The organism is Oceanobacillus profundus (assembly GCF_003515705.1).
Classification (GTDB): Bacteria; Bacillota; Bacilli; order Bacillales; family Amphibacillaceae; genus Oceanobacillus; species Oceanobacillus profundus.
Map to the genome: position 1 here is coordinate 1 of NZ_QWEH01000023.1, position 57671 is coordinate 57671.

The following is a 57671-nucleotide window of genomic DNA, read 5'->3' on the forward strand; positions in this document are numbered from 1 at the left end:
AGTCTCAGACGAAGAATTAGAACATGCACTGTCACTAATCAACAATAGACCCAGAAAATGTTTGAATTGGAAAACTACTCACGAAGCGTTTCAAGAAGAACTGTTGCACTTAATTTGACAAACGGTCATTTAAAAAAGTAAATCCCGGCCTTTAGCCGGGATTTACTTTTTTAGCATATCGATTGCTTTATAGCCAAGAATATTGATGGGGTCCTTTGAACTGGAATAAGGTGGTGCATATCCGAGTTCCAGCTCTGGTAGGTCATTTACAGTTAAATTTCCTTTGATAGCAGTAGCCAATACAGCCATCCGCTTATCAACACCATCATACCCGACAATATTTCCTCCAAAAATCAGCCCTGTTTCTGGATGGAAAAAAAGTTTTAACCAGAGTTTCTTGGAACCTGGATAATAGTTAGCGTGGGAAGTGGAGGCAAGGACTACATTCTCGAATTGTTTGCCTTCCTGCTGCAAGCTCTGTCGGTTATGTCCGGTTGCAGCCACTGTTAAATCAAATACCTTCAAAATAGAAGAGCCTGTATTGCCGCGATAAGGAATTTGTTCTCCATCTAAGTGTGCAGCAATAATAGCTGCTTGACGATGTGCAAGCCAAGCTAGTGCGATATGTCTTGGTGAGCCTGTTAACAAGTCTCTTGTTTCTACGACATCTCCTAACGCATAAATATCAGGATCTGTTGTTTGCATATATTCATTCACAGAAATAGCACCAGTACTACCTAACTCCAGTGCCGTATTGATAGCTAAATCAGTATTAGGCTTTATTCCAATAGCGAGAATTGTCATGTCTGCTTCCAGTTGTATCCCGCTATTTAAAAGTAATGTCTTGCCATCATTTTTAAACCCCTTCAAGCCATCATTCAAAATGACCTCAATTCCTTTATCCTTCAAATGTTCTTCAACTATTGCCGCCATATCATCATCAATGATTTTGCTTACTTGTGAAGAGCGATCGATGATGGTGCAATTCAACCCAAGGGCATGCAAGTTTTCGATCATCTCTAATCCGATAAACCCAGCACCAACTACAGCAACTGACCTCGGTGTATTTTGTTGGATGAATGCATGAACAGCATCCATATCCTCAATCGTTTTCGCTGTAAAGGTTCGATTATTATTGATACCCTCTATGTCTGGAACAATTGCAGATGCACCAGGAGAAAGGATCAGTTTGTCGAAGGTTTCCTCCTGCACTTGTTTACCTTTCCGATAGTGCACGGTTTTATCTGAGCGTGAAATCGAAACAACTTCTGTATTCGTATGCACGGATACATTGTATTTTTTCGTGAATTTCTCGGGAGGATACAGGAGATCCTTTCTATTTTGAACCACATCGCCAAGATAATAAGGGATACCGCAATTTGCGTAAGAAATATACCCCCCTTTATCAAAGATGATGATTTCGGAATTTTTATCGTTTCTGCGGATTTGGGCGGCAACCGTAGCGCCGCCACCAACACCGCCAACAATTACAATTTTACGTGGCATGTATGTCACTCCTCCAGCGGAATCTTTCCTTTTCTCCTTGTGTAAAAATCTTCGTACTATAAAATTCCGACAGAACTTAAGAAAACGATGATGATTGTAGCGGGAACTAACCAACGCATGATCTGGAACCATACGTGGAACAATACATCAGGTAACTGGTTTCCATAAGAAAATTCCTGCTTTAATAATGATTTATCCAGTTTAAATCCGATAAACAATGAAATAAATAGGCAGCCACCAGGAAGCATGATATTACTCACAAGGAAATCACTTGCATCGAATACAGTTAAACCGAATATAGTGAAATCCGTAAGCACGTTGGTAGAGAGTGCAGATGGAATGCCTGCGAGAAATACGAGTAAACCGGCAATGAATGCAACTTTCTTTCTTGAGCGCTGTTTATTTTCTGTGAAAGCTGCTGTAATAATTTCCAGCATACTGAAGGATGATGTCAACACCGCGAATAAAAACAGCAATAAAAATAAGCTTAAAAACAATTCACCGAACGGCATTTGTGCAAATACCTCAGGCAGCACGATAAACAATAATCCAGGTCCTTCTGCAGGCTCCAAACCAAAGGCAAATACAACAGGAAAGATAGCTAAACCTGCAAGCAAGGAAACAAATATATTCATAATACTTACCGATCCAGCTGATGACGGTAAACTGACATCTTTTTTCAAGTAAGAGCTGTATGTCACCATCACCGAGATTCCTACTGCTAATGAAAAGAATGCTTGACCGAGTGCATATAAGACATTTTCAGCACTTAGTTTGGAAAAGTCTGGCTGCAGGAAGAAGCGGATACCTTCCATTGCTCCTTCGAATGTAACGGAACGGATGACAAGTATAATAAAGAAAATAAAAAGTAATGGCATTAACACCTTATTTGTTTTCTCGATCCCATTTGTAATTCCGAGGGATACAACAATAATATTTATTAATACAAATAATCCAAGACCGACAATTGTCAAGGTTGGACTGCCAGTTATATTTGCAAATAGTTCGGGATAATTTGCGTTTTCTTTTATAATTTGTCCAGGCAGTGACATGAAACTATATAGAAGGACCCAGCCGCCTACAACACTGTAAAATGCCATCAGGATGAATGCACCAACAACGCCCCATTGTCCAATGAATGACCAAGGAGTTTTTGGTGCTAATGTTTTGTAAGCTGTGACTGCTTCCTTTTGTGAACTTCTTCCAATAATAAATTCCCCAACTAAGAGAGGAAGACCTAGAATGATGGTAAAGCCAATAAATAATAGGAAAAAGGCACCTCCACCATTCATTCCTGTCATATATGGGAATTTCCAAATTGCTCCAAGACCGACTGCCGCTCCAGCAGATGATAGGATAAAGCCGAGCTTTGTCGACCATTGTTCTTTGTTTTTATTCATGCTGTAATTCCTTTCATGTTTGAAAAAGTTATCTTATTAGTATAGCATAATCAATTCATTTTTGAAGGAAGTTCTATCGTTGTTAAAGCTTTGTTCGAATTTCCCAAAGTTCAGGAAAAAAGTAATGCTCCAGTACTTTTTTTAGATAGCTGACACCAGATGATCCTCCAGTACCTGTCTTGTGACCAATAATGCGTTCAACTGTTTTCATATGTCTGAAACGCCATTGCTGGAACCAATCTTCAATATCGACGAGCTTTTCAGCCAATTGATAAAGGTCCCAATAGCGATCGACGTTTTGATAGACCTGGAGCCAAGCCTGCTCAACACTAGCATTTTGTTGATATGTTTTCGAAATATCTCTATCTAAAACTCCTTTATCAATTGGCAGACCTGCCTTGTCTAAAGATTGAATGGCAACATCATATAGACCAGGTGCATGATACGCATCCATTAGAATTTGATGAAGTTCTTTGTCTTTTTGATATATTTTTAAAATAAATGGTGTTTTATAGCCTAGGACAAATTCGACAAGCCGATATTGATAGGATTGAAACCCGGAAGCATTTCCTAGTTTATCCCTAAATTGCATGTACTCTGCAGGTGTTAATGTTGAAAGCACATCCCATGCTTGAATGATTTGGGATTGGATTTTGCTGACACGTGCAAGCATTTTATAGGACGCTTGCAGTTCGTTTGCTTGAATCTTTTTGATTGCTGCCTGCATTTCATGAATAATTAGCTTTAGCCATAACTCGCTTACCTGGTGGATAATTATAAATAGCATTTCATCATGGTGACTGGATAATCGTTTTTGACTTGATAATAAAGGATCGAGCTGAAGGTAATCTCCATATGTCATTTTCTCCATAAAATCCGTATGAATTCCTTTTTCCGACTGAAATGTTTTGTTGGAAGAATCCGTCATGATTCATTCTCCTTAAGTGGACGTAATACGGCGCGGACTGGACTGCCATCCGCACCATGGATAGCTAACGGCAAAGCGATTAAATCATAGGATCCTGGAATGACATGTTTTAGCATTATATTTTCCAGAATGTGAATTCCATGCCGATGGAGGGCGTGATGTGTGGTGAGTTCTTTGCTGTCCGGTGCATCGACAGAGGGGATATCAACGCCAAGTAATTGTATACCCTTTTCACTTAAAAACTGGGCAATCTCTGGATCCAGATAAGGAAATTCTCTTGGGAACCGTTTTGGATTGTTCGGTAGTGATGTTCTCAGCAGCAGTCTTGTTGCATAATCAAATTGGTAATTTTCTAGTACTGCCGCTGTAATATTATCGGTATGACTGACATCAATAACGATTGCTTTTCCAATGTAAAGATCAAGATCGAGCTGATCTACCGTTTTACCATTAGAATTAAAATGAAAGGGTGCATCAATATGTGTCCCATTGTGCAGACTTGTTGTGATTTCTCCAATATTGGCAGAGCCGGTCTGCTCCTTCGTAGCTGACAGTTTGTAGTTGAATGGTGTATCTCCTGGCCAATGTGCGATATCATTCGTTAAGGCTTGAGAAATATCAATCCATTTACTCATGCGATTACACCTCGTTTATTTTCGTAGTTTTTATAGCTTTCTTTCTCCATAATGGTTTTCAGAATATGAACCATTTGCCATACCTCTTCAAATGTATTGTATAAGGCGACAGGGGCTATCCGTATTCCATTTGGGTTGCGAAAGTCAGGAATGATGCCGTTTGCTTTTAAAGCTCTGCAAATCCGTGCAGCTTCGGGATGCAACAGTAAAACGTGTCCACCTCGTTCATCATCTTGCTTCGGATTGGCAATGGAAAAGGAATATGCAGCTAATTCGCTTTCAATCAAGTCCATCAAGTACGCTGTTAATTGTAATGATTTTTTGCGGATATTTTCAATGCCGGCTTCCTCAAACATTTGCAGTGCCCCGAGTAATGGCGCCATACTTAATACATGTGGTGTTCCAATTTGGTAGGCACCTGCATGATTTGCTGGGGTCAGGTTATGCCCCATATCAAATTGCTTTTCTTTGGAAGAACTAAACCATCCAGCAAGTCCAGGTGTTTTGCCGAAATGCTTTTGATTAACATACAGTCCCCCAACACTCCCAGGACCTCCATTTAAATGCTTATACGTACACCAGAAAGCAAAGTCCACATCCCACTCTGATAGACTGTGAGGGATAGCACCAATCGAATGGCATAAATCAAAGCCAATAAGGATTCCTCGCTTATGAGCTTCTTTTGTTAACCTTTGCATGTCTAGAATTTGTCCGCTGCGATATAGGACACCTGGCAGGACAATTAATGCGATTTCCTCTGTCATGTAGGCGATGATGTCTTCTGATTTCAACGTATTCTCATCAGCACTCGGTACTTGAATAAGATGTGTGTGGGCATCATATCCTTTTTGTGCTAATTGGCTTTTTAATGCATAAATATCAGAAGGGAAATTCAATACATCAGCAAGAATCTTCGTTTTTGCCCCTTTTGGGTGATAGAAACTCGCTGTCAGTTGATGGAGGTTGGTTGTTGTTGAACCAGTAATAATTACTTCCTCTGGTTTTGCACCAACAAGATTGGTGGACATTTTCCCAAGCTTTTCAGCTAAATAAAACCAAGGATGATGACCAAGTGTCCAACCATCGATTGCATGGTTTTTCCAATCATTCATAACTTCAGTTACAAATTGTTCCGCGCGTTTGGATAATAATCCGAGTGAGTTACCATCAAAATAAATCGTATTGTTAGGTGTGTAGAACTCGGTTCGAAAATGTTGTAAAGTATCCTCTTGATCCAGTTGCTGTGCATATTGACGTGTACGCATCATAAATATAGCACCTCTTTTGTATTAAATTGATATATGTTCAATCTAACATAAGGAATAAAAAAATATCCAATAAATTTAGTATATTAATAACAATTGTACAATTAACATATACTCATTTATACTAAAGATAGAAAATAAATATATATAGAAATAGGGTAAAAGCACGTCATTTACTGCACTATTTTATTCGGGAGGGATAATTTTGACAACGCTATCATTGGAAGTTGAAAAACTTAATAATTTTATTAATGGAGAATGGGTGAATGTAAGTAAAACCCAAGCAGTAATAAATCCGGCAACTGGGGAAGAAATTGTGCAAGTGCCTTTATCTGCGGAAGAAGCGGTAAACGAAGCGGTAGCTGCTGCAAAAGCCGCACAAAAGGAATGGGCGCTTGTTCCTGCACCACAACGTGCAGAAGTGCTATACCGTGTTGGCTACATTATGAAAGAACGTAAAGAAAGACTGTCTCAGCTGCTGACCATGGAAAACGGGAAAGTAATTGAAGAAGCTCGCGGTGAGGTGCAAGAGGGTATTGATATGGCGTTTTACATGGCAGGGGAAGGGCGTCGTTTATTTGGTCAGACAACACCTGCTGAGTTGAAGGATAAATTTGCAATGAGTCAACGTGCTCCCGTTGGAGTTGTAGGTATTATCACACCGTGGAATTTTCCGATTGCAATTGCAACATGGAAGTCTTTTCCTGCAATTGTCGCCGGAAATGCAGTTGTTTGGAAACCGGCTACGGAAACACCAATCATGGCATATGAGCTTGCCAAAATTTTTGAGGAAGCTGGCCTGCCTAAAGGGGTTGTCAATGTTGTATTTGGTGCAGGATCTGTCGTTGGAGATGCGATGGTCCATCATGAGGCTATTCGTGTTATTTCCTTTACGGGTTCCAATGATACAGGTCGAAATATTGCAAGTGAATGTGGAAAGCAATTAAAAAAGGTTTCCTTAGAAATGGGTGGGAAGAATGCTGTAATCGTAATGGATGATGCTGATTTAGATCTTGCAGTTGAAGGAATTCTTTGGAGTGCCTTCGGAACGAGTGGTCAGCGATGTACAGCATGCAGTCGGGTTATTGTACATGAAAAAGTAAAACGTACATTGGAAGAGAGACTGCTTGCTGCTATGGATAAGCTGACTATAGGCAATGGACTTGATGAATCAATTAAAGTAGGACCGATCATTAACCAGTCAGGCATTGTTAAAATTAAGCAATATATTGAAATCGGCAGGGAAGAGGGGGCCAAACTGCTTGCGGGAGGCTACGAGCTGACGGAAGATGCACATGAAAATGGCTATTACTTTGCGCCGACCCTGTTCACCAATGCTACGGCAGATATGCGAATTGCTCAAGAAGAAATTTTCGGCCCGGTTGTTTCGATTATCCCCGTTTCCAGCTTTGAAGAAGCAATTGAGGTAAATAATGGTGTGACGTACGGACTGTCCAGCTCGATTTTTACAAACGATGTGAATCGGGTTTTTAAAGCGCAGCGAGATCTCGATACAGGAATTGTCTATGTGAATGCTGGAACCACAGGAGCAGAAATTCACTTGCCGTTTGGAGGAACAAAAGGAACAGGGAATGGTCACCGAGATTCAGGCATTCAAGCATTGGATGTTTTTACAGAATGGAAGGCAATTTACGTGGATTACAGTGGGAAATTACAACGCGCACAAATTGATGTAGAATCATAAGCTATTTATGATGAAGGCTTTTTGAATAGTTATATAGATAGAGGTTGCTTTTACCAGTCTAAGCAGGGAGTGAATCGAATGAAAATAGGTGTATTAGGTTCAGGCTTGATGGGAAAAGAAGCAGTACGTGATTTGGTATCGAGTCCAGGTGTAACACATGTCGGGCTGGCAGATATTGATATCGAGCGGGCGCGGCTCGTAAGTAAGCAGCTGGATACTAAGAAATTAAAAGCATATCAAGTAAATGCGGGTAATAGAGAGGAGCTTGCAGCGTTTATTCGGAAGTTTGATGTGGTTATAAACGCACTATTTTATTCGTTTAATGAAATCGTTGCTAAAACTGCAATTGAGGTAGGGGTCAGCGCAGTAGATTTAGGCGGACATATTGGGCATATGACAGATAAAGTGCTGGGGCTTTCAGATGACGCGAAAACTGCTCAAGTTACACTCATTCCAGATCTTGGTGTAGCTCCTGGGATGATCAATATTTTATCAGGCTATGGTGCAAGCAAGCTTGATCAAGTAAAGTCGATTAAATTATATGTTGGTGGAATTCCTGTAAAGCCAGATCCTCCAATTGAATATAATCATGTATTCTCAATGGAAGGGGTTTTCGATCATTATACAGATCCTTCCCTCATTATTCGTAATGGTATCAAGCAGGAAATCCCTTCATTAACAGAAGTAGAGCAAATTTATTTTGAGCGGTTTGGCCCGTTGGAAGCTTTTCATACATCTGGCGGCACATCAACACTTTCGCTATCTTTTCCGGATATTGAGACACTTGAATACAAAACAATTCGTTATCCCGGTCATGCGGAGAAATTTAAACTGCTTGTTGATTTAAATTTAACGAAGCTAGATTATGAGGTCGAAGTAAATGGTCAGATGATTCGACCGCGCGATGTTTTTCTGAAAGTACTTGATCCCATCGTTGAATTAGGTGAGAAGGAAGATGCAGTCTTATTAAGGGTAATTGTTTCTGGTGAAAAGAATGGGACGGAAGCAACCTATGCATATGAGATGACGACGTATAAGGATCGAAAAACACATGTAACAGCGATGGCTCGAGCGACTGCGAATACAATATCAGTTGTTGCACAGATGATTGGTGATGGAACTATTGCGAAAAAAGGCGTATATCCGCCAGAACAGATTGTCCCTGGCCATACCTATATCGAAGCGATGAAGAAACGCGGTGTAAATATTACAGAAACAGAGTCAATCTTAGAAGCGAATTCAGTAAAGGTAAAGTGAGTGTAATAAGATGAAGGGATTGGACCAATCGTGAATACCATATTTATTGCAGGTCACGCAAGGCTGCCCGCAGGAATGGCAGCTAAAAGTATTTATGACACATTAACTATTACAGCAGAAATTGATAAAAAATATGGTGTTATCGTAGCTGCAAATTGTACTTTAGCCACGGAGCATGGGAGAGAATTTGTTCAACAATTGCTAAGAGGCTACAGCTTGCAGGATGGGATGGAAAAGCCAATTGAAATGGTAAAACAGCATTACTTAGGGAAAGCAGGCAATGCTCTTTCGTCCGCCTTAAATGATTTGTATAAACAATATGTGAATTATATAGAGACAAAATAAGAAGAGGAGATGGTACTGACTGTGTACCATCTTCTTTTATGTAGAATTTATTGAAACTTGATTTTTCCGCTTCTATACAAGTTGCTTATTTATTGGACTGTAATTAGGTGGCTTTTTTTGAACGCTTCTTTTAGTTGAAACATAGGATGTAGAAATAATATTTCTGTTTCTGTTCTACTAACATTCAGTGGGCGGAAGGGAACTCTAACTGAATGAAGTTTTACTTTATAAAAAGAGGTAGGTGGCCAAAATAAAACATAATAAAAAGCATATTGTCTCTACTCGTCGTGTATATGATATGGTCAATACAACTTCCGAATTTCGTATTAAAATTCCTATAAAACCTGCTAGGAAAATCAATAAAGTTGATACTTACCAGTATAATGCATTGTCTGATGGGAAAAGTCTTCTATATACGAATAAAGATGAATTAAAACAATACGGTAATCGCGGGATATTAGATCCAATGAAAGTCTCCTATGTAAATCTCTTTATTAATGGTGTATTACAACCTCCAGTTACCTATGAGATTAAGGAAGGTATATTGCAATTAAAAACAAGTGATGTACCTCCAGAAGGAGCTCCAATTAATTTGCAATTCATTACTATTCACCAATCGTAATCGATTAATTAAGGGGTGGCATAGACCACCCTATTTCAAATGAAGTTATGTTGTAATATCTGTAGTAGAAGTCGTATCGAAGTTGGCTATTTCTAATACGATTGGTGTTTCTGCTACTATGGAGTCTGTACCAGTGGGTACCACAATACTAAGTGATCCTACACCAGTTGCACCAGGCGTATAAGTTGAAATATCCTGCATTTGTAGTACACCATTTATATATAGGTTATAGTAACTGTTATTCGCTATTAACTCGGGGAGTTCAACGACTTCAGCACCTAAATCATCAAAAAAATCAGCTGCATCAATTGTTAAAGTGCCTTCTGGTGCAGTATCAGCTACCGTTACATAGAAAAACTTATCAACCGTTGGCGTAACCTCTGTTTCCGTTGTTGCAGAAACAAATAATTTCATAAGCTGTAATGCCATTAGTGTCTCTCCTTCCTATCAATAAATTGTTTCATCATAGTATATGAATAAGAAATCATTCTGCATAGATACGTTCATCATTTCTATGTTGAATGATGTATTTGTACACGTTTTAGAAATAGATAAAAACCCTAGCATTTAATATGCTAGGGGAAATAGATTATTGTTTTTTAAACGCGCTCCTTCTCTCCATCCCAGGCAGGAAGCATTTTATTCAACTGCTTATCTTCCCGATACCCTAATACATATTCTGCCTGCATAATCGTGTGAATTTCTCGAGTTCCCTCATAAATAACCGGTGCTTTCGAATTCCGTAAATAGCGTTCTACTGGATATTCATCAGAATAGCCATAAGCACCGTGGATTTGCACGGCATCATCTGCTGCTTGATTAGCGAAGTCACAGGCCTGCCATTTGGCAAGAGAAGTTTCTCTGGTATTGCGTTTTCCTTGGTTTTTAAGCTCACCTGCACGATAAACAAGCAAACGGCTCATTTGATAGCCTGCTTCCATCTTCGCAATCATTTGCTGCACGAGCTGATGTTTTCCAATCTCTTTGCCGAATGTTTCTCGTTCATGGCAGTATTTAACGGAAGCCTCCAGACAAGCCATAATTTGTCCAACAGCACCTGCAGCAACTGTGAAGCGCCCATTATCTAATGCTGACATAGCAATTTTAAATCCTTCTCCTTCTTCGCCCAGCAGATTTTCTTTCGGTACTTTAATATTTTCAAAAAATATTTCACCTGTGTTACCGGATCGGATGCCGTGCTTGCCTTTGATTGCCTTCGATGAGAAACCTTCCCAAGAACGTTCAACAATGAAAGCAGAAATAGCTTTATGCTTTTCGGAACGATCTGCAGTATAAGCAAAAACAATAAAATGATCGGCAATATCACATAGTGAGATCCATGTTTTCTGACCGTTTAAAATATAGTGGTCACCATCTTGTACAGCTGTCGTTTGTAAAGCTGCAACATCCGAACCAGCGCCAGGTTCGGTGAGACCAAATGCACCAATTTTTTCACCTTTTGCCTGTGGTGTAAGGTATTTTTGCTTTTGCTCTTCTGTTCCCCATTGAAGTAATGTCATGCTATTTAACCCCGTATGCACGGAAACAGCTGTACGAAAGGCGGTATCGCCTCGCTCCAGTTCCTCACAAACAATAGCTAATGCGTTATAATCCATTCCACTGCCACCATATGCTTCAGGGATACAGACGCCCATTAGTCCAAGCTCTGCAAGTCTCGTTAGTATGCTTAAGTCAAACTTTCCTTCCCGGTCCCACCCGTCAATGTATGGCATAATTTCTTTGTCTGTAAAGCTTCTTACCGTTTCACGCAGCATCTTCTGTTCATCATTAAATTCAAAATTCATTAGCTCATCTCCTTTTTTACTTATTTTTTACTTCTTTATCGTCTATACGAAATTCCTGATTATGTTCACCAGCATCAGGAGGATGCAGATTGTAAGCGACAGGTGTTCGTGAAAGTTTTAATGGACTTCCAATCATTGTGATAGGACCTGCTGTAGGGTGTTCGTAATCAACGAACATTTCTCGCTCATGCAGTTGTGGGTCATTGCTTACATCTTGTAAATCTTGAATTGGTCCACATGGAATGTTATTTGTATGACATTGTTCTAACCAATATGCCGTCGGCTTTGTTGCAAAAATTTTTTGTAAACGTGAAACAAGCAAATCTCTATGTTTTACCCGGTCTGCATTCTTCTCAAATCTCCGATCGTTACTGAGATGAGGGACATTTAATAGGCTACAGAGCTTTTTAAATTGATTGTCGTTACCAACGGCAACTACCATTTCTCCATCCGCTGTGATGAAGGTCTGGTATGGCACGATATTGGCATGATGATTACCGAGAGCCGAGGGTATTTTCCCGGACATCAAGTAATTACTTCCGATATTGACCAAGGCGCTGACAGCTGAATCATATAATGAAAGGTCGATTTTCTGACCTTTACCTGAATTGGTTCGCTCAAGCAATGCAGCTTGAATTCCAATACAGGCGTATAGTCCGGTTAAGATATCGGTAATAGCAACTCCCATTTTCTGTGGACCGGATGCTTCTGTGCCCGTAATGCTCATTAATCCACTCATTGCTTGGATAATGAAGTCATAGCCTGGTAAATGTTTGTATGGGCCGGTCTCCCCAAAACCGGTAATAGAGCAGTAAACGATGGAAGGATTCAATTGTGCGACGGTTTCATAATCGAGTCCGAAGCGCTCCATCGTCCCGGCTTTAAAATTGTTCATGATTACATCTGATTCGGCTATTATTTTTTTTATCTGATCAATTCCTTCTTTCGTTTTCAAATCCACGGTAATGCTTTTTTTATTACGATTAGCACATAGGTAGTAAGCGCTGATGCTGTTTTGAAAAGGGGGGCCCCATCCACGTGTTTCGTCACTTCCACCGGGTGCCTCGACTTTGATTACTTCTGCACCAAGATCGCCGAGAATCATTGAGCAATAAGGACCTGCAAGCACCCTTGATAGATCGAGAATTTTAATGTTGTTTAATGCACCAGTCATGTAGTTCCTCCTTTCTTATGTTATAAAAAAAGCCAGTCCAAACAAATGCAGGATTGCTGCAATTTTGTTCGAACTGGCTTTTGTTTGTTGGAACATACCTGATTATAGGAATGTGAACAAATTAGGCAGTTATGGAAATTTAATTTAATGTACTGTGTAGAATAACGTGGCATACGTTTTTCACAGTATTATTAATAAGTATACTTTATTCTGAAAAATATGTAAATAGATATTGGCTGTTGACTAAAAAATAGTATAAAAAGCTAACCTCAAAGATATTCTCTCTGAAGCCAGCTTTTATGCATGAAGCGCTATAAACATAGCAAGTCTGCTTTTGTTTCTTATTTCGCTGCTTTTTGTAGTTTTGTAATCATCTTTATAGCACGTCCAGTACCGATGGCTACCGATTCAAGCGGGTTTGGAGCCATATGAACTGGTACACTAATTTCATTAGCAAGCCATTCCTGCATTCCATTTAAAAGGGCGCCTCCACCTGTTAAGACAATTCCATGGTCAACAATATCTCCACTTAACTCTGGAGGGCAATCCTCTAATGTAGCGCGAATTGCTTCTAGTATTTGCTCTAGAGATTCTTTAATCGCATTATAAATTTCAGTAGACGTTATTTCAATCGTTTTAGGCAAACCAGTTACCATATCACGACCGCGAATATCCATCGTGACTTCCTTATGATTCGGGTGCGCATAACCGATTTCCATTTTAATATTTTCTGCAGTGCGTTCACCAATTAAAATATTATACGTTTTGCGGATATGCTGTACGATTTCATCATCCATTTTGTCTCCGGCAGTGCGTACTGAATTACAAGAGACAACTCCTCCGAAGGAAATAATACCTACCTCAGAAGTTCCTCCACCAATATCAACGACTACATTGGCAATTGGTTCATCAACGGGTAAATCTGCACCAATTGCAGCTGCAACAGGCTCTTCAATTAAATGCACATGCTTTGCACCATAGCTTGTTACCGCATTATGAATTGCACGTCTTTCAACTGTCGTACTACCTGAAGGAGTACAAACGACAACAGTTGGCTTGCGCATAGACATCCCAAGCGTTTTACTTACTTTTTTCAATAGTTCCCTTAGCATTTGGGCAGTAACATCATAGTCCGCAATCACACCATCCCGTAAAGGGCGGATAGGTACAATGTTTTTCGGTGTTTTACCGACCATTTCTTTTGCTTCCGCACCAACTGCTACAACTTTTTTTGTTTCAATATCGATTGCCACAACAGATGGCTCGTTTAAAACGATTCCTTTTGTTTTTGAATAGACAAGTATATTTGCTGTTCCAAGATCAATTCCGATTTCCGCGTTTGAAAACATAATAGGTTCCTCCAATGATGACAATTTATTGTATCGTAGATTAAGGGGCAGTATTCCCGTTGTTTATAAGTTCAAATTTATATGATAGGGGTTCTGCCCCTAAAAGCTGTTTCGTTCTATCAGAATCATTCTGATAGAAGTATCGCATTTGTTTTTAATTGAGAAGTTTTAATAGTTATGTACATATAACAGCATAAACTTCCGATGCTAGTGTAAAGTGCTTATTGAAGTATATATAAATAGGAAATGACTATTTCAAATTATATACCCGAATTTAGTTTAAATATTGCATCCATAATTTAATCGTAAAATGCATTTGTTAAATTAAATAGAGATAAAGTTTTCACTATCCTATCTACTATAATAAAGAACGTTACTCTTAAAATTAAAACATTTAGTGGGGGAAATGCAAGTGACAGTTTGTTTACAAATCATTGCAACCTGTAATATAAACCCTTTATTTAAAAGGTGTCAACCGTAAAATTGTACTAATTTTTTCCTGTATGTTGAACTTTTACCTGTTTAGTCGAATTTAGGGATTTAGGACTTTTCTATGGAATACAAGGTTTCGAGTTTAATAGGTAAATTTATCGATAACTATTTTTCTAGTTTGGAAAAGCTTTCCTTAAATATTACAAAAATCCCGTGCTATGATGATTTTGCAAGAAACAACAAAACCAAAGGAGAGTGTAACAAAGATGTTTAAAAAAGTAGGAATCGCTACTGCATTATCAACTGCGCTATTACTTGGCGGAGCATTTACATCTACTGCTGATGCGTCAGCAAATCAAGATCAATCAACTAACCCTTCATATAAAGTCTATTATTCAGTAAATGGACAAACGGGAAATGTATCAGAGGGAGATATTCAAGGCCTTATTAATAAGGTATTGAATGGCGAGCTTGATTGGAAAAATATAGACTGGAAATCCATTCCTGCAAAAGAACAAAATCAAAAGCAAGCTGATGCTCCAGCAAAACAAGAAGCATCAGAACAAGCTGAAACGCCAGCAAAACAAGAAGCGCCAGCAAAAGAGAAAGCTCCAGCTAAAGAACAAGAGCAGGAAGCTGCAACACCTGTACAGCAACCAGCTCAAAAAGAAGAGCAATCTAACCAAAATCAAGAAACTTCACAGCAATTAAGTCAGTTTGAACAAGAAGTAGTAGAGTTAACAAACCAAGAAAGAGCAAAACAAGGTTTAAGTCCATTGGAAGTTGACACAGAATTAAGTAAAGTAGCTCGCGAAAAATCCCGCGATATGGCAACAAGCAACTACTTTGATCACAACAGCCCGAACCATGGTTCACCGTTTGACATGATGAAGAGCTACGGTATCTCTTACCGTACAGCTGGAGAGAACATTGCTAAAGGGCAACAAACTCCAGAAGAAGTTGTGAATGCGTGGATGAATAGTGAAGGTCACCGTGCAAACATCCTAAATGGTGAGTATACTCACATTGGGGTAGGTTATGTAGAGCAAGGTAACCACTGGACACAGCAATTCATCGGAAAATAATATAGTATTAGGGACTAGCTTTTAGCTGGTCTCTTTTTTTTAGGCTTAAAAACGGATGTGCACAATTTATCACGCTTAAAACAATAGGATGGATGCTTCATATTCAATCGTGTAACTAATTCTTTCTTGCCGTATAGTAGAAACTACATGAAAAGCTGTTATTATAAAAGCTATATAGTAGCACGTTTTAGGGTATACATAGATACAAACTTGTTTGGATGCACATACTGTTAATGAGGTGGGTAATGATGGTACAAGGATCTGTTAACTTAAACACAGAATTGTCGAAGGAATGGCTTCAGGATTATGTTGACAGTTGGATTAATTTCTATAAAAAGCAAACAGTTGATGGTGAAGTTGCTACGTATATACCGATTTTGGCAGAGGCTGATCAACACGCACTAGGCATATCGATTATTGGAAAAAATGGTGTTACGATTAAATCAGGTGATACAGAAGAAAAATTTACAATCCAAAGTATTTCCAAAGTATTGACCTTTATTTCTGCCTGTATGGATAGGGGACTTTCCTATGTATTAAATAGAGTGGATGTGGAGCCTACTGGTGAAGCGTTTAATTCTATTATGCATCTCGAAATGAAGCAGCCGAAGAAGCCGTTTAATCCATTAGTTAATTCTGGAGCAATTACCGTATCTTCGCTATTAAGTGGTAAAACATCGGATCAGAAACTAGATTCACTTTTTGTTCTAATGGAAAAAATGATTGGCTATCGACCGCAAGTAAATGTAGATGCATATGAATCAGAACGTGATACATCGATGAGAAATCGATCAATCGGTTACTATTTATTAGAGGGCGGCTATTTGGAATCTGATCTTGGAATTACGTTGGAGACATATTTTAAACAATGTTCGATAGAGATAACAACAAGTGATTTAGCAAAAATCGGATTAGTCCTCTCCAATGATGGACGTGATCCAAATACAGAAGAAGAAATTATACCACGATCAGTTGCGCGTTTAGTAAAGGCATTGATGCTTACGTGTGGAATGTATGATGCTTCAGGGAAATTCGCTGCATATGTTGGTATTCCTGCCAAAAGTGGTGTATCCGGTGGAATTGTAGCAGTCGTTCCACCACGAGTAAGGGATGAGGAACTTCCGTTTTTAGATGGTTGTGGCATCGGCGTTTTTGGACCTGCTCTTGATCTGCAGGGGAATAGTATTGGTGGTATTAAATTGTTGAGGCACATCGCTAATCAGTGGGATTTAAGTTTGTTTTAAGAACAAAGGTGCAAGTGCCGAGTCAGAGACACGGATACGAGGGAAGTCTTACTGTAATTTTAAGGCTTTGTGGACATGTGAGAACCGGGGATATTCGAATGAACGAATATCCCCGGTTCACGTCCAGATCCAGCTTCAGAGCACAGCGACTTGGCGCTTCCGCTTTTTTACTTTAAGCAGATTTTGATTTCGCAGCTCTTTCTTGCTCTTTTTCTTCTTTCGCTATTTTCAGGAATCGTTTTGTTTCATAAGCTACGACGCCAGATAGCCCGAGGAGTCCGATTAAGTTAGGTATCGCCATTAATGCATTAAAAATGTCTGAAAATAGCCACACGATATCAATAACTGTAGTTGCACCAAAGAAAACAGCAACAACCCATACAAACCGATAGATTGTAATTGCCTTTGGACTCTTGAATAAATAGTTAAGGCACTTTTCCCCGTAATAGGACCAGGCAATAACCGTAGAATAAGCAAATAGGATTGTCGTGATACTTACAATTAAGACTCCAGGCGTTCCTAAGAAAACACCAAAGGACTCACCAGTTAAGGCACCACCTGCTACACCAGTTTGGTGCAGATCTGCCATAACAATCGTAATTCCAGTGATACTGCAAACAATGATTGTATCGATAAATACCTGTGTCATTGAAACGAGGCCTTGTCTTCCTGGGTAGTCTGTTTTTGCTGCAGCAGCTGCAATGGGAGCAGAACCAAGACCTGCTTCGTTTGAGAAAATCCCACGTGCAACTCCGTATCGGATAACCGTACCTAGGATACCACCACCGACAGCACTTGCAGTAAATGCATCTGTTAGGATGAGGTTAATAGCGGCTGGAACAATATCAAAGTTAAGCGTCATGATAATTAAGCCACCGATAATATAAAATACAGCCATGATTGGTACAAAGAAAGCAGTTACACGTCCAATACTTTTAATTCCACCGAGAATAACCAATGCAGTAACAATAGCAAGAATAATTCCAGTAACCCATGTTGGAATGTTAAATGAATTTTCAGCAGCAGCGGACACGGCGTTTGTTTGTACCATGTTACCAATTCCGAATGCTGCAATTGATCCAAAAATCGCAAATGCAACAGCTAGCCATTTTAATTTTAAGCCTCTTTCAAGGTAGTACATCGGTCCCCCGGACATTTGTCCGTCCTCACCTTTGACCCTGTACTTTACAGCCAGCACGGCTTCCGCGTATTTTGTTGCCATACCAAAAATCGCCATGACCCACATCCAAAATACAGCTCCTGGCCCCCCGGCAATAACAGCTGTAGCTACCCCTACAATGTTACCAGTCCCAATTGTTGCCGCCATTTGCGTGGTTAAGGCTTGATAATGGGAAATATCTCCATCTGACAACTTATCTTGCTTTTTGCGACTGAATGCGTTTAATAACGCTGTTGGTAACGCGAGAATTTGCACAAAGCCAAGTCTGAAAGTTAAATAGATCCCTGTTCCAACAATAAGAATTAATAATGGCGGTCCCCAAACAAACGCACTTACTTGTTCTAAAAAACCTATCATTGAATCATCCCCCTTAATTACTTATACTTACTAATATTTCGAAAATTGGATGAGTTGTCAAGAGGAAATAAAAGTTATTTTAGTCTGTAAAAACTTCTGAACTACTTAAACGCTATAAAATCGATTGACAAAATCCCTAGCTAATAATGATTTATCGAAAGGGTTCGACATAATAAAACAAAAAATCATCCATTCCTATTTATAATTTTTTGCTTATGAACCACTATATTGCTTATAATAGAAAATGGAGAAGGGAGTTATCATCATGGACATTCGTGTACTATTTGTTTGTTTAGGTAATATTTGCAGGTCGCCAATGGCAGAAGCTATTTTTCGTGATTTAGTGGAAAAAGAAGGACTTTCTGATAGAATTAAGGTGGATTCAGGGGGGACTGGTGATTGGCATGTTGGAAATGTACCACATGAAGGAACAAGAAAATTATTAGACCGTGAAGCAGTTTCGTATGAGGGCATGTTCGCACGACAAGTGAAGGAACAGGATTGGGATGACTTTGATTACATTATTGCAATGGATGATCAGAACATAGCTAATCTGAACAAGATCCGAAAGGTGCTGGATGACTCGGTAACAGTCGCGAAATTAATGGATTTTGTCGAAAACCCAGAGGATGTAAACGTTCCGGATCCATATTATACGGGGAATTTTGAATACACCTATCAGTTAGTTTTAACAGGTTGTGTTCATTTACTAAAATCTATAAAGCATACATACCATATTGTTTAAAGGAGAGAATGAAAATGGGAAAACGTAGAATCATTTTAAGTATGACTATTGGGGCTGTAGTAGGTGGGGCTGTCGCTTTATTCGACAAAAATACGAGAAGCTATGCGAAAGGAAGATTTGACGCAGCGAAATCATGCTCATCTCACTTTATTAGTAACCCTTCTGAAGCAATTCATAGCTTGCGTAATACCTTTGATGAATTAAATCAAACGATTGCAAGTGGTGCAGAGAATGCAATCAATGCTTTAGAGCAAGTAGAATCAACGCTAGAAAAGGTTACGAATAAAAAAGGGTTAAACTAAATATAGTAAAGTAGAAGAACGTATTGAAAATGATTTACTATATTTAATTTATGGGAGCGAGTGAACGTGAAAAAAATACTAATTCTTGGGAAGCAGTTCTATCAGCGCGTCGAAAATGTGGATGTGTTTGGTCTTGCTGCACAGTTAGCATATTTTTTTCTGTTGTCACTGTTCCCATTTTTATTATTTCTATTAAATTTAATTGGATATTTACCGCTTGATGCTCAAGTAATTTTAGATACGATTGCAACCTATGCGCCCCCGCAAGTAATGGAATTGATCAATAATAATATTGGTCAAATGCTCAACCAGCAAAATGGTGGTCTGCTTTCTATTGGGATTATCGGTACACTTTGGGCTGCTTCGAATGGGGTTAACGCCATAACCAAAGCATTTAATCGAGCGTATGAAATCGAGAATAACCGTTCTTTCTTTTTTGGGAGACTAATCGCGATATTACTAACCATTGCCATCGTAATTGTCATTATCATCGCATTAATTTTACCGGTTTTTGGAAGAATGATTGGCTTGTATTTGTTTTCCATATTTGGTTTATCAGAAGACTTTTTGCAAACCTGGGAAACATTTCGCTGGGGCATTTCTTCTGCGATCTTCTTTATTGTGCTTCTCTTTCTCTATAAATTAGCACCTCATAAACGGATATACTTTAAAACTGTTATTATAGGTACTGCATTCGCTACGATAAGCTGGCAGTTCGTATCATGGGTATTTTCCTTCTATGTCATTACGATTGGTGATTACTCTGCTACATACGGAAGTCTAGGGGTAGTCATTATACTGATGTTCTGGTTTTATCTATTTGGCATCATTATTATTCTTGGTGGTGTATTAAACGCATTTATAGAAAAAGTATATAGACGCCCATGATCCGTGAAAGAAAATAGCTACCCCCTAAAAGGCAGCTATTTAAGTAAACGCAAACTATTTAAAATAACGAGGATAGTGCTCCCTTCATGACCAATAACACCGAGTGGTAAATCAATAATTTGAAAGTAATTTGTAAGAACAAGCAACAAAATGATGGTTAAAGAAAAGATGATATTCTGTTTAATAACACGATTCATTCGTTTGGATACTTGAATTGCGTTTGTGATTTTTGTTAGGTCATTTTTCATCAATACCATATCTGCTGTATCGAGTGCGATGTCTGTTCCTTCTCCCATTGCAATACTTACATTGGCATTCGCTAAAGCAGGAGCGTCATTAATGCCATCTCCGACCATTGCCACCGTTTTGTATTGCTTCCTAAACGATTTGACGTATTCGACTTTATCCTGTGGAAGACAATTGGCCTTGTATTGGTTTATGCCAACTTCCTCGGCAACAGCTTTAGCCGTCAATTCATTGTCACCAGTAAGCATAATCGTTTCAATGCCATTTGACTTTAAGTTATGAATCGCTTCTTTTGCTGATTCTCTTGTCGTGTCTTTTAGGATAAACATACCGATAATTCGCTCATTTATTTGAATGAAGGTAGATGTTTTTTCAGCAGTGGATTGTTTGTCTGCGTATTGTTGTTGAAAGGCCACTGTTAACTCTTTCCCTACAAAGTCTGCTTTACCAATTCTCCACTCATTATTTCCTACTGTAGCGATAATTCCTTTTCCACTAATATTTTTTAGATGCTTAATCTCAAAAGTAGGAGCTAGGACTCCAGCTTTATCCAAACAATACGCAGTTATCGATTTGGCAATAGGGTGTGTCGATTCTTTTTCAATAGCCCCGATAATAGACAAGATTTCCTTTTCATTAACAGCTTCGTCCATATATACATTTGTTACGGCTGGCTTCCCTTTGGTAAGTGTCCCTGTTTTATCCAATGCAATAGCTTGGATGTTGCTTAAATTTTCAAGGTGTACGCCACCTTTAAAAAGAATCCCTTTCCTTGCAGCATTCGATATAGCGGATAAGGTTGCAGGTGAGATGGAAGCTACGAGTGCACAAGGAGAAGCTACAACTAGTAACACCATTGCCCGGTAAATACTGTCAGAAAGTGTCCAGTTAAATAAAAGATATGGAAGAAACATCATAATAGCTACAATTGCTAGCACTCCATATACGTATGTGCTCTCGAACTTTTCAATAAACAGCTGTGAGGTTGATTTCTCCTCTTGTGCAGATTGGACAAGCTGGATAATTTTTTGGAATAAGGTTTCATTTGGTTTTGTTGTAATCTTTATTGTTAATGTACCATCTAGGGCTACAGTGCCTGCGTACACATCATGCTGATTTTGTCTGTAGATAGGCAGTGATTCACCAGTAATCGTGCTTTCATCAATCGTAGAAGCACCCTTAACGATAACTCCATCAGCTGGAATGCGTTCACCAGCCCTTACGAGAATAGTATCGCCAATTTTCAGCTGGGAAACAGGTATTGTCGTTTCTCGTTTGTCTTGCAAGAGTAAAGCCTCTTCAGGTTGTAATTCCATTAATGATGAGATTGCTCGATTGCTTTTATTCATCGAATAGGTTTCAAGAGCACCAGACAATGCAAAAATAAAAATTAAAATAGCGGCTTCTGTCCAATAACCGATTGTGATTGCTCCAATTGCGGCAAGAATCATTAAGATTTCTACATTTAATTTCTTTGTTTGAATCGTTTCTGTGATGCCTTCCTTCGCTTTCGCATATCCACCAATTGCAAATGCAAATCCATGAAGCGTAAACCAAAGAACAGAGGTTAATTGATCTTTAAAAATCCATGCTAGGAGTAGTAGGAGCCCGCTAATTAGCGCAGCAATTAATTCGTGATGCTCATAAATAGCTACTGTTTTTAACTTGGAAATTGGAGTCTTCCAAGTTGTACGTTTCATTTCTAAAGTATCAGTAGACATGACAGTTACCTCCTTTTAATAATGTTTACCTTTTTATAATAATTCTAATTAGATATTTATTATTATATCAGCAAAGAGGCAAGAGTCAATATAAATTTTGCAAATAATAAACTTTCCTTTTTTGCATATGTACAACTAAGCCATGCACCAAAGTTTTAGGTGCATGGCTAGTTTTCTAAAAATAAATTTATAGAAACAGATTAATTGTTACAATTTTTTAGTAAAATCATTTAAAACAGAATTCATTACGTTGTTTTATCAACTTAATTCTGTTACAATTGCATTTGAAAATTATATATAACAAAGGGGTGCTTTTGGTGAAAAAGCTTAAGTTATCTTTAATGCTTTTAGCTTTAGTTATGATTGCTGTGCTAAGTGCATGTGGCAATTCTGGAGATACAGCAGGGGAAGATTCATCAGATGAAAGATGGGAAGCAATTCAAGATGCAGGTGAGCTTATAGTCGGAACTTCCGGTACATTAATTGCTGCATCCTATTACGATGAGAACGATGAATTAACAGGTTATGATGTGGAAGTAATGCGCGAAATCGCAGAACGTTTAGATCTTGAAGTAAGCTTTGAGATAATGGGAATTGACAGTATGCTTCCAGCAATTCAAAGTGGAAGAATTGATGTGGCAGCGAATGATATCGAGCCTACTGATTCAAGAAAAGAAGAATTTAATTTCAGCGAACCATATAAATATTCCTATTCGACAATGGCGGTTCGTGAATCCGATAACTCTGGAATCGAGTCATTAGAAGATTTAGAAGGCAAAAAAGCAGGTGGTGGAGCAACGACAATTTACAGTCAAATTGCCGAGCATTTTGGTGCTGAGGTTGTGACATATGGAAACGCTCCAAATGAGGCTTATTTAAGCGATGTTAGCAATGCGCGTACTGATGTTGTTATTAATGACTATTATTTAACGAAATTTGGTGTCGCAGCATTTCCTGATTTCGATTTGCATTTGCATCCAACATTAAAATTCCATCCAACTGAACAGGCGGTTGTTATACCAAAAGGTGCGGATAAATTAACGGAAGAGATTAACCGTGTATTAAGTGAGATGCGTGAAGATGGAACATTATCAAAGTTAGCAATCCAATTTTATGAAGAAGATGCTTCTGAAAAACCAGAAGGCGATATTGAAGAAATAGAAGGTCTTGATCTGTAAGGGGAATTGATAAATGAACTTCAATGGATTTGATTTCGGAGGATTATTTGACATTGAATTAGCCATTAATAGTTTACCCTTTGTCCTAGAGGGATTGCCAATGACATTGATTGTATCGATAGCTGGAATGGGAATAGGTCTTGTATTAGGCCTGTTCCTAGCTTTAGCTAGAGGATCAAAGCATGTTCTATTACGCATTCCAGCACGTGTTTATATTTCTTTTATGCGTGGTACACCAATGCTCGTATTTCTTTTTATACTTTATTTTGGTCTGCCGGTAGTTGGTATTCAATTCACAGCAACAGCAGCAGCTATTATTGGTTTTGGGCTGAATAGCGCGGCATATATTGCTGAGGTGGACAGGGCTTCGCTTAATAGTATTGATACAGGACAATGGGAATCGGCAAAGGCATTGAATATGCCATACTGGACAACACTGCGAAAGATTATCTTGCCTCAAGCAACGAGGATAGCAATCCCGCCACTCACAAATGTGTTCATGGACGTTGTAAAAGCTACATCATTAGCAGCTGTTATTACCGTTCCAGAGCTATTTCAGAAGACACAGATTGTAGCAGGAAGAGAATTTGATGCGATGACAATGTATGTCCTTGTAGCACTTATTTATTGGCCAATATGTATATTAATTGGCGTTTTACAAGAACGATTAGAAAAACGATATAGTCGATTTGTTTAGGTAGGGTTGCTCAATCTTGGGCAGCCTTTTTTAGTGCAACTGGAACGTGAATAGGTTGAAAAGAAAAAAAGCAGAAAGTAATTTAGTCAATTTCATGAAGTAATGTATAAATTCCTCCTCAATCGAAAAAAATAGGGAAAAAGAAAGGAATGGGAAACATGAAATTAAATAAAATGACCAAGTTTGTCATAATTGCTTTCTTATTAAGTATGCTTTTCCCATCGGTCGGATCGGCTGCCAAAAAATCAGAGGACGCTGTTGAAATTCCAAACCATGTGTTGAATATAGCGAAAGAAAATACGTTTCCAAATTCAACAGAGGACCAGGAAGTCATTGAGCCAAGCGAACTAACCCAGGAATTGCTTGACGCATTATCCATACCTGTTGAAAACCCTGATCTGATTAAAATGCTAAATGAAACATCATTAAAGCCTTCACCGGTTGCTATCGGTTACCGGGGAATGGTCTATCTTGGACGCTGGCCGTTAAATTATCAATCAGATGAATCAAATATCAATTGGGAATACCAGCCAATCAACACAAATGAATTGAGTAATTATGGTGAGGAAGCGCCACAAAATATGAATTATATTCAACAGGAAGAAAAGGAAATTAAAGGTGCCTTAACCAATAAAATTACAAATCCGGAAGATGTTAAAAAAATGATGCTGCTTAAATCAAAGGAAAAAACAAAACTTCCACTTTCTTATCAGACGATAATCGGCAAAAATACGAAGAAAGATAATTCCTATGCAATACCAGCTAAGAAAAATGGAACTTTGCAAGCATTTGCTCCTGCAGTGAATGAAAAAGGGCAGGTTACTTTTGGAGAAGTTTATCTTCAGTTAAAAGGCTCGAAGAAATCCCTAGTAGTTAAAAATGTTACGAAGCAAGGGATTGGTGCTTGGATTCCCGTTCAGGATCATGTATCCTTTTCATTTCAATTAAAATAGTTACAAGCCCTGTGAATTTATTTACAGGGTATTTTATTTTCATAAAAGGGTTGAAAAATCCGTTTTAATGCTTTATCATATTAAAGTATTAAAGTTAAATTCAATTACACAACATAGATAAGGACATAGGGGGAAGCTTGAGATGGAATGGATTGTAATTGTTTCCGTGCTTGTAATGACAATTTTATGTTTACTGCGCGTGAACGTAATTATAGCCATTATTGCTGCGTCGATTGTAGCAGGATTAATGGCGGGATTAAGTCTGGTAGATTCAATTGAAATGATGGTAAGTGGAATGGGGGCAGCATCGAATACTGCATTGAGTTATATTCTTCTAGGTGCGTTTGCTGTTGCAATTAGTTATACCGGCATTACAACGATTTTAGTGAATTTTTTAATTCGCAAATTGACAGGTAAGAAAACAATGCTGGTACTTGCAATAGCCGGAGTTGCTTGTTTATCACAAAACGCAGTGCCAGTGCATATTGCTTTTATTCCAATTTTAATACCGCCTTTATTAAAATTGTTCGATGAAATGCGTTTAGACCGCCGTGCTGTGGCATCAGCCCTAACATTTGGTTTAAAAGCTCCATACATTATGATACCAGCAGGATTTGGGCTTCTCTTTCAAGGAATTATAGAAGAAGGCATGATACAAAATGGCACTTTTATTACTGAGAACGAAGTATCACTAGCGATGCTTATCCCAGGAAGCGGGATGATTGTTGGCTTATTTATCGCTATTTTTATTACTTATCGAAAAGATAGAGATGCAATACCTGGAGCTGGTGGAACAGAATCTACAATTACAACAGCAACGACAGAGAGCGTCCCATTTAATAAGCAGCATTTGTTTACAATAATAGCTATTTTGGGCGCATTAGCTGTACAGCTGGTTACCCAAAACCTTATCGCAGGTGCCTTAACTGGACTTGTGCTTATGTTTTTATTCTTCGTTATCCCCTTTAAAAAAGGTGACAAGGTGATGACAGAAGGAATTGGCATGATGGGAACAATCGCATTTGTTATGCTTGTCGCATCAGGATATGGAGAGGTTCTAAATGAAACAGGAGCGGTAGAAGCGCTTGTTGAATTGAGTTCTGGCTATTTAAACAACAATAAAGTACTTATTGCCTTTATTTTATTATTAGTTGGCTTATTAATCACAATGGGGATTGGTTCTTCATTTGGAACGATTCCAATTATTGCAGCTTTGTATGTACCAATTTGTATTGCTGCTGGATTTTCGCCAATGGCAACTGCGGCATTAATTGGAACAGCGGGAGCACTTGGGGACGCAGGTTCTCCTGCATCGGACAGCACACTTGGACCTACATCTGGTCTGAATGCAGACGGAAAGCATCACCATATATGGGATACTTGTGTGCCGACCTTCCTCCATTATAATATTCCGTTATTTATATTTGGATGGATAGCAGCACTTATTTTGTAATGTGAATAATTAAATAGCATGTAGGAAAAGGTAAGAAAAAAACTAGGTGGGTTGTTATGCGGAAATTTACGTTAAAATCAATCATCGTTTTTCTTGCCTTTTTCATTTGCTTTATGGAGCCGGGCACTACCAGCGCATTTGGCTGGGGGTATAAAAAGAATTCCGATCACCAAATTCCAGAAATAGGTCATTATAAGGAATTGCTTGATCAATATGGCGCCTATTATGTAGATGATTCCGGTGCGAAAAATATATACCTTACATTTGATAATGGATATGAGCAGGGATATACAGCGGATATTTTAAAAGTGTTGAAACAGGAAAAGGTACCGGCAACATTTTTCATAACCGGGCATTATGTAGAAAGTGAACCCGATCTTGTGAAGCGGATGGTTGATGAAGGACATATTATTGGAAATCATTCTTACCATCATCCTGACTTTACGATTATGAATAAAGAATCGATTAAAAAGGAATTGGAAACCTTAGAGGAATCAGTAGCAGAATTAACGGATCAAAAGGAAATAAAATTTCTTCGACCACCCCGTGGTGTTTTTAATGAAAACACATTACGATGGTCAAATGAACTAGGGTTAATTCATGTGTTTTGGTCACTAGCCTTTGCTGATTGGAAAATTGCAGATCAAAAAGGCTGGGAGTATGCTTATGAGCAAATAATGGAGCAAATGCATCCAGGGGCAATTATATTGCTTCATGCTGTGTCATCAGACAATGCCCAAGCACTCGAGCAAGTCATCAAGGAATTAAAAAAACAAGGATATACGTTCAAAAGCCTTGATGATTTACTATTAAATGATATGCTGCCAAATGGAATGTTTGGACTGTAGCGGAAACACTCGAGGAATGTTTATTGTGGAATGAAGGACAACTGTTTTTCCTAAAAACTTTATCACGGTTGATCTTTCTCAGTTTATGTTATTAATCGACCGTGACAGCTCATCTCTCGGTCGATACTTTTTGCTGTATCAAATCAATCAGCCGTGATAGCCTATTTCTTCGGCTGATTGAGTAATTATATAACAGCAGTTACTTGAGATTTAAAATAATATCAATTTACAGGATCAAATCGAATTATCGATTTGGTCTTTTTTAATTAGTAGGAAACCCCCACTTCAAAAACGGACGTTTTAAGTGGGAGGAAGGTTCATTCAGAGCTCTTTTCAGCACCACCAAATCAAATAAGTTGAGAGAAATTTTCCAAAGACTTTTATGTTAAAGTTAATGGAGAGAATGGATTATTAAGGGAGGTATGCTTTATGTATAAGGCAATCATTAATGAGGACACTTATATCTCCATCTTTGAACCAAGGCATGCGGAAGCATTATATCATCTTATTGATGGAAGCCGTGACAGTATAGGGGAGTGGCTCTCATTCCCCGCAAAAACAAACAATATTAAAGACACAAGATTATTCATAGAAAAGTCACTGAAAAGACTATCCGAAAACAATGGGTATTGGGCAGGTATTTGGTACAATGAAATACTCGTCGGTTCGATAGGGTATTTATATATTGACTGGACTGCGAGAAAAACTGAAATCGGGTATTGGCTGGGAGATGACTATGCAGGAAAAGGACTGGTTACTTGCGCTTGTCAAAAGCTTATTAATCATGCATTTATGGATTTAGAACTAAGAAAGATTGAAATCAATGTAGCATCAAAAAACACGAAAAGCAAAGCAATACCAGAGCGCTTAGGTTTCAAAAAAGAGGGAATTATTCGCAACTTTGAGTATTTAAACAGTGAATACCTAGACAGGACTGTTTATGGATTACTCAAAGAAGAATGGACTATAAACAGAAATCCTTAGTTTTTATTTATATAAATATTCTTAATTATTTGTTACAATGTAAATAATTATTGTGGGAGGGGATACATGGTGAATCGGAGAGACCTAATCGCGCCAACAGATTATAATATTGTAATGGAGATGGAAAAGCATGCTACAAATACAGAACGAACGGCACTAATATGGGAAAATGAAAAAGGTCATACAAAAGAAGTGACCTATGAACAATTAATGAAAAACGTTAATAAAATAGGTAATGCCTTTCTTGAAAAAGGACTAAGGCAAGGAGATAAAGTACTTATAATGGTACCTCGACTAATCGAGGCTTATGAAGTATATTTGGCAGCAATCAAAGTCGGGGTTATTGTTATTCCAAGCTCTGAAATGCTAAAAACAAAAGACTTGCAATACCGTGTAAGCCATGGTGAAGTGCGTGGAATAATCAGCTATTATCCTTACGTAGAACAATATAAGGATATTGAGGAGTATGATGAGCTAATCAAATTTGTGGTTGGTGAGACTCGGGATGATTTTTATTTTTTAGATGAACTACGAGAACAACAATCTGATGTACTAGAGATTGCATCGACAACAAAGGATGATATTGCTTTTATCTCCTATACTTCTGGTACAACAGGAAGTCCAAAAGGTGTTGTTCATACACATGGTTGGGGCTATGCGCATTTAAGGACGGCTCCAGAGCATTGGCTTTCTATTAAAGAGGGAGATAGAGTATGGGCAACGGCTGGACCTGGTTGGCAGAAATGGATATGGACTCCGTTTTTATCTGTGCTTGGTACAGGGGCAACTGGATTTATTTATCACGGAAAATTTGATGCACAAAAATATTTAAGCATTTTAGAGAAGCAAGCAATCAATGTCCTGTGCTGTACGCCAACAGAATATCGAATGATGGCAAAAGTAGATACGATTAGCAAATATAATCTTTCGGCTTTAACAAGTGCTGTATCTGCTGGTGAACCATTGAATGTGGAGGTTATTGATGTATTCCGCAAGTATTTCAATATCACAGTTCGCGATGGCTATGGTCAAACTGAAAACACATTACTATTGGGAGTAATGAAAGGAATGAAAGTGAAACCTGGTTCCATGGGCAAACCAACTCCAGGTAACGATGTGGAAATTGTTGATGACAAAGGTCAACCAGTCTCAACGAATGAAGTTGGTGATATTGCTGTGAAATTAGATAGTCCAGCTCTTTTCAGAGAGTACTATAAAGATATTGAGCGGACAAAGCATTCTCGCCGTGGAGATTACTACATCACTGGAGACAGGGCACGCAAAGATGAGGATGGCTATTTTTGGTTTGAGGGAAGAAGCGATGATATTATAATTAGCTCTGGCTATACGATTGGTCCATTTGAAGTGGAAGATGCTTTGGTCAAACATCCATATGTTCAGGAATGTGCTGTTGTCGCAAGTCCGGATGAGATTCGAGGAAGTATTGTCAAAGCATTTGTCGTATTAAAAAATAATATAGATCATGACGAAACAGCATTGGTCAAAGAATTACAAGAGCATGTTAAAGCATTAACAGCACCATATAAATATCCAAGGGAAATTGAGTTTCTAGACGAGCTTCCAAAAACAACCTCCGGAAAAATCAGGCGTGTTGAACTACGCCAAAGGGAAGCTGTTAAATAAAGTATACCCAACGATCTCGACTAATAACTAGTCGGGATTTTTCACTTTTTATAAAAAAATTTATCAAAACACTTGAAAGTCAAAAAAGGTCAGAGTATAATGTAGTTAAGGTCAAAGATAGTCAAAGTCAAACCTGAGAACGATATGGAATATTTCCAAGGAGGAATGGAAAATGAAATGTCAACAATGTGGAACAAATGAAGCAAATATAAATGCGCAAATGCAGATAAATAATCAGCGAGTGGAAATGCACTTATGTGCTACATGTTTCCAAGAGCTTCAAGGAAAGATGATGAATTCAAATGACTTCTTTTCAAATTCTCCGTTCGGGGATTTCAATGAAGCATTTTCAAATAACTTCTTCCAAGGTAATGGAGCAAGCAAAACGGGAACACAAACAAAACAAAAAGCAAACAAAGGGAATGGCTTGATTGACCAATTAGCAAAAAATCTAAATGATGCAGCACGTGCTGGTAGCATTGATTCTGTAATCGGCCGTGATAAAGAAATTAAACGAGTTATTGAGACTTTAAATAGAAGAACAAAAAATAATCCGGTTCTTATCGGGGAACCAGGTGTTGGTAAAACAGCAATCGCAGAGGGACTAGCAGTTAAAATTGTAGAAGGCAATGTACCTGCGAAGCTGCTCAATAAAGAAATTTACTTGCTTGACGTTGCTTCACTTGTAGCGAATACAGGAATACGCGGACAATTTGAAGAACGTATGAAAAAACTGATTGAAGAATTGCAAGCACGTGAAAATGTTATCTTGTTTGTCGATGAAATTCATCTAATCGTCGGTGCTGGGACTGCAGAAAGTTCCCAAATGGATGCAGGAAATATCCTAAAGCCGGCACTAGCTCGTGGTGAACTGCAATTAATCGGTGCTACGACATTGAAAGAGTACCGTCAAATTGAAAAGGATGCGGCACTAGAACGCCGTTTGCAGCCAATCATGGTCAATGAACCTTCGCAAGAAGATGCTATTCAAATCTTAAATGGAATCAAAGATCGTTATGAAGCATTCCATGAAGTTCGATATTCAGATGAGGTTGTTCGTGCATTTGTGACACTATCAAGTCGCTATATTCAAGATCGTTTCCTGCCAGATAAAGCAATTGACTTGATGGATGAGGTTGGATCACGTCTAAATCTTGCAAATGCTCAAAAAGATTCCGATTCCTTGCAGAAACGTTTAGATGAGGTAGTCAAAGAGAAGCAAGAAGCGGCAGAAAAAGAAGAATATGAACGTGCTGCGAATCTAAGATATCAGGAAATTCAATTACAAAAGCAAGTTGAAAAAGCCGTAGACGGTGAAAAAGTACTGGATGTCGACATCTCAGATATTCAATTAATAGTCGAAGAGAAAACAGGCATCCCAGTAACGAAAATGCAAGCAGATGAACAAGCAAAAATGAAAAATATTGCTGAAAACCTGCGTAAGAAAGTAATTGGTCAGGATGAAGCAGTTGATAAAGTTGCTAAAGCAATCCGCCGTAGTCGTGCAGGACTAAAAGCGAAAGATCGCCCGATTGGATCCTTCTTATTTGTCGGACCAACTGGTGTAGGGAAAACCGAACTGACAAAAGTATTAGCAGAAGAATTATTTGGTACGCGTGACTCGATGATTCGTCTTGATATGAGTGAGTACATGGAAAAACACGCTGTGTCTAAGATTATTGGATCACCTCCAGGCTATGTTGGTCATGAAGAGGCAGGACAACTAACTGAGCGTGTTCGCCGTAATCCATATTCTATCCTGCTTTTGGATGAGATTGAAAAAGCACATCCAGACGTACAGAATATGTTCCTGCAAATTATGGAAGATGGTCATTTGACCGATTCACATGGCAGAAAGGTCAGCTTCAAAGAAACTGTGATTATTATGACAAGTAACGCAGGAACTGGAGTGAAATCAGTCAATGTTGGCTTTAACAGTGATCGTCATGAATCTGTATCAACATTGGAAAACCTAAGTGACTACTTTAAACCAGAATTCTTGAACCGTTTCGATGCAATTGTTAACTTTAATGAGTTAGCAGAAAAAGATCTATTAAAAATTGTAGATTTAATGCTAAAAGATCTTGAAGAAACGATTGAGGAAAATAATATTCACATTACAATTTCAGATGAAGCGAAGCAAGAGCTCGTTAAACAAGGCTATGATGTACGATTCGGTGCAAGACCATTACGTCGTGTCATCCAAGATAAAATTGAAGATCAATTAACAGATTTAATTCTAGAAGAAGAAACAGTCGATAATGTGCATGTCGATGCTGTTGATCAGGAGATTGTCGTTCAGAAAAAGTAATAGCTTAAGTGAAACCCGCTGCGTGTTTGCAGCGGGTTTTTTTTGTTTATGTAAGTTAGGGAATTAAATTTAACGGCTTTATACTATTTGAAAGTGCGGACCAGTTACCCGTGGTATAAGATCTTGTGACCCCAGATGGAGAGACCTGTGACCAGGTAAAGAGAAACCGCGGCCATTCGGTAACTCATAAAGGAGATGAGTGCCCGAATAAAGAAAAATCGAGGTAATTTGGTAACACATAAAGATGATGAGTGCCCGAATAAAGGAAAATCGAGGTAATTTGGTAACTCATAAAGGAGATGAGTGCCCGAATAAAAAGAAATCGAGGCCATTCGGTAACTCATAAAGGAGATGAGTGCCCGAATAAAAAGAAATCGAGGCCATTCGGTAATTCATAAAGATGATGAGTGCCCGAAGAAAGAAAAATCGAGGTAATTTGGTAACACATAAAGATGATGAGTGCCCGATTAAAGAGAAAACGAGGCCATTCGGTAACTCAGAACCACGATTCTACATTAGGCTGTGTCTAGGAATCCATCCTTTCCTAATAATCTCTCCAGAATAAAGTTATTTTACCGTAATTCGAAAATGCTCAGACCGCGTTATTTTTGCTGTAACAAGTGATAAAAACACTGTTGTCGCAGCCTTCAATACTAATATTCAACCCAAAATATCCCTACAATAAAAAGCTAATAACATATGAACATTCGTAAAAGCTATAACAAACAGCGAAAAAAGGATGTTTTTTATGAAAAGATGGCTATCAGTAATTATCATTATTCATATTTGCCTAATTGCTTATCCTAATAATAGTTATAGTGAAGATACCCCAAATATGCAGGTGCATTTTATTGATGTTGGTCAAGGAGATAGTATTCTAATTGAAACGCCTTTAGATAAAACAATTTTAATTGATGGCGGGCCACCCGGGTCTGGGAAAAAAATCATCTCGTACTTAAAAAGCCAAGGTATTGCTGAATTAGATTTATTAGTTGCAACACATCCAGATATGGATCACATTGGCGGTCTTCCGGAAGTGATGAAAGCTGTCACTGTCAATGAAATTCTCGATACGGGAAAGCTTCATCCAACAAGAACTTTTGCTAAATATATATCGGAAATAAGAAAACAGAATATCCCAGTTCAAATCGCAGAAAAAAATGACACGATTGAAATTGATCCACTGATTAATATTGAAATCTGGAATGCCTATGAAAAATTTAAAAACAATAATAAGTCATCGATTGTATTAAAGGTTTCCTATAAGGAGATGGATTTTTTATTAATGAGTGATGTAGAGAAACAACAGGAGAAAAAAATAATGGAAGATTATGATGTTGAATCCGAAATAATAAAAGTTGGACATCATGGGTCAAAGACAAGCTCATCATTAGAATTTTTACAAGAAGTCAATCCTGAGATAGCTATTCTTACCTATAGTAAAGATAATAATTATGGACATCCAGTAGACCAGGTGATTGACAATTTATATAGTGTAAATGCCCTTATTTATTCGACTGCGGCGCTCGGCGATCTGGTCATTTATACAGACGGTGGAGGTTATTTTGTAATACCTAAAAAGGATCCGATTTCAAATATAATTAATGCTGCTAGTTAATTATTCTGACATTTTAATTTACAATTTAATACAAAAATGATATCATATTAATATAAAAATAAAATCATTTTGGAAGGTGTGTTAATATGATTCATGAGAAAAAGGCTTGGATGATAAATGGCTTCATCGGTATTCTTCTCGTTGCATTGCTTTTGGCAGGTACGGTATTCAGTTTTGTTCAAGAACAGTTTGTACTAGGTGGAATTTGCTTAATCTTAGCTGTTACCTTAGGCAGTGGAATAACGCTTGTGCAGCCTAATCAGTCGGTTGTCGTTATATTTCTCGGTAAGTACATGGGGACAATACGACGAGAAGGTATTGTAGTTACGATTCCATTTTCAGTGAGGAGAACCATTTCACTACGTGTGCGAAACTTTAATAGCAATCGTTTGAAAGTAAATGATGTGAACGGGAATCCGATTGAGATAGCTGCAGTTATTGTGTTCAAAGTAGTGGATGCAGCAAAAGCGGTTTTTGATGTTGATAAATATGAACAGTTTGTCGAAATTCAAAGTGAAACAGCTATTCGAGCGGTTGCTACAAAGTACCCGTATGATACGTTTGAAAATGTTGAGCTTACACTACGCGGGAATGCAGAAGAAGTATCGAATGAATTAACAGTAGAACTCCAGGATCGTTTGAAAGTCGCTGGCGTTGAAGTGATTGAAGCACGATTGACACATCTTGCCTACTCAACAGAAATTGCTCAGGCAATGCTGCAGCGCCAGCAAGCAAGTGCAATTATCTCTGCACGTAAGCAAATCGTTGATGGTGCGGTCGGAATGGTGCAGGATGCGATTGAGCGAATTGAAAAAGAGGGGATTGTTGACTTAGACGAGGAGCGCAGAGTTGCGATGATTAATAATTTACTCGTTGCGATTGTGTCAGATCATGGGACGCAGCCAGTGATCAATACTGGTTCATTATATCAATAAAAGAGGGGGTATTTATGGCTAAAAAAAAGAACTTTCCATTGCGGATAGACCCCAAATTATATGATATCCTCCAGTCATGGGCAAAGGATGAGTTTCGAAGCGTCAACAGTCATGTAGAATTTTTGCTTCGGGAATCCGTAAAAAAAGCAGGACGACTCCCAAAGAGTGAAGACAAGAAGATTGGTGAGGATTAAGGTCCAGTTGGATACAATATAAGACTTAAAACAGTTTAGCACTTGCTAGGCTGTTTTTTTATTTTTTCAAAGAACTATTGACAAAAATGTTCATTAGTTATAGGGTTAGTTACATAAGTAATTAACCAAATAGGAAGGAACTGAATATGAAAAATTCATTAGATGATAGTAAGCCAATATTCCTTCAAATTAAAGAACAGCTAGAGGATTCCATCATAAATGAAACGATAAAAGCAGAAGAACGTGTTCCATCTACAAATGAATTTGCAGCTTATTACAAGATTAACCCAGCTACTGCAGCAAAAGGAATCAATGAGCTTGTCGCAGAGGGCATTCTATTTAAACGGAGGGGTGTTGGGATGTTTGTTACCGAAGATGCACAGCAAATCTTAATTGAAAAGCGAAAGAAGTCATTTTATGAAAATTACATGCTTCCCCTAAAAAGTGAGGCGGAGAAGCTACGTATTAGTGCAATGGAACTTATCGAAATGGTGGAAAGGGAGGATACTTCAAATGAAGATTGAAGTGAAAAATCTATCTAAAAAGTATAAAGAAAAAGCTGCTCTGAACAATGTTTCTTTCACATTAGATGAGCCAAAAATTTATGGATTACTCGGGAGAAATGGTGCTGGTAAAACGACATTTATGGATATTCTATCTGGACAGATATTACCAAGCGGTGGTGAGATTTTGATCGATGGAGAGAATCCGTTCGATAACCAGCGACTAACCGAATCGATTTGTTTAATTAAAGAGGGAAACAACTTTAAAAAGGATTTAAAGATTAAAAATGTCCTTAAAATATATTCGTATTTCTACCCAAATTGGGATCAAGAACTAGCAGAGGACTTGATTCAGGAATATAACTTAAGCTTAAATGCAAAAGTAAAAACGCTCTCCAAAGGAATGGAATCGGCTTTAGGTATTACAGTTGGTCTTGCAAGTAAAGCTCCAATTACAATCTTTGATGAACCGTATATCGGACTTGATGCACCATCAAGAAAAAGATTTTACGAAATTATGTTAGAAGAATATCAGACAGAAAAGCGAACGATTATTTTCTCCACCCATTTAATTGATGAAGTGAGCTTGCTGTTTGAAGAAGTACTTATTTTAAGAGAAGGATCACTGGTTTTACAAGAAGAGGCGGAGACACTTCGTGATAACGCAATCTCCGTTTCAGGAAGCATTGAGAAAGTTGAAGGATTCCTAGCAGGTAAGGAAGTAATTGAGCGAAAGCAACTTGCAGGAGTAATGACTGCATACGTTTATGGAACGGCATCAGATGCAAAAGTGCATGGACTAGAAGTGGAAGGTATTCCAATCCAAGAGTTAATGATTTATTTAACAGAAAGAAAGAAGGGTGCTTAAAATGGGCAGGCAGATAAATGGATTACTTTATTTCTTTATAACGGATATACGCTACTCACTGATGATTTTCTGGACAATTTTACTCGGTATACTAGGCGTTTCATTAACGATTTCTTACTTTTTACTTGGGGTGGAAGATGGTAGTCTCTACTTCATGTTTCAATTCATCTACGTATATTGTGGTATTTTAGGGTTTATTACAGTAAGAGAAAGTATTCCTTTTGCTCTAAAGATGGGCGCAACGAGAAAGAACTTATTTATAAGTCTTGGTCTGTTTTTTGCTGCAATAGCTTTAATGAAAGCAGTAATTGCAAATACGCTACACACGATTATTTTATATTTTACTGATGTAACAAATCTCCATACATTTGGTTTTATGCACGTGGCACAGCTCATGGAAGATACATGGGTTAATAGAGTAATTATTGATATGTCCGTAATGTTTCTTTTTCTAACTGTAATGTTCTTAACTGGTCTGATATTTTATAGATATGGACTGTTAGGGGGAGGAATTGTTGTCGGGATTGAAGTGATTATCTTATTTGTTGGGATTGCACAAGGTTGGTTAATTGACTTTTTTACCGATTTATTTTCAGATTTAAAGCTAACCTTGTTCCTGCAAATTTTCGGCATAGGCATTGTAATTTATCTCATTTCATTCTTATTGATACGAAGAGTAACAACTGTAAGTACAAAATAAAAAAAATAAAGGACTGGCTCGCCAGTCCTTTCTGCCCTGAATAAATTGCTACTATCAAACCAATAGTACCATCGTGCATATCATCAAAAATAAAGCGCTACTCCGCTCAATTAAAGCACCATAACGTAGAATAAAGCGCTACTCCGCTCAATTAAAGCACCATAACGTAGAATAAAGCACTACTCCGCTCAAATAAAGCACCATAACGTAGAATAAAGCACCACTCCGCTCAAATAAAGCACCATAACGTAGAATAAAGCACTACTCCGCTCAATTAAGACACCATTCCACAGAATAAAGCACTATCCCGAATGAAATCAGCACCATCCTCAAAATTAAAAGCACCATCCGTTGAAAACCGACACCCATCGATTAATCCAATGGCACTTCCGTACACCTCTGCAGCAATTAACCAGCCAATTCCTTCGCCTTAAACGTAAATATCGAAGCAATTAGCAGGATGAGGGATAACGCAATCGCTACCACAGAGGTTGCAACAAGATCAGATGAAACCTCACCAGCAATTACCATCTCATAAATATAGCTTGATAAATTATTTGGGCTCCATTCAATAATGTGCCCGAATATTTGTGTCACAATGCTCATTCCCATTATCGTCAAAATAGAAAGAAATGCGACAAGGCCAGGAGTTTTTACTAATGTATTGTAAAAAATGACGATGGAAATGACAAAAGTAAGCCACAGTCCATAGAAAATAAAAATAAGCAAAAAACTTTTAAAAGAAAGATCACCATATAAAATATTCGTATAATACCAGCTTGCAAGTAAGCCAACGAACAGTGCAGCCCAAACAAGAGCAAGCAATGCTGCCCATTTAGCGGTAATATAGTTTCGATAGGAGACAGGCTTCACAAGTATTAATTCAGAAACACCGCTTTTTCGCTCACTCGCAATTGTTCCCATTGCCATCAGTACAATCACTAACACACCTAGGCTGCTTAACTGACTTAAACTCATCATCACAACGTCAGCTGGTGCAAATTCAGGGAGATTAATAATCGCTCCATCTGGTAAACCACCAACCGCTTCAATAATTTGCGGTAAATAATAATTAGAAATCGGATCTAAAATGGCAAGTAAAATCAATACTAATGGTACCCAGATCCATTTTTTATTACGCCAGTTTTCCATCATTTCCTTGTTAAAAAGTGTCATCCATTGCATCAGCTATTCACCACTTTCATAAACATATCCTCAAGTGAAGCGCGGTTAAGTTTAAAGTTTACGAGCTCCCAGTTTTCTTTTGCAGCAACGGCAAGAATCTCCTGTCGTGCGATCGCAATATCTGTTGCATTAACTTGGAGAACGTTTCGTTCCACGTGACTACCTGAAACACTTTCTAGAGCATTTACTTTGGCTTGATAACTAGGCAAATCACTCTCGAATTCTAACGCAATCGTTGAGGTCTGGTATTTTTGCCGTAACATTGCCATCGACCCAGATTCTACAATATTTCCCTGATGTAAAAGTAATAACGCATCACTTACTTCATCTGCATCAGTTAAAATATGGGTAGAGAAAAGAATAGACATCTCTTTCTTTAATTCTTCCATTAATGTAAGAACTTCTCGACGACCAATTGGATCAAGTGATGAAACGGGTTCATCCAGTATTAGTAGCTTTGGTTTATGAATAATTGCTTGAGCAATTCCAAGGCGCTGCTTCATTCCACCAGAATATTTCCCAATTCGCATGTTCCTTGCATCGGCAATACCTACTTTCTCAAGTAGTACCTCTGCACGATTTTTTGCTTCCTTTTTTGAAAGAAAAGCGAGCTGTCCGCTATAAACTAAAAATTCCATACCTGTCATCCATGGATGGAATACAGGATATTGGGGCAGATACCCAATATATTTTCGAACATCATCGTTACTTGCCACATCGGAAATGCGAATGGTCCCTTCTGAAGGCTTTAGAAGCCCCGCAAGTGTGCGGAGAATTGTTGTTTTACCTGCGCCATTTGGTCCGATGAGTGCAATACACTTTTCATACTCAAATTCAAAGCTTATATTGTTAACTGCAGTCTTTCCATCGTAAGTTTTTGCTAGATTGTTAACGGTTAGCAAGGTCATCGATCACCGTCTCCTTCCGAAAATAAAGTAAATAATTGGGCCAATTGTGTTTAAAATAACGATAATAAAAAACCAAAGCCATCTCGCACCGCGAAAATCATCCGCTTTTGCCCAGTCAAGAATAGCAACAATCATTAAAATACCTTGAATGACGATAAAAGGAGCAACGATACTCCAATTAATAGATTCAATAATTGCTTGCATTAATTCACCTCCGATAGTTACATTAAGCTCCAAGCAAATAAGGGATAATAACTGCCAGCCCAATAATGCCTAAGAAAATAATCCAAGCGAGCGGCCGTGCCAAATTGATTGTCCAGCCGACACCAAATCGTTTTTCAAGAAAAAGTGAAGGGTCTTCCCGATTAAAATAAAATATCCCAAGCTTCCAATGTGCATCATCATCCCGATTCATTATTGCTCCATCAGTTGAAGCATTTGAATTATTTTTTATGCGGCTGCCACCTTGCCCAGTTGTACCCGAAAGTATGATAGCTCCTAATGTCAACGCGATACTGAAAGCAAGCGGAATAATAATTAACAACTGCTGATTTATTGGATAGATGAGAGACAATTGAATAAGCGAGAATAACAGTGTTAACGCAATCCCAGTAATAATAATGTAAGCAGACCATCTCCTCCTAAAAATAACATTCTTCCGCATTGATTCCTCAGGTGTGTCCGCATTAATTTGTTGTTTTGCTTTTGCAATCATGGTATTGATAAAGACAAAAAGCAGGGTTAAATATAATTGCATAATCGGTAAGATAAGAACAGAACGATATGATTTTTCTGCCCAGTTCGTAACCTCTCCGGCAAAATTATATTGTAGTGGGATTCTATCTGGAATTTGGTGATACGATTGTAATGTCAGGACGATCAACCCGATTGTTGCTATAAAAGAAATAAGAAACCATAAATTGGAATGATTAAGCTTTTGGGAGCGGAATTGGGTGCTAACAAAAACCTGCTGTGATTTTTCTATACCCCATTGTTTCCTTTTCTTCAGCGATTTCATTTCACGATGAAAGGTTAAATAAATGATAAAAGAGCTAATAAGATATCCAAAAATTAGGACGCTGAATAATAAACTAAACATATTTTCGTCCAAGGTAATGGAAGCACCTATGGATAAAAATATTGCCGTTACAATGAATCCACTTATCCCAGTAATTCGCATATATCGTTTTCGCATTTGCTTTAATTCTACGCTTTGGTAAATTTCTTCTGGAATTGTTACCCCAAAGCTTTCTGTTTTACGCGTCCAGAAAGGGATAAACATAGTAGAAATAAATACCGGAATTAGAATAAGCAGAAATATAATAATCAGAAAACCATTCAATTCTTTTCACCTTCCTCTTCATTGAATAATTGAAACAGTTCTTTACTTAATTGACTAAACTCAACCTCGCTTAACCCTCGACATATGGAATCGGCTATAAGGGGACGGAGCTTAGCTTTTAGCTCTTGTCTATATTCCTCATCAGCCTGTGGAACCCCATCCGGATGAACAACGACACCTTTTTGTCGGTGAATCAAAATAAACCCGTCTTGTTTCAATTGCTGGTAAGCCTTATTAACTGTATGCAGGTTGATGCCAATATCTGCTGCTAATGATCGAACAGAAGGTAACGCATCTCCAGGTTGAAGCTGTTTTTTAGCTATTCCTTCAATAATTTGCTGCTGTAGCTGAATGTAAATCGGTTCACTGGATTCTAAATTTAAGTTTATAAACACATTCAATTAGCACCCTTTCTCTAATAGTTATATCTGTTATATAAGTAGTATAACAGATATAACTAAAAAAGTGCAATAAAAAAAGAGACTGAATTCAAATTCTAGTCTCTTTTAAAGCTTTTCATACTGATCGATTAAATTACTGAATAGCTGTTGCACAGATAGTTGCTTTTTAATTGGTAACTTCTTTAGCTTATATATTTGTTCTTTAAACATGGGGTGTATCATGATGTATTCCATTAGTTCAACAATCTCATCATCAAAGGGTTTGTCTTTTGAACTATATATTCGTTTAAAGTCTTTTAATAAGTCATTACGAAACGAATAATTCCCTGTTAAATGATCAAGTGATACATCGAATACATTACTGAGCTTTATTAATGAAGCTATATCGGGAGTAGCTGTCGAGTTTTCCCATTTTGTAACGACAGAACGAGATATCATTAATTTATCTGCTAGCTCTTGTTGTGTCCAGTTATGCTGATCACGAAAAAATTTAATATTATATGCAATTTGTTCAAGACTCATTTTTATCACACTCTGCATTATAGATTAGGATTCCGTTCCTTACTTTTAAGCTAACTTTAATCCTATCACGGTTACGTGAGATAAGAGATGGATTCCTTGTTCGGTAATGTAACATATAGTAAAATGTTCCAAAGGGGAACAAAAGGGGGGATAATCATGAATTTAGGCTGTATGATTTTGTATCATCCAATGATAACGAGTAAAACGAAAATAAAGCTAATACAAGCAATATTCCCGGTAGATACTATAGAAATACTGGAAGAAGAAAACAATACAGTCATTCTATATGCTTGGAATATAAAGCAAGAACAAATTTGGCAGGCGGTAGCTGAATTAGTTTCAACAGATATTATCTGCGGTTATGGCTTTGGCAGGAGAAAAAAGGAAGCAAAAAAAGAGGCGGTTAATAAGTTAAAAAAATGGATTGCGATGGATACAGAAGCAATAAAATATTAAATTGCACTAAGCTTCGTAACCCTTTTGAACAAAAAGGAAACCAAAGCAGTCAGCTTCGGTTTCCTCTTTGTGACAACTGTTTGTAAATACGGTCTGCATGCTTGAATTCCTTTTGGTACAGAACTTCTTGTGTTTTATTGAGAAACTTCTCACTTTGACCTGGTCTTAACCTTGGCATGGACATCCCTCACTTTACTACTAGGATGCCCAAAATGAATCAAAATATGCTTCCTTAGGAAACTTCTTCATCTGTAGATTCTGTTTCCATCGATCTGAATTGTTGATAAGACACATAATGATCTTTTGTAATGACGAATAAATCATATATGTCTTCTTCCGGATTAATTTGATTGTAAACATCAGAATAAATTTCATTAGCTAAAGCAACGTAGGGTAATTTTAAAACTGCCTTCATGGAACGTATATTTGTCTTTCTTACCTTCATAAAAATACCTTCAATATTATAGGTGAAGAATAATAAATCAAAGAATTGCTCTTTTGCTTGTTTATTATAACCTTTTCCGAAGTAGGGCTGGCCAATCCATGTTGCTAAAAACCCGTGATTATCCTGAATATCAAATAAATTGATTGTGCCGATTGGCTGTAAATATTCGTCGACAATGGTACGAGAAATGAGCTCGCCGTTTTCTTCGGCTTCGATTGTCATCTTCGTAAGGAAATAAAATTCATCGCTTGTTTCTGCTTTATGTCTAACATAGGGAAATACATCTGGATGTGACATCAGTTCAAAAAGTACCGGCACCTCATGCAAATCACGTATTTTCAACATAAAAAATACCCTCCTCATTCCAGGTGGGTATACTTGCTGACTTTCCAAAAGGAAATCCAGTAAGTAGCCCACCCTCGAATTTTTATTTTCGCGTTCAACAAAAATTCGGGGTGGGAATCGAACCCACTAGAACCAGTCAATGCTGGTGGCGCACCATTTGCCTTCCCTATTTAATTCAGTGTTGTATTACGATTTTATTCATCTCTTTCGTATTATAATAGAGGCAGTAAGGCATTGTAGCATAACCAACCCAGAACCTTTTTGACCTCTTTTTAAACTCAATTTGATAAGGTTATTTTACAACCTTTTTCTTAAAAAGCAAATACTTTTTTTGTAAAAATTTTGTTCAGAAAAATTAACTATGATTTCTTCAGTTCTTTCAAGGCTTTTACTAACTCTGGATACTTAAACTCAAACCCATGATCCAATGCTTTTTGTGGTAACACATATTGACCCTTCGTAATTAGTTGCCCCATTTCTCCAATCGCAGCATGTATTAGTGTGGAAGGAGTTGTGGTCCAGTGTGGTCGCTTTAATACTTTTGCTAACGTACGCATGAAATCCTTGTTTCGCAATGGATGAGGCGCTGTTGTATTGACTGCCCCTTCCATTGACTTATTAAAGAGACAATAATCAATCAATCGAACAACATCTTCTATGTGAATCCATGACATCCATTGTTCACCATTTCCAATTTTCCCTCCAGCAAATAATTTTACTGGAAGACTCATTAATGGCAGCGATCCTTCTTTACCAAGAATCACGCCAAATCTCGTGTAAACTGTACGAATTCCAAGAGTTTCTGCTTGTTTGGCAATCTGCTCCCATTCTACAACCACTTCAGCTAAGAAATCTTTTCCAGATTTTGCAGTAGCTTCCGTAAAAATAAGATCTTCAGAAATGCCATAATAGCCAACTGCCGATCCACTAATGAATACATTCGGCTTTATTTTCATCTGTTTCATTAATTGTATTAATATATTTGTCGTTTCTAACCTACTGTTCTTAATTTGATCTTTCTTCTTTTGTGACCAGTAACCAAAGAGAGATTCTCCCGCTAGGTTGATAACACCTTCAATAGATGGTAAATTATCCACCGGATAATTATAATCTATGTAAGTAGTGGCCTTCGTGTTCATATGATCGAGAGGGGACCTTGTAAGTATATACGTATGATGTCCTTTCTTTTGCAGTGCTTGGCAAAGGTGTTTTCCGACAAATCCGGTTCCACCGCTAATTAAAAAATTCATATCCATCCTCCTAATCAAATTTTGTGTTATATGTTTAGTATATACGCTTCCGATAAAAATCTAAGTGTTTTGTTAAACAAATTTTAGAGGTTGTTCAAAACGAACTCTCAAGTCTTTTCCTTCCCCTTTATTATTCTGTTATGATAAAAGGAAGAGGTGGAATACGTGCGAAAAATAACGAAGATAACAACTCAAAAGAAACATAAAAATCGGTTCAATATCTTTTTAAATACGAAGCAAGGTGAAGAATATGGGTTTAGTGTAGATGAAGCGATATTAATTGAATATCGACTTCGTAAGGGTATGGAACTTGATGGCGAAATGATAGCTACGCTTGTTGAAAACGATACAGTTCATAAGTCATATACCCAGGTTATTCACTTTTTAAGCTATCGAATGCGTACAAAAAAAGAAATTAGGGATTACTTAGTAAAAAAAGAAGTAGATCCAGAGCATATCGAACAAATTATGAAGCGATTGATAAACGAGAAGTTAATTGATGATCAGCAATTTGCTCACTTTTTTGTCCAATCACGAATCAACACGACAACAAAAGGTCCTGTTTTAATCAAAAAGGAATTGATTGATAAAGGAGTTTTGGCGCAGCAGGCTGAGCTTGCATTAGAAAATTATCCGCTGGACATCCAGCTTGAGAAAATAAAAAAGCATATCCAGAAAAAGCTAAATACTGGAAAAAAAGAAGCGTTTCGTAAAAAAATTCAGCAATTGCAAGCAAATCTCATTCAAAAAGGTTTTACACAGGATGCGATCACAAAAGCACTAGCAAGTATGGAAGAAGGGAAAGATCAGTCAGAGGAATGGGATGCACTCGTGTTTCAGGGGGAAAAGCTTTTACGTAAATATCAATCGAAGCATGAGGGATTTGCATTAAGGCAAAAAATGACAGAATCCTTGTACCGGAAAGGTTTTTCCTTCGAATTAATCAACCAATTTTTGGATGGAAAGAAGCAGGATTACCAGTAGTCATAGCTGCAATTCTGTAAATTAAATCAATCATGGGTGTTTAGCTATCTGAATGTGTTCCCATTCGTCCACACAATTGGTAAGATAGAATGGGAAGGGGAGAGAAGGATGAATTATCGATATAGCGATTATTCGATCGAACAGCTACATAGGGAAATTGGTGTTTTAAAAGAAAAAGCACAGAAAGCAGAACAATTAGGAAATATTTCAGAGGTGCAGATTAATGAGCGTAAAATGCAAGTTGCGCTTGCATATACGATGAATCCGGAAGATTTTCAGGCGAATGAAGTATATCAATTAAAAATGGAGCCTGGATTTACATTTAAAATTAGTTATATAAATGGTGTATTTGCATGGGGATACCGAATAAATTTACTTGAAGAAATGTACGAGCAGATAGAAGCATTGCCTATTTCGTTGTTAGGTAAAAAGGTAACAAAATAGAAAAAAACAGCAGGTAAGTGCCTGCTGTTTTTTCTGCGATTCTGTTCAAGGGTCCGTGGGGCACCCTTGTGCTGTTAGTTAACATTCAACGGGAAAAAGAAATCAACCCCAGCGAATGAAGTTTTCCTTTACGTAGTTGGATCGCCGACATATAGTTTACTTTGCAGTTTGTGTTCTGAGAAGATCCATCCTGTATAGGAACTGATTATTTCCATATTCTCGTCAATTTTTACGACCGCTACAAATGGGTAATACGTTTTAGAGCGGTAACGTAAATCGATGAAGCGAACTTCTGTAAAAGAATCGAAGTAATTAATTTCCCACCGGTAAACAGGAGAGAAGTTTAGAAAGGCTTCGATATTCTTATCTGTTTTCGCTACTTCGATAATTGGAGTTTCAGGTAAGGGAACCTTCCAGAATTCATCCACAATTTCAATATGCCGATTTTCAACAGTGCCTACATAAAATTTATCTTTCGTTGTAATTGCTACACGCCAATAATTTTGCTTCATCGTAGGAGATGTGGCAACTTCTACCGTATCTGGATAATATTCATGGATTTTTTTTACAATCTCTCTTTTGTCCATATACCGTTTAATGTAATATAATACAATCACAGTATAAATGGTAATCCATGTATAACCAGGATTAGCTCCTAGCGCCCAAGCACAGATACCAGCAACATTTAAGAAGAAAATATATGGATCAAAGGTATTAATAAAGCCCTTCGCAATCCATTTACTTGAAAAAGGCCTAAAAGCCTGTGTTCCATATGCATTAAATAGATCAACAAACACATGGATAATCACTGCCAAAAATGTCCATAGCCATAGATGCAAATAGCTAACCTGTGGTACGAACATATAGATAACACTGGACACCAATAGTCCCCAAAGAATGATTGCAGGTAAAGAATGTGATGCACCACGATGATGGCGTATATAGGTTGCATTATTTTTTAGTTTAAAAACTGTGTCAAAATCAGGGGCATGTGAACCAACCACTGTCCCGACTAATACTGCATGAAATAGTGTAGGATCACTTTGCACTACAGGGTCAAGTGTAGCTAAACCGCCCAGTGCAATCCCCATAACTATATGTGTGCCAGTATCCATATAATAAGGTCCTCCTTAGGATAGCCTTGAATACAACTTTGAAGATAATACTACCTAACATATTGTAACATAAAAGGAAGTGCCTTGATGACTAATAATATATTACAACATTTTAACATTGATCAATTTCAAGCAGATTTGCTGCACTGGTACAACGTAAGTAAACGGGATCTTCCATGGCGCAGAGAACGTGATCCATATAAAATTTGGGTTTCTGAAATTATGCTGCAACAAACAAAGGTCGATACCGTTATTCCATATTTTAATCGTTTTATGGAGAAATATCCAACGGTTTACGAGCTTGCGAAAGCAGACCAGCAGGAAGTATTGAAAGCATGGGAGGGCTTAGGTTACTATTCCCGTGCGCGCAACCTTCAAAACGCAGTTCGTGAAGTCGTTTCTGAGTACGGAGGAGTAGTTCCCTCGAATCGTAAGGAACTTGGAGGATTAAAAGGGGTTGGTCCATATACGACAGGAGCTATCCTTTCTATCGCGTATAATCAACCTGAACCAGCGGTTGACGGAAATGTCATGCGAGTATTTTCACGTCTATTGAAAATTGAAGCGGATATCGCGATGCCACGAACAAAGAAACTGTTTGAGGATTATGTTCGGCAAGTAATTTCAACAGAGGATCCCTCATCCTTTAATCAGGCAATTATGGATCTAGGTGCCACAATTTGTACACCGAAATCCCCAACTTGCTCATTTTGTCCGGTACAAGAGCATTGTCTTGCTTTTTCAGAAGGCATTCAAGAAGAGTTACCGATAAAAACAAAAGCAAAGAAACAAAAACCGATTGCGTATGTTGCATTGTTAATAAAAAATGACCAAGACGAATATGTTATTGAAAAACGCGGAGAAAATGGATTATTAGCAAACCTCTGGCAGTTCCCAATGGTACCGATTGAAGAGATCGGAATGGAGCATCTTGAAACCTGGGTTTATAGTGAATATGGAATACGTATTCAGCTTGGTGAACAAAAAGGAAAATTGAAGCATGTATTCTCCCATATTATCTGGCAACTCGAGATATTTGAAGCATATACACTGCAAGCAGAAACAGATGATGAGCGAGTAATATTTATTGATAAAGAAGCTATTGGGAAGTACCCATTCCCTGTTTCGCATCAAAAAATGATGAAATATTTATAAATCCTTCAGACTTCCTTATGTATTTGGAAAGTCCTGTTATGCAGAGAGTGAAGGTTAAACTTTCCTCTCTGCATAAGTGCAACTAAGATATTCGTCTAAATGCGTACCAACGAATGTCAAGTTTTCTAATCTGCCCGGTTGTAAATTTCTTTATTAATTTCATGCAGGATTGTTAATCCCTCTGCATTAATGTAAGGTAAAATTTGTGAAAGTGCATGCTGAAAAAATTGTAATTCTTCATCCTGCCACCTTGTTTTGCTTATCATAGATAGTTCAGTGAAGTCTCTAGGTGTTTGCATTGCGGCTACCTCCAATAATGAAGTGAAATGCATTCATAAATTGCGCCAAATCCAGATTATTATCCGCTGGTAGTTTTTTCATAAAAAATTTACAAATTTAATGGATAACAATTTGTTATGTGGTTAAATTAATCATTGTTGGAGGTGATACTGATGGCTAAAAAACCTAACAAAACTGCTGCTGGAACAAATGTTCAGCATGTAAAACAGCAGAATCAACAGGCTGCTCAAGGTCAAGGTCAATTCGGTACTGAATTTGCTTCTGAGACAGATGCTCAGCAAGTAAAGCAACAAAATCAACAGTCACAAGCAAAAAAGAAGTAAATATTTGTGTATGACAGTGAAGAAGAGTTTCCTATTAATTAGGAAGCTCTTTTTCATTGAATTCATCTTATCCCTAACTATTAACACATAAAATTTGCCCGAGCTTTCCATTTAGGATTCATAATACTTTATATTTAATTTGGTTAGCATTATAATGAATGATAATTGATGGCGGAAGAGCGGGGAAAGGAAGATAGGATGGTTACTCCGGGAGCAGGTTCAAAAATGCAGATACAGAGCTATAAACATAATGGACAGCTTCATCGGATCTGGGAGAACAGTACGGTATTAAAAGCTACAGAAACTATTGTAATTGGGGCGAATGACCGAACACAAGTTACGGAAAGTGATGGTCGCACCTGGGTCACAAGAGAACCAGCAATATGTTATTTTCATGCGAAGCATTGGTTTAATATCATCGGTATGCTGAGAGACGATGGTATTCACTACTATTGTAATATCAGTTCTCCATTTGTATACGATGATGAGGCATTGAAATATATCGATTATGATTTGGATGTGAAAGTATATCCAGATATGACATATGATCTTTTGGATGAGGATGAATATGAAGACCATCGCCAAAAGATGAATTATCCAGTTGTTCTAGATCGAATTCTTCATAATAATATAGAATATTTATTGCGGTGGGTACGTCAACGAAAAGGTCCCTTTGCACCAGATTTTATTGATGGTTGGTATGAACGATACTTAACCTATCGGTGAGTAAGAAATATACATGAAATACAAAGGGACTTGTCCTTGTTACCTTATTTGTAACAAGGATTTTCTATTGGACTATAAGTGCAACTAAGTCATTCGCTGAAGGTTTGCACTTCAAAGTATAAGGTAAGGGATTCTAAGCAAGTAAAGAAGGCATTCTAAGAATCCCATTAACGAGTGCAAATTTTTTCTAAGCAAAAGATGAATTAAAAAGATTGGGAATGATAATATGAGCAGTGTAAAGCAATACATGAAATTTGTTGCCCCGTATAAGTGGAAAATACTTTGGACAATAGTCATCGGTATTATTAAATTTGGTATCCCATTATTAATGCCATTAATTTTAAAGTATGTAATTGATGATATCATCGTTGCAGAAAACATGAGTGATGCTGACAAAATAAGTAAATTGCTATGGGTAATGGGAATTGCCTTTGTAGTATTTTTATTATTACGGCCACCAGTTGAATACATTCGTCAATACCTTGGACAGTGGGTAGGCAATAAAGTCTTATATGATATTCGGGATAGACTTTTTGATCATATCCAGAAGCTAAGTTTGAAATTCTATTCTCAGACAAAAACTGGCGAAATTATTTCCCGGGTAATAAATGATGTCGAACAGACGAAGAATTTTGTCATTACAGGTCTAATGAACGTTTGGTTAGATTTAATAACGATACTCATTGCAATAGGTATTATGCTATCAATGGATATTGGATTAACCATTGTTTCGATTATATTGTTCCCATTCTTTGGGTTTGCGATTAAATACTTTTATGGGAGACTCAGGAAATTGACAAGGGACAGATCCCAGGCGTTAGCGGAAGTTCAAGGACATTTACATGAGCGTGTTCAAGGTGTACCTGTTACGAGAAGCTTTGCGTTAGAAGACTATGAACAAACACAATTTGTAGAGCGCAATGGGAATTTTCTTGATAAAGCGCTTGTTCATACAAACTGGAATGCCAAAACATTCGCTGTAACAAATACGATTACTGATCTTGCTCCGCTTCTAGTCATTGCTTTTGCGGGCTATCAAGTCATTATAGGTAATGTAACGATGGGAACAATGGTCGCTTTTGTTGGCTATTTGGAACGCGTATACAGTCCACTTCGGAGGTTAATTAATTCATCAACGACATTGGTTCAAGCAGTCGCTTCGATTGATCGTGTTTTTGAATTTATGAATGAGAAATATGACATTGTCGATAAGGAAAATGCGATTGATCCTGGAAGAGTTAATGGCGCTGTCGATTTTGAAAATGTTTCCTTCCAATATGACGAAGCGGAGCTAAAGGTGTTGAAAAACATCAATTTGCATGTCGAGGAAGGTGAAACGATTGCTTTTGTCGGGATGAGTGGTGGCGGGAAGTCTACCTTAATTAGTTTGATCCCAAGATTTTATGATGTTACGGATGGTTCGATTAAAGTCGATGGGATGGACATTCGTGATATGAAAGCAAGAGCACTTCGGAATAACATTGGAATGGTTTTACAAGACAATATTCTTTTTAGTGAATCCATCGCTATGAATATTCGAATGGGAAATCCGGACGCAACGGACGAAGAAGTAATTGCTGCTGCAAAGGCTGCAAATGCGCATGACTTTATTACGAACCTGCCAAATGGATATGACACGTTAGTAGGAGAACGCGGTGTAAAATTATCAGGTGGACAAAAGCAGCGGGTTGCCATTGCGCGCGTATTTCTCAAAAATCCACCGATTTTAATTTTTGATGAAGCAACCTCCGCGTTAGACTTGGAGAGCGAACATTTAATCCAGGAAACAATGGAAAAATTAGCAGCAGATCGTACAACCTTTATTGTTGCACATCGCCTTGCAACGATCACGCATGCCGATAGAATTGTTGTGATTGAAAACGGCGAAATTACAGAAGTCGGGTCTCACCAAGAATTGATGGAAAAACAAGGGGACTACCATCAGTTGTATCAAATTCAGAATTTGGATGAAGGAAGCAAGTCCAAATAAAGAAACAGATAGGAAAGCTTAACTTTCCTATCTGTTTTGTTATCTTAAAAAGAATTTGGGACAAACTACAGTGTTTTTACTTACCTGTCATGACACTAAAGGCGTGACTAACAGCGTCTATTGTTTGAGCAATATCAGATTCCTTATGCTCTGTTGTTAAGAACCATGCTTCATATTTTGATGGTGCTAGGTTAATTCCCTGGTTCAGCATTAGTTTAAAGAAGGTTGCAAACGCATCTCCATCTGTAGCTTCAGCTTGTTCATAATTCGTAATCTTTTCTTCACCAAAGTATACTGTCAGTGCTCCACGCAAACGATTGACTGTAATAGGCACACCATATTTTTCAGCTTGTTCTAAAATACCATTTTCCAGCATTTCTCCAAGCTGATCTAATTTTTCGTATACGCCATCCTGTTTCAAAACTTCTAAGCACGCAATACCAGAAGCCATTGATGCAGGATTACCAGCCATCGTTCCAGCTTGATATGCAGGTCCAAGTGGTGCAACTTGTTCCATAATATCTTTACGACCACCGTAGGCCCCAATAGGAAGTCCTCCACCAATGATTTTACCCATTGCTGTCATATCAGGTTCTACTCCATATAGCTGCTGTGCACTTCCATAGGTGAAACGAAAGGCAGTAATCACTTCATCATAAATAACAAGTGCTCCTGCTTCGTGTGTTAAATCATTAACAGCTTGTAAAAAGCCTTCATGTGGTTCGACAATTCCGAAGTTCCCTACAATTGGCTCAACTAATACAGCAGCAATTTGATCTCCCCATTTATCTAGTGCTTCCTTATAAGCATCTAAATCATTAAAGGGAACGGTAATGACGTCGGCAGCAGTTGATTTAGGAACTCCTGCTGAATCTGGAGTGCCAAGTGTAGATGGTCCTGAGCCAGCTTGTACGAGTACCGCATCAAAGTGTCCATGATAACAGCCCGCAAATTTAATAATTTTTGTTCTACCTGTATAAGCGCGAGCTACACGGATTGTAGTCATAACTGCTTCGGTTCCTGAATTGTTGAAACGAACCTTTTCCAGAGAAGGAATTGCTTCCTTTAACATTTTAGCAAATTGATTTTCTAATTTTGTCGGTGTACCATACAAGACACCAGTAGTCGCAGCGTGTGCAATAGCTTTAGCAATATGTGGGTGTGCATGACCAGTAATAATTGGGCCATAAGCCGCTAAATAATCTATGTACTTATTTCCGTCAACATCCCAAAAATAAGGACCTTGCCCACGTTCCATATATACAGGCGAGCCACCGCCTACCGCTTTAAATGCACGAGAAGGTGAATTAACTCCTCCAACAATATGTTCTAAAGCTTCTGTGTGAAGCTCTTCTGATTTTGTGAAATTCATTTCTGAAATCCTCCCTTGATTTCTCCGTACTGACATTAACTAATATAACATAAAATGGAATACAGAATGATTACGAAGTAGCGAACGTCAAATTTCACATTTTCGTTTTTTCTAAGACAAGCTTTTTCAGTATGAAGCATACATATATCATATAACAATTATAAATGAGGGGTCCTGAATGGTTATACCTTGGCTAGTTATGATTGGGATATGCCTTATCGTGATAAAAAGCTTCTTTGACTTTTTCCATGGGAAAAGCTTTGCTCAAGTTCTGGAAATGAAGGAGAGTCGGTTTTCGATAGAGATATTTATGGCATTACTCATTATTTATATCATTCTTATGTTTGGCTATGGCATGATTTATTTCATTTTATCTATTGAAGGAATTGTTCTCGTAGAAAACGGGGAGCTGCGGCAGGTAAGTATTATAGGATCTATTATCCATTCCGTTTATTTCAGTGGCGTTACATTACTTTCGGTTGGATATGGAGATATTACTCCAGTTGGAATTGGGAGATTCATTGCTTTAACACAAGCATTGATCGGATATATTTTACCGGCTGCATTTGTGGTTAGAGTGCTTCAATCTCGAGATAGAAGCAGGGATATATGAATCTATCAGCTTGATATGATATAGTTGCAATAGAATGTTTTAAGTTGGAGGGAAATTTTCATGACAATAGAGATTGGAAAAAAAGTAGAGGATTTCACGTTGCCAAGTCAATCTGGCAAGCAGGTGCATCTATCTGATTTCAAGGGTAAGCATGTGGTTTTATACTTTTATCCTAAGGATATGACACCAGGATGCACGACAGAGGCTTGTGATTTTCGCGATCAGCATGAGAGCTTTGCGGAATTAGACGCCGTAATTATTGGTATTAGTCCAGACCCGGCTGAAAGCCATCAGAAGTTCATTAATAAACATGAACTGCCATTTTTATTGTTAGCTGATGAAGACCATAAAATTGCAGAGATGTTTGATGTGTGGAAATTGAAGAAGAACTTCGGAAAAGAATATTACGGAATCGAACGCTCTACGTTCATCATTGATAAAGAAGGAAAACTCCAAAAGGAATTTCGAAAAGTAAGAGTCAAAGGGCATGTAGAAGAAGCGTTAGAATTTATAAAAGAAAATCTATCATAAAGCGTACGAAGGAAGCAGTCCAATTTTGGGCTGTTTTGCTTTATTGTTTTCAGTTTTTAAAAAAACAATTAGTATAGAAGAAAGGGGTTTTAGGGGGAGGGCTTTCGTAATGATTTTATTTTCAGCAAAAATATCAGGCAAGCATCAAGAAAAGTTAAAACAGGACTATTCCAATCAACATTTTTTATTCTCCGAAAGTGGTGAGATGACGAAGAAATATTTAGCTGAGGCTGAGGTCCTTGTCACGTATGGTAGTGATGTTAATGTGCAGGTTATTCAATGTGCAGCCAGCCTTAAATGGATTATGGTTCTATCAGCTGGGGTAGATGAATTACCTGTTGAACTCATTAAGGAAAAAGAAATTATCGTAACGAATGCAAGAGGTATTCATAAGATACAAATGGCTGAATATGCTATATCAATGTTATTACAAGTTTATCGCCAGGAAAAAATATTGATGCAAAATGAAAAGGCCCATCGATGGGACAAATCTGTAAAAGTAAAAGAAATAACTGGAAGTACAATTGTTATTGCTGGAACTGGCGCAATCGGTCAAGAGGTTGCTCGTCTTGCAAAAGCTTTTCAAATGAAAACGATTGGTGTATCCAGAAGTGGAAAAAATGTAGCGTATTTTGATGAAAATGTTACAAATGATAAGCTTAAGCATGTGTTAGCTGAAGCAGATTTCCTTGTATCAGTACTACCGAGAACAAAAGAGACAAGCGGATTTTTTACGGATAATCATTTTAATGCAATGCCAAATCATGGCGTGTTTTTAAATATGGGACGAGGTGACGCAGTTAGCAGTGAAGTGATTCTTAAAGCTGTACAAGAAAATGAAATTGCTCACGCGATTTTGGATGTAACGGAGCAAGAGCCATTACCGAAAGACCATCCATTTTGGTCAGAGGATAACATTACAATCACCCCTCATATATCAGGTCTTTCACCAGATTATGTAACACGGGCATTAGAGATTTTCACAAAAAATCTTGACCAGTATATAACTGGTACGGGCGATTATACGAATAAAATCGATTTATCTAGGGGGTATTAGCAATGCGAATTTATACGCGTTCTGGTGATAAAGGACAAACGTCATTAGTTTATGGCAAACGTGTACCAAAAAATCATTTACGTGTAGAGGCGTATGGAACATGTGATGAAGCAAATTCTATAATTGGTCTTGCGCTAAGTTTTCTCAATCAGGAAGACTGGAATGAGAAAGAGCAGTTCTTAGAGCAGATGCATCGTGTACAGACGATTCTATTTCATGTAGGGGCTGAGCTTTCTACGCCAGCTGATAAAGAGGTAAACTGGAAATTAAAGCAGGAACATATTCAAGAGATGGAGGACCAAATTGACAATTTGGATGGTCAATTAGACCCACTGAGAAACTTTATCCTTCCGTCTGGTCATAGTGCTTCAAGCGCCTTGCATACTGCGAGAACGGTTGTTAGAAGAGCAGAACGTATCGTGGTTGGTCTAGGTGATGAATTGAAAAATGATCTTGTATTATCCTATTTAAATCGATTATCCGATTTTCTATTTGTTGCAGCTAGATATGTTAATAAGAAGCTAGGTGGCGATGAATTACCGTTAAAGGTAGATATTTAATTCAATTTGTATAATATACTTATGGTATGTGTTCGAAAAGGAGGATAAGAAGGACCAAGGTCGTCTAAGATCGCACGTCCTTTTGCGACGCCGACACTAGCACGTCCTGTGCGTCGAAGTTCGAGGCGGCCTAAGCTCCCCGTACCGGGCTTCCGCAGGATGTGGTGAATTCGACGTTCGACACAGGACGTGTCGGTACTTAGTCGAAGGTCTACTGCTCTCGATGTGTCATTTTTACCGGACTTTTTTGAACAACCTCTAATATTGACAGAACACTAGGTAAGCAGTTACACTAATTATAAAGATTACAATCTAATAACGTTGTTAATTGAATATATTATTAATTTGAAAGTGAGGTGTTTGGCGGTGTCTGAAAAGCGGCTACGGAAAGCAATTGATACATTAAAAGAATCAGGCGTCCGTATCACACCACAGCGGCACGCAGTTCTAGAGTACTTGCTTAACACGATGGTTCATCCAACAGCAGATGATATATATAAAGCGTTGGAAGGGAAATTTCCTAACATGAGTGTGGCAACTGTTTATAATAACCTCCGTGTGCTTAGAGAAGTAGGGTTAGTTCGTGAATTAACCTACGGAGATTCATCAAGCAGGTTTGACTGCAATACTTCTGATCATTATCATATTATTTGCGAAGCGTGTGGAAAAATTGTTGATTTTCATTATCCATCATTAGATGAAGTAGAATCCCTAGCTGAACAGGTAACTGGATTTGAAGTAAGTCATCATCGACTTGAAGTTTACGGGAAGTGCCCTGGTTGTCAAGGAATGCTAACACAAAAACACTAATTGCTAAAAGCCAATTGTAAGATTAACTTACAATTGGCTTTTATTATGGCTCTAATATTATTTATCATTATAATAGATGAACAAGCATCCATTTTCTTACACTATTAATGAGCCACATTTTAGATATACTACTGAGTTCCCCAACTAGTAACTTTCTTTCTAAAATAATTCTCTCATTAAGTAATACTTCTCTGTACGTGCCAGCAAGTAAGCCTGAACTTAATGGTGGTGTATATAATTTGCCATCTATCTCTACTACAATATTACCTGTCGTAAATTCTGTAATTTCATCCTCCTGATTCCACATTAGAACGTCGAATACTTCAGGGTGTCGTTGTTTCACTTTTTCATAAATGTTTCTGTTCGTTGTTTTATAATGCAGAAAAGGGTTTTCCTTATCTACTGCATGATGAGCTAGCTTGACTGGAACAGAATCGGTAAGTTCAGTTATTTCCTTTCCTTCTATTGTAATTTGCCCATCACGATCGGAAAGTAGTCGGACCTTCCATTTTCCGTGTTGGTGGGCAATTGCAAAATCCTGAAGTTTCTCTTTTGCGCTTGCTATGTCTACATGATAGTTAAAATAAGAAGCACTCTTATTCAATCGGTTTAAGTGATTTTGTGAAATGAAATAGACTCCGTCTTCAAGCCCAATTGTTTCTAATAATTGAAATTGCATCGGCGAGACGGCTAATACTTTTGCTTTTGTTAGTGCTTCCTTGTATTCATCCTGATCATTTGAATCCCAAGTAATCCCGCCGCCAATTCCGTACGTTGCATCACCACTATGATTATCGATCATTACTGTTCGTATTGGTACGTTAAAAATAGCCTCCTTGTCAGGGGTTATGTAACCAATCGTTCCACAATACACTTCCCGTGGAGTAGGTTCAAGCCGATTAATTATATTCATTGTACTTATTTTAGGTGCTCCTGTAATGGAGCCACAAGGAAATAACGCGGTGAATATATCGGCAATTGTTTTTTCTTTTGAAATCTCTGCAGTTACTGTGGAAGTCATCTGATAGACTGTTGGGTATTCCTCGATGGAATATAGCTTCGGTACCTTTACACTGTTTGGGTTTGCTATCATTCCTAAATCATTTCGCAGCAGATCGACAATCATCACATTTTCAGCGCGGTTTTTCTTCGAATGATAAAGCCAATTTGCATTTGACTGGTCCTCTTCTGAAGTAGTTCCTCTCTCAATCGTTCCTTTCATCGGCTTAGTAGTAAGCTTACCTTCTTTTAAGTGAAAGAATAATTCGGGTGAAGCAGAAACGATTGTAAAATCACCAATGTTTAAATAGGCACTGTAATCTGCTGCTTGAGCATTGGCTAGTTGATTGTAGTATGCAACAGAATCGCCGGAAAACTGGGCCAGCATACGAATGGTATAGTTAACTTGATAGGTAATGCCCTTTTTAATGTAATTTTTAATTTGCCCGATACAATTGTTATAATCGAATAAAGTAGTTTGAGCTTTCCATTCGGAAGTATGAAATTCTTGAACGGATTGAAGTTGCTTCTTCTCCGGCTTCTCATAAATTCCGAACCAAAGAAGTGGCATGACTGGGTTAGAATGAACTTTTAAAGCTTTTTCAAATGCAGGAGCAGCTTCATAGGAAAGATATCCTGCTGCATAGTAGCCTTTGCTCGTTTCTGCTTCAATTTCATTTAATAAAGGAATCACTTCGTCTATTTTAGTAGTGGAAAAAATTTTGATCGGATCTTTAAAAAGAAAGGGACTATTTTTTCTC

General features: G+C 37.9%; 59 protein-coding genes and 1 pseudogene (1 of these 60 running past the window's edge). 36 read left to right on the forward strand and 24 right to left on the reverse strand.

All coding sequences use genetic code 11. The features are described from left to right. A pseudogene (locus D1B32_RS24355) lies at positions 1–118 on the forward strand (IS30 family transposase); the annotation flags it as partial. Between the two features lie 44 nt (positions 119–162). Here D1B32_RS24355 and D1B32_RS21295 read toward each other — a convergent pair. From D1B32_RS21295 to kynU, 5 genes are all read right to left on the reverse strand, one after another. Continuing rightward, positions 163–1506 carry a CoA-disulfide reductase gene (locus D1B32_RS21295; RefSeq protein WP_095313697.1) on the reverse strand — a complete coding sequence of 448 codons (1344 nt, stop codon included), beginning with the start codon at positions 1504–1506 and terminating at the stop codon, positions 163–165. Between the two features lie 56 nt (positions 1507–1562). Further along, positions 1563–2906, reverse strand: a complete 1344-nt coding sequence (locus D1B32_RS21300) for a sodium-dependent transporter (RefSeq protein WP_095313696.1) — start codon at positions 2904–2906, stop codon at positions 1563–1565. An 82-nt stretch (positions 2907–2988) separates the two neighbouring features. Further along, entirely contained in the window at positions 2989–3834 is an 846-nt protein-coding gene (gene kynA, locus D1B32_RS21305) for a tryptophan 2,3-dioxygenase (RefSeq protein WP_095313694.1), read from the reverse strand. Next, a complete protein-coding gene (gene kynB, locus D1B32_RS21310) occupies positions 3831–4469 on the reverse strand; it encodes an arylformamidase (RefSeq protein WP_118890391.1) in 639 nt (212 codons plus the stop codon). The genes kynA and kynB overlap by 4 nt, the downstream gene beginning before the upstream one ends. Continuing rightward, entirely contained in the window at positions 4466–5737 is a 1272-nt protein-coding gene (gene kynU / locus D1B32_RS21315; protein ID WP_095313692.1) for a kynureninase, read from the reverse strand. The genes kynB and kynU overlap by 4 nt, the downstream gene beginning before the upstream one ends. A 202-nt stretch (positions 5738–5939) precedes the next feature. On the opposite strand from kynU, the gene D1B32_RS21320 reads away from it, so the two are divergent. From D1B32_RS21320 to D1B32_RS21335, 4 genes are all read left to right on the forward strand, one after another. After that, entirely contained in the window at positions 5940–7439 is a 1500-nt protein-coding gene (locus D1B32_RS21320) for an aldehyde dehydrogenase family protein (RefSeq protein WP_095313690.1), read from the forward strand. Positions 7440–7517: 78 nt separating this feature from the next. Then, a complete protein-coding gene (locus D1B32_RS21325; RefSeq protein ID WP_095313689.1) occupies positions 7518–8696 on the forward strand; it encodes a saccharopine dehydrogenase family protein in 1179 nt (392 codons plus the stop codon). 30 nt (positions 8697–8726) lie between these two features. After that, positions 8727–9041, forward strand: coding sequence for a DUF3870 domain-containing protein (locus D1B32_RS21330; protein ID WP_095313687.1), 315 nt, complete (start codon positions 8727–8729; stop codon positions 9039–9041). 241 nt (positions 9042–9282) lie between these two features. Then, complete coding sequence (locus D1B32_RS21335; RefSeq protein ID WP_316246672.1) at positions 9283–9663, forward strand: DUF4183 domain-containing protein; 381 nt, start codon at positions 9283–9285, stop codon at positions 9661–9663. Between the two features lie 45 nt (positions 9664–9708). Here D1B32_RS21335 and D1B32_RS21340 read toward each other — a convergent pair whose 3' ends face one another. The 4 genes from D1B32_RS21340 to mreBH form a co-directional block, all read right to left on the reverse strand. Continuing rightward, positions 9709–10092: a DUF4183 domain-containing protein gene (locus D1B32_RS21340; RefSeq protein ID WP_095313685.1), complete on the reverse strand. Its 384-nt coding sequence runs from the start codon at positions 10090–10092 to the stop codon at positions 9709–9711. A gap of 170 nt (positions 10093–10262) precedes the next feature. Then, positions 10263–11468 carry an acyl-CoA dehydrogenase family protein gene (locus D1B32_RS21345; protein WP_095313684.1) on the reverse strand — a complete coding sequence of 402 codons (1206 nt, stop codon included), beginning with the start codon at positions 11466–11468 and terminating at the stop codon, positions 10263–10265. Between the two features lie 16 nt (positions 11469–11484). After that, entirely contained in the window at positions 11485–12642 is a 1158-nt protein-coding gene (locus D1B32_RS21350) for a CaiB/BaiF CoA transferase family protein (RefSeq protein WP_095313682.1), read from the reverse strand. Between the two features lie 341 nt (positions 12643–12983). Continuing rightward, positions 12984–13991 carry a rod-share determining protein MreBH gene (mreBH, locus tag D1B32_RS21355; protein WP_095313681.1) on the reverse strand — a complete coding sequence of 336 codons (1008 nt, stop codon included), beginning with the start codon at positions 13989–13991 and terminating at the stop codon, positions 12984–12986. A gap of 698 nt (positions 13992–14689) precedes the next feature. Here mreBH and D1B32_RS21360 point away from each other — a divergent pair. After that, the gene (locus D1B32_RS21360; RefSeq protein ID WP_095313680.1) at positions 14690–15508 is read left to right on the forward strand and encodes a YkwD family sporulation-associated protein; all 819 of its coding nucleotides are present in this window, start codon (positions 14690–14692) and stop codon (positions 15506–15508) included. A 248-nt stretch (positions 15509–15756) separates the two neighbouring features. Then, a complete protein-coding gene (locus D1B32_RS21365) occupies positions 15757–16752 on the forward strand; it encodes a glutaminase (protein WP_095313678.1) in 996 nt (331 codons plus the stop codon). A gap of 172 nt (positions 16753–16924) precedes the next feature. Here the strand turns inward: D1B32_RS21365 and D1B32_RS21370 are convergent, their stop codons facing one another. Then, positions 16925–18289 carry an alanine/glycine:cation symporter family protein gene (locus D1B32_RS21370; protein ID WP_095313677.1) on the reverse strand — a complete coding sequence of 455 codons (1365 nt, stop codon included), beginning with the start codon at positions 18287–18289 and terminating at the stop codon, positions 16925–16927. Between the two features lie 265 nt (positions 18290–18554). Between D1B32_RS21370 and D1B32_RS21375 the strand changes: the two genes are divergently transcribed. From D1B32_RS21375 to D1B32_RS21385, 3 genes are all read left to right on the forward strand, one after another. Continuing rightward, positions 18555–19034, forward strand: coding sequence for a low molecular weight protein-tyrosine-phosphatase (locus D1B32_RS21375; RefSeq protein ID WP_095313676.1), 480 nt, complete (start codon positions 18555–18557; stop codon positions 19032–19034). A 14-nt stretch (positions 19035–19048) separates the two neighbouring features. After that, positions 19049–19336: a YtxH domain-containing protein gene (locus tag D1B32_RS21380; protein WP_095313674.1), complete on the forward strand. Its 288-nt coding sequence runs from the start codon at positions 19049–19051 to the stop codon at positions 19334–19336. Between the two features lie 66 nt (positions 19337–19402). Further along, entirely contained in the window at positions 19403–20224 is an 822-nt protein-coding gene (locus D1B32_RS21385) for a YihY/virulence factor BrkB family protein (protein ID WP_095313673.1), read from the forward strand. Between the two features lie 35 nt (positions 20225–20259). On the opposite strand, the gene D1B32_RS21390 is transcribed toward D1B32_RS21385, so the two are convergent. Then, positions 20260–22191, reverse strand: coding sequence for a heavy metal translocating P-type ATPase (locus D1B32_RS21390; RefSeq protein ID WP_095313672.1), 1932 nt, complete (start codon positions 22189–22191; stop codon positions 20260–20262). 359 nt (positions 22192–22550) lie between these two features. Here D1B32_RS21390 and D1B32_RS21395 point away from each other — a divergent pair, with 359 nt between their 5' ends. The 14 genes from D1B32_RS21395 (at position 22551) to D1B32_RS21460 (ending at position 37077) form a co-directional block, all read left to right on the forward strand. Then, the gene (locus D1B32_RS21395) at positions 22551–23369 is read left to right on the forward strand and encodes a transporter substrate-binding domain-containing protein (protein WP_392391133.1); all 819 of its coding nucleotides are present in this window, start codon (positions 22551–22553) and stop codon (positions 23367–23369) included. Positions 23370–23382: 13 nt separating this feature from the next. Then, positions 23383–24066: an amino acid ABC transporter permease gene (locus tag D1B32_RS21400; protein WP_095313670.1), complete on the forward strand. Its 684-nt coding sequence runs from the start codon at positions 23383–23385 to the stop codon at positions 24064–24066. 158 nt (positions 24067–24224) lie between these two features. Then, positions 24225–25019: a YfkD famly protein gene (locus D1B32_RS21405; protein ID WP_240033870.1), complete on the forward strand. Its 795-nt coding sequence runs from the start codon at positions 24225–24227 to the stop codon at positions 25017–25019. Positions 25020–25161: 142 nt separating this feature from the next. Then, on the forward strand, positions 25162–26472 hold the full coding sequence (locus tag D1B32_RS21410; RefSeq protein WP_095313669.1) for a Na+/H+ antiporter family protein: 1311 nt from the start codon (positions 25162–25164) through the stop codon (positions 26470–26472). A gap of 56 nt (positions 26473–26528) precedes the next feature. Further along, a complete protein-coding gene (gene pdaA, locus D1B32_RS21415) occupies positions 26529–27320 on the forward strand; it encodes a delta-lactam-biosynthetic de-N-acetylase (protein WP_095313667.1) in 792 nt (263 codons plus the stop codon). 429 nt (positions 27321–27749) lie between these two features. Then, positions 27750–28304 (forward strand): GNAT family N-acetyltransferase, encoded by a 555-nt coding sequence (locus tag D1B32_RS21420; RefSeq protein WP_118890392.1) that lies wholly within the window; start codon positions 27750–27752, stop codon positions 28302–28304. A gap of 69 nt (positions 28305–28373) precedes the next feature. Next, a complete protein-coding gene (mbcS, locus tag D1B32_RS21425) occupies positions 28374–29948 on the forward strand; it encodes an acyl-CoA synthetase MbcS (RefSeq protein ID WP_118890403.1) in 1575 nt (524 codons plus the stop codon). A gap of 172 nt (positions 29949–30120) precedes the next feature. Then, positions 30121–32259 carry an ATP-dependent Clp protease ATP-binding subunit gene (locus D1B32_RS21430; protein WP_118890393.1) on the forward strand — a complete coding sequence of 713 codons (2139 nt, stop codon included), beginning with the start codon at positions 30121–30123 and terminating at the stop codon, positions 32257–32259. A 748-nt stretch (positions 32260–33007) separates the two neighbouring features. Continuing rightward, positions 33008–33877 carry a ComEC/Rec2 family competence protein gene (locus tag D1B32_RS21435; protein ID WP_095313664.1) on the forward strand — a complete coding sequence of 290 codons (870 nt, stop codon included), beginning with the start codon at positions 33008–33010 and terminating at the stop codon, positions 33875–33877. A gap of 89 nt (positions 33878–33966) precedes the next feature. Continuing rightward, positions 33967–34812, forward strand: a complete 846-nt coding sequence (locus tag D1B32_RS21440) for an SPFH domain-containing protein (protein WP_205126998.1) — start codon at positions 33967–33969, stop codon at positions 34810–34812. 14 nt (positions 34813–34826) lie between these two features. Next, positions 34827–35006 carry a type II toxin-antitoxin system antitoxin gene (locus D1B32_RS21445; protein ID WP_095313660.1) on the forward strand — a complete coding sequence of 60 codons (180 nt, stop codon included), beginning with the start codon at positions 34827–34829 and terminating at the stop codon, positions 35004–35006. Positions 35007–35152: 146 nt separating this feature from the next. Further along, on the forward strand, positions 35153–35530 hold the full coding sequence (locus D1B32_RS21450) for a GntR family transcriptional regulator (protein ID WP_095313658.1): 378 nt from the start codon (positions 35153–35155) through the stop codon (positions 35528–35530). Then, complete coding sequence (locus D1B32_RS21455; RefSeq protein ID WP_095313656.1) at positions 35520–36377, forward strand: ABC transporter ATP-binding protein; 858 nt, start codon at positions 35520–35522, stop codon at positions 36375–36377. The genes D1B32_RS21450 and D1B32_RS21455 overlap by 11 nt, the downstream gene beginning before the upstream one ends. Before the next feature lies 1 nt (position 36378). Then, positions 36379–37077 (forward strand): hypothetical protein, encoded by a 699-nt coding sequence (locus D1B32_RS21460; RefSeq protein ID WP_095313654.1) that lies wholly within the window; start codon positions 36379–36381, stop codon positions 37075–37077. Positions 37078–37485: 408 nt separating this feature from the next. On the opposite strand, the gene D1B32_RS21465 is transcribed toward D1B32_RS21460, so the two are convergent. From D1B32_RS21465 to D1B32_RS21490, 6 genes are all read right to left on the reverse strand, one after another. Beyond that, positions 37486–38262, reverse strand: coding sequence for an ABC transporter permease (locus D1B32_RS21465; RefSeq protein WP_118890394.1), 777 nt, complete (start codon positions 38260–38262; stop codon positions 37486–37488). Beyond that, positions 38262–39170 (reverse strand): ABC transporter ATP-binding protein, encoded by a 909-nt coding sequence (locus D1B32_RS21470; RefSeq protein WP_118890395.1) that lies wholly within the window; start codon positions 39168–39170, stop codon positions 38262–38264. Before D1B32_RS21470 ends, D1B32_RS21465 begins: the two co-directional genes overlap by 1 nt. Before the next feature lie 3 nt (positions 39171–39173). Beyond that, the gene (locus tag D1B32_RS21475) at positions 39174–39374 is read right to left on the reverse strand and encodes a PLD nuclease N-terminal domain-containing protein (protein WP_095313649.1); all 201 of its coding nucleotides are present in this window, start codon (positions 39372–39374) and stop codon (positions 39174–39176) included. 22 nt (positions 39375–39396) lie between these two features. Then, positions 39397–40512 carry a DUF1648 domain-containing protein gene (locus D1B32_RS21480; RefSeq protein ID WP_240033871.1) on the reverse strand — a complete coding sequence of 372 codons (1116 nt, stop codon included), beginning with the start codon at positions 40510–40512 and terminating at the stop codon, positions 39397–39399. Further along, positions 40509–40907 (reverse strand): GntR family transcriptional regulator, encoded by a 399-nt coding sequence (locus D1B32_RS21485; protein WP_095313647.1) that lies wholly within the window; start codon positions 40905–40907, stop codon positions 40509–40511. Before D1B32_RS21485 ends, D1B32_RS21480 begins: the two co-directional genes overlap by 4 nt. Positions 40908–41018: 111 nt before the next feature. Next, complete coding sequence (locus D1B32_RS21490; protein ID WP_158586312.1) at positions 41019–41435, reverse strand: helix-turn-helix domain-containing protein; 417 nt, start codon at positions 41433–41435, stop codon at positions 41019–41021. A gap of 156 nt (positions 41436–41591) precedes the next feature. Here D1B32_RS21490 and D1B32_RS21495 point away from each other — a divergent pair, with 156 nt between their 5' ends. Then, positions 41592–41891 (forward strand): hypothetical protein, encoded by a 300-nt coding sequence (locus D1B32_RS21495; protein WP_118890396.1) that lies wholly within the window; start codon positions 41592–41594, stop codon positions 41889–41891. Between the two features lie 49 nt (positions 41892–41940). Here the strand turns inward: D1B32_RS21495 and D1B32_RS21500 are convergent, their stop codons facing one another. The 3 genes from D1B32_RS21500 to D1B32_RS21510 all read right to left on the reverse strand — a co-directional run bounded on the left by D1B32_RS21500 (position 41941) and on the right by D1B32_RS21510 (position 43931). Beyond that, positions 41941–42075 carry a YfhE family protein gene (locus D1B32_RS21500; protein ID WP_338045041.1) on the reverse strand — a complete coding sequence of 45 codons (135 nt, stop codon included), beginning with the start codon at positions 42073–42075 and terminating at the stop codon, positions 41941–41943. 48 nt (positions 42076–42123) lie between these two features. Then, the gene (locus D1B32_RS21505) at positions 42124–42681 is read right to left on the reverse strand and encodes a GNAT family N-acetyltransferase (protein ID WP_095313640.1); all 558 of its coding nucleotides are present in this window, start codon (positions 42679–42681) and stop codon (positions 42124–42126) included. 359 nt (positions 42682–43040) lie between these two features. Next, positions 43041–43931, reverse strand: a complete 891-nt coding sequence (locus D1B32_RS21510) for a TIGR01777 family oxidoreductase (RefSeq protein ID WP_118890397.1) — start codon at positions 43929–43931, stop codon at positions 43041–43043. 165 nt (positions 43932–44096) lie between these two features. Between D1B32_RS21510 and recX the strand changes: the two genes are divergently transcribed. Further along, entirely contained in the window at positions 44097–44915 is an 819-nt protein-coding gene (gene recX / locus D1B32_RS21515) for a recombination regulator RecX (RefSeq protein WP_118890398.1), read from the forward strand. Between the two features lie 108 nt (positions 44916–45023). Continuing rightward, positions 45024–45359: a YfhH family protein gene (locus D1B32_RS21520; RefSeq protein ID WP_095313634.1), complete on the forward strand. Its 336-nt coding sequence runs from the start codon at positions 45024–45026 to the stop codon at positions 45357–45359. Positions 45360–45487: 128 nt separating this feature from the next. On the opposite strand, the gene D1B32_RS21525 is transcribed toward D1B32_RS21520, so the two are convergent. After that, positions 45488–46474, reverse strand: a complete 987-nt coding sequence (locus D1B32_RS21525) for a metal-dependent hydrolase (RefSeq protein ID WP_095313633.1) — start codon at positions 46472–46474, stop codon at positions 45488–45490. 87 nt (positions 46475–46561) lie between these two features. Here D1B32_RS21525 and mutY point away from each other — a divergent pair, with 87 nt between their 5' ends. Next, a complete protein-coding gene (gene mutY / locus D1B32_RS21530; RefSeq protein WP_118890399.1) occupies positions 46562–47629 on the forward strand; it encodes an A/G-specific adenine glycosylase in 1068 nt (355 codons plus the stop codon). A 125-nt stretch (positions 47630–47754) separates the two neighbouring features. On the opposite strand, the gene D1B32_RS24055 is transcribed toward mutY, so the two are convergent. Beyond that, on the reverse strand, positions 47755–47928 hold the full coding sequence (locus D1B32_RS24055; RefSeq protein ID WP_168927301.1) for a mother cell protein YfhS: 174 nt from the start codon (positions 47926–47928) through the stop codon (positions 47755–47757). A gap of 153 nt (positions 47929–48081) precedes the next feature. On the opposite strand from D1B32_RS24055, the gene D1B32_RS21535 reads away from it, so the two are divergent. The 3 genes from D1B32_RS21535 (at position 48082) to D1B32_RS21545 (ending at position 50968) form a co-directional block, all read left to right on the forward strand. Continuing rightward, positions 48082–48252 (forward strand): gamma-type small acid-soluble spore protein, encoded by a 171-nt coding sequence (locus D1B32_RS21535; protein WP_095313629.1) that lies wholly within the window; start codon positions 48082–48084, stop codon positions 48250–48252. Positions 48253–48450: 198 nt separating this feature from the next. After that, on the forward strand, positions 48451–48978 hold the full coding sequence (gene ntdP / locus D1B32_RS21540; RefSeq protein WP_095313627.1) for a nucleoside tri-diphosphate phosphatase: 528 nt from the start codon (positions 48451–48453) through the stop codon (positions 48976–48978). A gap of 226 nt (positions 48979–49204) precedes the next feature. Then, a complete protein-coding gene (locus D1B32_RS21545) occupies positions 49205–50968 on the forward strand; it encodes an ABC transporter ATP-binding protein (protein WP_095313625.1) in 1764 nt (587 codons plus the stop codon). Between the two features lie 76 nt (positions 50969–51044). Here D1B32_RS21545 and D1B32_RS21550 read toward each other — a convergent pair whose 3' ends face one another. After that, complete coding sequence (locus D1B32_RS21550; protein ID WP_095313623.1) at positions 51045–52340, reverse strand: glutamate-1-semialdehyde 2,1-aminomutase; 1296 nt, start codon at positions 52338–52340, stop codon at positions 51045–51047. Positions 52341–52518: 178 nt separating this feature from the next. On the opposite strand from D1B32_RS21550, the gene D1B32_RS21555 reads away from it, so the two are divergent. The 5 genes from D1B32_RS21555 to perR all read left to right on the forward strand — a co-directional run bounded on the left by D1B32_RS21555 (position 52519) and on the right by perR (position 55911). Next, the gene (locus D1B32_RS21555) at positions 52519–52953 is read left to right on the forward strand and encodes an ion channel (protein ID WP_095313621.1); all 435 of its coding nucleotides are present in this window, start codon (positions 52519–52521) and stop codon (positions 52951–52953) included. Positions 52954–53013: 60 nt separating this feature from the next. After that, entirely contained in the window at positions 53014–53484 is a 471-nt protein-coding gene (bcp, locus tag D1B32_RS21560) for a thioredoxin-dependent thiol peroxidase (RefSeq protein WP_095313619.1), read from the forward strand. A 109-nt stretch (positions 53485–53593) separates the two neighbouring features. Beyond that, complete coding sequence (locus D1B32_RS21565) at positions 53594–54541, forward strand: D-2-hydroxyacid dehydrogenase (protein WP_095313617.1); 948 nt, start codon at positions 53594–53596, stop codon at positions 54539–54541. 2 nt (positions 54542–54543) lie between these two features. Then, positions 54544–55101, forward strand: coding sequence for a cob(I)yrinic acid a,c-diamide adenosyltransferase (locus D1B32_RS21570; protein ID WP_095313616.1), 558 nt, complete (start codon positions 54544–54546; stop codon positions 55099–55101). A 366-nt stretch (positions 55102–55467) separates the two neighbouring features. Continuing rightward, positions 55468–55911: a peroxide-responsive transcriptional repressor PerR gene (gene perR / locus D1B32_RS21575; RefSeq protein ID WP_095313614.1), complete on the forward strand. Its 444-nt coding sequence runs from the start codon at positions 55468–55470 to the stop codon at positions 55909–55911. A gap of 67 nt (positions 55912–55978) precedes the next feature. On the opposite strand, the gene pabB is transcribed toward perR, so the two are convergent. After that, on the reverse strand, positions 55979–57671 hold the 3' portion of the coding sequence (pabB, locus tag D1B32_RS21580; RefSeq protein ID WP_118890400.1) for an aminodeoxychorismate synthase component I. The gene runs 38 nt beyond the window's last position; 1693 of the gene's 1731 nt are visible here — the last part of the coding sequence; its start codon lies beyond the right edge, outside the window; the stop codon is at positions 55979–55981.

Excerpts from the sequence above, each read along its gene's own strand:
- mutY (WP_118890399.1), top strand. The coding sequence starts at position 46,562 with ATGACTAATAATATATTACAACATTTTAACATTGATCAATTTCAAGCA.
- D1B32_RS21475 (WP_095313649.1), bottom strand. The coding sequence starts at position 39,374 with ATGCAAGCAATTATTGAATCTATTAATTGGAGTATCGTTGCTCCTTTT.
- kynB (WP_118890391.1), bottom strand. The coding sequence starts at position 4,469 with ATGAGTAAATGGATTGATATTTCTCAAGCCTTAACGAATGATATCGCA.
- D1B32_RS21550 (WP_095313623.1), bottom strand. The coding sequence starts at position 52,340 with ATGAATTTCACAAAATCAGAAGAGCTTCACACAGAAGCTTTAGAACAT.
- D1B32_RS21380 (WP_095313674.1), top strand. The coding sequence starts at position 19,049 with ATGGGAAAACGTAGAATCATTTTAAGTATGACTATTGGGGCTGTAGTA.
- D1B32_RS21410 (WP_095313669.1), top strand. The coding sequence starts at position 25,162 with ATGGAATGGATTGTAATTGTTTCCGTGCTTGTAATGACAATTTTATGT.
- D1B32_RS21345 (WP_095313684.1), bottom strand. The coding sequence starts at position 11,468 with ATGAATTTTGAATTTAATGATGAACAGAAGATGCTGCGTGAAACGGTA.
- D1B32_RS21465 (WP_118890394.1), bottom strand. The coding sequence starts at position 38,262 with ATGCAATGGATGACACTTTTTAACAAGGAAATGATGGAAAACTGGCGT.
- D1B32_RS21405 (WP_240033870.1), top strand. The coding sequence starts at position 24,225 with ATGAAATTAAATAAAATGACCAAGTTTGTCATAATTGCTTTCTTATTA.
- D1B32_RS21450 (WP_095313658.1), top strand. The coding sequence starts at position 35,153 with ATGAAAAATTCATTAGATGATAGTAAGCCAATATTCCTTCAAATTAAA.
- kynU (WP_095313692.1), bottom strand. The coding sequence starts at position 5,737 with ATGATGCGTACACGTCAATATGCACAGCAACTGGATCAAGAGGATACT.
- pdaA (WP_095313667.1), top strand. The coding sequence starts at position 26,529 with ATGCGGAAATTTACGTTAAAATCAATCATCGTTTTTCTTGCCTTTTTC.
- D1B32_RS21325 (WP_095313689.1), top strand. The coding sequence starts at position 7,518 with ATGAAAATAGGTGTATTAGGTTCAGGCTTGATGGGAAAAGAAGCAGTA.
- D1B32_RS21555 (WP_095313621.1), top strand. The coding sequence starts at position 52,519 with ATGGTTATACCTTGGCTAGTTATGATTGGGATATGCCTTATCGTGATA.
- D1B32_RS21495 (WP_118890396.1), top strand. The coding sequence starts at position 41,592 with ATGAATTTAGGCTGTATGATTTTGTATCATCCAATGATAACGAGTAAA.
- D1B32_RS21400 (WP_095313670.1), top strand. The coding sequence starts at position 23,383 with ATGAACTTCAATGGATTTGATTTCGGAGGATTATTTGACATTGAATTA.
- D1B32_RS21505 (WP_095313640.1), bottom strand. The coding sequence starts at position 42,681 with ATGTTGAAAATACGTGATTTGCATGAGGTGCCGGTACTTTTTGAACTG.
- ntdP (WP_095313627.1), top strand. The coding sequence starts at position 48,451 with ATGGTTACTCCGGGAGCAGGTTCAAAAATGCAGATACAGAGCTATAAA.
- D1B32_RS21545 (WP_095313625.1), top strand. The coding sequence starts at position 49,205 with ATGAGCAGTGTAAAGCAATACATGAAATTTGTTGCCCCGTATAAGTGG.
- D1B32_RS21375 (WP_095313676.1), top strand. The coding sequence starts at position 18,555 with ATGGACATTCGTGTACTATTTGTTTGTTTAGGTAATATTTGCAGGTCG.
- kynA (WP_095313694.1), bottom strand. The coding sequence starts at position 3,834 with ATGACGGATTCTTCCAACAAAACATTTCAGTCGGAAAAAGGAATTCAT.
- D1B32_RS21420 (WP_118890392.1), top strand. The coding sequence starts at position 27,750 with ATGTATAAGGCAATCATTAATGAGGACACTTATATCTCCATCTTTGAA.
- D1B32_RS21360 (WP_095313680.1), top strand. The coding sequence starts at position 14,690 with ATGTTTAAAAAAGTAGGAATCGCTACTGCATTATCAACTGCGCTATTA.
- D1B32_RS21510 (WP_118890397.1), bottom strand. The coding sequence starts at position 43,931 with ATGAATTTTTTAATTAGCGGTGGAACCGGATTTGTCGGAAAACACCTT.
- D1B32_RS21435 (WP_095313664.1), top strand. The coding sequence starts at position 33,008 with ATGAAAAGATGGCTATCAGTAATTATCATTATTCATATTTGCCTAATT.
- D1B32_RS21455 (WP_095313656.1), top strand. The coding sequence starts at position 35,520 with ATGAAGATTGAAGTGAAAAATCTATCTAAAAAGTATAAAGAAAAAGCT.
- D1B32_RS21390 (WP_095313672.1), bottom strand. The coding sequence starts at position 22,191 with ATGTCTACTGATACTTTAGAAATGAAACGTACAACTTGGAAGACTCCA.
- D1B32_RS21340 (WP_095313685.1), bottom strand. The coding sequence starts at position 10,092 with ATGGCATTACAGCTTATGAAATTATTTGTTTCTGCAACAACGGAAACA.
- D1B32_RS21500 (WP_338045041.1), bottom strand. The coding sequence starts at position 42,075 with ATGTCCATGCCAAGGTTAAGACCAGGTCAAAGTGAGAAGTTTCTCAAT.
- D1B32_RS21430 (WP_118890393.1), top strand. The coding sequence starts at position 30,121 with ATGAAATGTCAACAATGTGGAACAAATGAAGCAAATATAAATGCGCAA.
- D1B32_RS21445 (WP_095313660.1), top strand. The coding sequence starts at position 34,827 with ATGGCTAAAAAAAAGAACTTTCCATTGCGGATAGACCCCAAATTATAT.
- D1B32_RS21470 (WP_118890395.1), bottom strand. The coding sequence starts at position 39,170 with ATGACCTTGCTAACCGTTAACAATCTAGCAAAAACTTACGATGGAAAG.
- D1B32_RS21490 (WP_158586312.1), bottom strand. The coding sequence starts at position 41,435 with ATGAGTCTTGAACAAATTGCATATAATATTAAATTTTTTCGTGATCAG.
- D1B32_RS21460 (WP_095313654.1), top strand. The coding sequence starts at position 36,379 with ATGGGCAGGCAGATAAATGGATTACTTTATTTCTTTATAACGGATATA.
- D1B32_RS21565 (WP_095313617.1), top strand. The coding sequence starts at position 53,594 with ATGATTTTATTTTCAGCAAAAATATCAGGCAAGCATCAAGAAAAGTTA.
- D1B32_RS21295 (WP_095313697.1), bottom strand. The coding sequence starts at position 1,506 with ATGCCACGTAAAATTGTAATTGTTGGCGGTGTTGGTGGCGGCGCTACG.
- D1B32_RS21370 (WP_095313677.1), bottom strand. The coding sequence starts at position 18,289 with ATGATAGGTTTTTTAGAACAAGTAAGTGCGTTTGTTTGGGGACCGCCA.
- D1B32_RS24055 (WP_168927301.1), bottom strand. The coding sequence starts at position 47,928 with ATGCAAACACCTAGAGACTTCACTGAACTATCTATGATAAGCAAAACA.
- mreBH (WP_095313681.1), bottom strand. The coding sequence starts at position 13,991 with ATGTTTTCAAACGCGGAAATCGGAATTGATCTTGGAACAGCAAATATA.
- D1B32_RS21395 (WP_392391133.1), top strand. The coding sequence starts at position 22,551 with ATGATTGCTGTGCTAAGTGCATGTGGCAATTCTGGAGATACAGCAGGG.
- D1B32_RS21365 (WP_095313678.1), top strand. The coding sequence starts at position 15,757 with ATGGTACAAGGATCTGTTAACTTAAACACAGAATTGTCGAAGGAATGG.
- bcp (WP_095313619.1), top strand. The coding sequence starts at position 53,014 with ATGACAATAGAGATTGGAAAAAAAGTAGAGGATTTCACGTTGCCAAGT.
- D1B32_RS21535 (WP_095313629.1), top strand. The coding sequence starts at position 48,082 with ATGGCTAAAAAACCTAACAAAACTGCTGCTGGAACAAATGTTCAGCAT.
- D1B32_RS21525 (WP_095313633.1), bottom strand. The coding sequence starts at position 46,474 with ATGGATACTGGCACACATATAGTTATGGGGATTGCACTGGGCGGTTTA.
- D1B32_RS21520 (WP_095313634.1), top strand. The coding sequence starts at position 45,024 with ATGAATTATCGATATAGCGATTATTCGATCGAACAGCTACATAGGGAA.
- D1B32_RS21300 (WP_095313696.1), bottom strand. The coding sequence starts at position 2,906 with ATGAATAAAAACAAAGAACAATGGTCGACAAAGCTCGGCTTTATCCTA.
- D1B32_RS21350 (WP_095313682.1), bottom strand. The coding sequence starts at position 12,642 with ATGACTGGTGCATTAAACAACATTAAAATTCTCGATCTATCAAGGGTG.
- D1B32_RS21570 (WP_095313616.1), top strand. The coding sequence starts at position 54,544 with ATGCGAATTTATACGCGTTCTGGTGATAAAGGACAAACGTCATTAGTT.